At 65.9% G+C, this 41050-nt stretch carries 47 protein-coding genes and 1 pseudogene (1 of these 48 only partly in view); 5 read left to right on the top strand and 43 right to left on the bottom strand.

Translation table 11 applies throughout. The features are described from left to right. Both GRZ55_RS03665 and GRZ55_RS03670 read left to right on the top strand, forming a co-directional pair. Positions 1–92 carry the final stretch of a hypothetical protein gene (locus GRZ55_RS03665; RefSeq protein WP_169285493.1) on the top strand. The gene continues 109 nt to the left of window position 1, outside the view, so only the last 92 of its 201 coding nucleotides appear in the window; its start codon lies beyond the left edge, outside the window; it ends in the stop codon at positions 90–92. A gap of 206 nt (positions 93–298) precedes the next feature. Next, entirely contained in the window at positions 299–703 is a 405-nt protein-coding gene (locus GRZ55_RS03670; protein ID WP_169285494.1) for a DUF305 domain-containing protein, read from the top strand. A 65-nt stretch (positions 704–768) separates the two neighbouring features. Here the strand turns inward: GRZ55_RS03670 and GRZ55_RS03675 are convergent, their stop codons facing one another. Beyond that, on the bottom strand, positions 769–1074 hold the full coding sequence (locus GRZ55_RS03675; protein WP_169285495.1) for a hypothetical protein: 306 nt from the start codon (positions 1072–1074) through the stop codon (positions 769–771). Positions 1075–2083: 1009 nt separating this feature from the next. Here GRZ55_RS03675 and GRZ55_RS03680 point away from each other — a divergent pair. Next, a complete protein-coding gene (locus tag GRZ55_RS03680; protein WP_368856577.1) occupies positions 2084–2887 on the top strand; it encodes a Crp/Fnr family transcriptional regulator in 804 nt (267 codons plus the stop codon). 31 nt (positions 2888–2918) lie between these two features. Here the strand turns inward: GRZ55_RS03680 and GRZ55_RS03685 are convergent, their stop codons facing one another. Together GRZ55_RS03685 and GRZ55_RS03690 are read right to left on the bottom strand one after the other, a co-directional pair. Continuing rightward, positions 2919–3812, bottom strand: a complete 894-nt coding sequence (locus GRZ55_RS03685; protein WP_169285496.1) for a DMT family transporter — start codon at positions 3810–3812, stop codon at positions 2919–2921. Positions 3813–3851: 39 nt separating this feature from the next. After that, a complete protein-coding gene (locus GRZ55_RS03690; RefSeq protein WP_368856578.1) occupies positions 3852–4505 on the bottom strand; it encodes an RNA polymerase sigma factor in 654 nt (217 codons plus the stop codon). 314 nt (positions 4506–4819) lie between these two features. Here GRZ55_RS03690 and GRZ55_RS03695 point away from each other — a divergent pair, with 314 nt between their 5' ends. Beyond that, positions 4820–5845: a LysR family transcriptional regulator gene (locus GRZ55_RS03695; RefSeq protein ID WP_169285497.1), complete on the top strand. Its 1026-nt coding sequence runs from the start codon at positions 4820–4822 to the stop codon at positions 5843–5845. Positions 5846–5876: 31 nt separating this feature from the next. On the opposite strand, the gene GRZ55_RS03700 is transcribed toward GRZ55_RS03695, so the two are convergent. The 30 genes from GRZ55_RS03700 to GRZ55_RS03840 form a co-directional block, all read right to left on the bottom strand. Then, positions 5877–6152 carry a DUF2274 domain-containing protein gene (locus GRZ55_RS03700; RefSeq protein WP_011583169.1) on the bottom strand — a complete coding sequence of 92 codons (276 nt, stop codon included), beginning with the start codon at positions 6150–6152 and terminating at the stop codon, positions 5877–5879. 43 nt (positions 6153–6195) lie between these two features. Further along, on the bottom strand, positions 6196–7362 hold the full coding sequence (locus GRZ55_RS03705; protein ID WP_210257190.1) for a TrbI/VirB10 family protein: 1167 nt from the start codon (positions 7360–7362) through the stop codon (positions 6196–6198). Further along, on the bottom strand, positions 7359–8345 hold the full coding sequence (gene trbG / locus GRZ55_RS03710) for a P-type conjugative transfer protein TrbG (RefSeq protein ID WP_169285498.1): 987 nt from the start codon (positions 8343–8345) through the stop codon (positions 7359–7361). The genes GRZ55_RS03705 and trbG overlap by 4 nt, the downstream gene beginning before the upstream one ends. After that, positions 8342–9031 (bottom strand): conjugal transfer protein TrbF, encoded by a 690-nt coding sequence (trbF, locus tag GRZ55_RS03715; RefSeq protein WP_169285499.1) that lies wholly within the window; start codon positions 9029–9031, stop codon positions 8342–8344. The genes trbG and trbF overlap by 4 nt, the downstream gene beginning before the upstream one ends. Beyond that, complete coding sequence (trbL, locus tag GRZ55_RS03720; RefSeq protein WP_169285500.1) at positions 9028–10380, bottom strand: P-type conjugative transfer protein TrbL; 1353 nt, start codon at positions 10378–10380, stop codon at positions 9028–9030. Before trbL ends, trbF begins: the two co-directional genes overlap by 4 nt. Positions 10381–10382: 2 nt before the next feature. Next, on the bottom strand, positions 10383–10652 hold the full coding sequence (gene trbK-alt, locus GRZ55_RS03725) for a putative entry exclusion protein TrbK-alt (RefSeq protein ID WP_011583164.1): 270 nt from the start codon (positions 10650–10652) through the stop codon (positions 10383–10385). A gap of 22 nt (positions 10653–10674) precedes the next feature. Next, the gene (trbJ, locus tag GRZ55_RS03730; RefSeq protein ID WP_169285501.1) at positions 10675–11436 is read right to left on the bottom strand and encodes a P-type conjugative transfer protein TrbJ; all 762 of its coding nucleotides are present in this window, start codon (positions 11434–11436) and stop codon (positions 10675–10677) included. Further along, positions 11433–13925: a conjugal transfer protein TrbE gene (trbE, locus tag GRZ55_RS03735; RefSeq protein ID WP_169285502.1), complete on the bottom strand. Its 2493-nt coding sequence runs from the start codon at positions 13923–13925 to the stop codon at positions 11433–11435. Before trbE ends, trbJ begins: the two co-directional genes overlap by 4 nt. 10 nt (positions 13926–13935) lie before the next feature. Beyond that, positions 13936–14217 (bottom strand): VirB3 family type IV secretion system protein, encoded by a 282-nt coding sequence (locus tag GRZ55_RS03740; RefSeq protein ID WP_011583161.1) that lies wholly within the window; start codon positions 14215–14217, stop codon positions 13936–13938. Next, the gene (locus tag GRZ55_RS03745) at positions 14214–14570 is read right to left on the bottom strand and encodes a TrbC/VirB2 family protein (protein ID WP_169285503.1); all 357 of its coding nucleotides are present in this window, start codon (positions 14568–14570) and stop codon (positions 14214–14216) included. Before GRZ55_RS03745 ends, GRZ55_RS03740 begins: the two co-directional genes overlap by 4 nt. A gap of 17 nt (positions 14571–14587) precedes the next feature. Further along, the gene (trbB, locus tag GRZ55_RS03750; protein ID WP_169285504.1) at positions 14588–15571 is read right to left on the bottom strand and encodes a P-type conjugative transfer ATPase TrbB; all 984 of its coding nucleotides are present in this window, start codon (positions 15569–15571) and stop codon (positions 14588–14590) included. A 287-nt stretch (positions 15572–15858) separates the two neighbouring features. Then, positions 15859–16287 carry a CopG family transcriptional regulator gene (locus GRZ55_RS03755; RefSeq protein WP_169285505.1) on the bottom strand — a complete coding sequence of 143 codons (429 nt, stop codon included), beginning with the start codon at positions 16285–16287 and terminating at the stop codon, positions 15859–15861. A 10-nt stretch (positions 16288–16297) separates the two neighbouring features. Then, complete coding sequence (locus GRZ55_RS03760; protein ID WP_169285506.1) at positions 16298–18292, bottom strand: conjugal transfer protein TraG; 1995 nt, start codon at positions 18290–18292, stop codon at positions 16298–16300. A gap of 16 nt (positions 18293–18308) precedes the next feature. Beyond that, entirely contained in the window at positions 18309–20072 is a 1764-nt protein-coding gene (locus tag GRZ55_RS03765; RefSeq protein ID WP_169285507.1) for a VirD2 family relaxase/mobilization nuclease, read from the bottom strand. Positions 20073–20322: 250 nt separating this feature from the next. Beyond that, positions 20323–21045, bottom strand: coding sequence for a lytic transglycosylase domain-containing protein (locus tag GRZ55_RS03770; protein ID WP_169285508.1), 723 nt, complete (start codon positions 21043–21045; stop codon positions 20323–20325). A gap of 3 nt (positions 21046–21048) precedes the next feature. Then, positions 21049–21390, bottom strand: coding sequence for a DUF736 domain-containing protein (locus tag GRZ55_RS03775; RefSeq protein WP_169285509.1), 342 nt, complete (start codon positions 21388–21390; stop codon positions 21049–21051). Positions 21391–21426: 36 nt separating this feature from the next. Beyond that, the gene (locus GRZ55_RS03780) at positions 21427–21987 is read right to left on the bottom strand and encodes a S26 family signal peptidase (RefSeq protein WP_169285510.1); all 561 of its coding nucleotides are present in this window, start codon (positions 21985–21987) and stop codon (positions 21427–21429) included. Next, positions 21984–22721: a site-specific DNA-methyltransferase gene (locus GRZ55_RS03785; RefSeq protein WP_169285597.1), complete on the bottom strand. Its 738-nt coding sequence runs from the start codon at positions 22719–22721 to the stop codon at positions 21984–21986. The genes GRZ55_RS03780 and GRZ55_RS03785 overlap by 4 nt, the downstream gene beginning before the upstream one ends. Positions 22722–22810: 89 nt before the next feature. Continuing rightward, positions 22811–23314, bottom strand: coding sequence for a DUF2840 domain-containing protein (locus GRZ55_RS03790; protein WP_169285511.1), 504 nt, complete (start codon positions 23312–23314; stop codon positions 22811–22813). Beyond that, a complete protein-coding gene (locus GRZ55_RS03795) occupies positions 23311–24441 on the bottom strand; it encodes a replication initiator protein A (RefSeq protein ID WP_210257191.1) in 1131 nt (376 codons plus the stop codon). Before GRZ55_RS03795 ends, GRZ55_RS03790 begins: the two co-directional genes overlap by 4 nt. Continuing rightward, a complete protein-coding gene (locus GRZ55_RS03800) occupies positions 24431–24712 on the bottom strand; it encodes an AlpA family transcriptional regulator (RefSeq protein ID WP_169285513.1) in 282 nt (93 codons plus the stop codon). Before GRZ55_RS03800 ends, GRZ55_RS03795 begins: the two co-directional genes overlap by 11 nt. A 260-nt stretch (positions 24713–24972) precedes the next feature. Next, positions 24973–25254 carry a helix-turn-helix domain-containing protein gene (locus tag GRZ55_RS03805; protein ID WP_169285514.1) on the bottom strand — a complete coding sequence of 94 codons (282 nt, stop codon included), beginning with the start codon at positions 25252–25254 and terminating at the stop codon, positions 24973–24975. Next, positions 25254–25589 (bottom strand): type II toxin-antitoxin system RelE/ParE family toxin, encoded by a 336-nt coding sequence (locus GRZ55_RS03810; protein WP_169285515.1) that lies wholly within the window; start codon positions 25587–25589, stop codon positions 25254–25256. Before GRZ55_RS03810 ends, GRZ55_RS03805 begins: the two co-directional genes overlap by 1 nt. 51 nt (positions 25590–25640) lie before the next feature. Next, the gene (locus GRZ55_RS03815; protein ID WP_368856580.1) at positions 25641–26192 is read right to left on the bottom strand and encodes a DUF2285 domain-containing protein; all 552 of its coding nucleotides are present in this window, start codon (positions 26190–26192) and stop codon (positions 25641–25643) included. Further along, on the bottom strand, positions 26122–26412 hold the full coding sequence (locus GRZ55_RS23350) for a DUF6499 domain-containing protein (RefSeq protein WP_246734469.1): 291 nt from the start codon (positions 26410–26412) through the stop codon (positions 26122–26124). The genes GRZ55_RS03815 and GRZ55_RS23350 overlap by 71 nt, the downstream gene beginning before the upstream one ends. Before the next feature lie 110 nt (positions 26413–26522). Next, positions 26523–26786 (bottom strand): DUF2285 domain-containing protein, encoded by a 264-nt coding sequence (locus GRZ55_RS03820; protein WP_157038138.1) that lies wholly within the window; start codon positions 26784–26786, stop codon positions 26523–26525. 120 nt (positions 26787–26906) lie between these two features. After that, on the bottom strand, positions 26907–27158 hold the full coding sequence (locus GRZ55_RS03825) for an XRE family transcriptional regulator (RefSeq protein ID WP_169285516.1): 252 nt from the start codon (positions 27156–27158) through the stop codon (positions 26907–26909). Between the two features lie 166 nt (positions 27159–27324). Next, positions 27325–27498, bottom strand: a complete 174-nt coding sequence (locus GRZ55_RS03830) for a hypothetical protein (RefSeq protein ID WP_169285517.1) — start codon at positions 27496–27498, stop codon at positions 27325–27327. 457 nt (positions 27499–27955) lie between these two features. Beyond that, entirely contained in the window at positions 27956–28354 is a 399-nt protein-coding gene (locus GRZ55_RS03835; protein WP_011583140.1) for a single-stranded DNA-binding protein, read from the bottom strand. Positions 28355–29026: 672 nt separating this feature from the next. Continuing rightward, complete coding sequence (locus tag GRZ55_RS03840) at positions 29027–29443, bottom strand: hypothetical protein (protein ID WP_169285518.1); 417 nt, start codon at positions 29441–29443, stop codon at positions 29027–29029. A 75-nt stretch (positions 29444–29518) separates the two neighbouring features. Between GRZ55_RS03840 and GRZ55_RS03845 the strand changes: the two genes are divergently transcribed. Further along, positions 29519–29683 carry a hypothetical protein gene (locus GRZ55_RS03845; RefSeq protein WP_169285519.1) on the top strand — a complete coding sequence of 55 codons (165 nt, stop codon included), beginning with the start codon at positions 29519–29521 and terminating at the stop codon, positions 29681–29683. A 12-nt stretch (positions 29684–29695) separates the two neighbouring features. Here the strand turns inward: GRZ55_RS03845 and GRZ55_RS03850 are convergent, their stop codons facing one another. The 10 genes and pseudogenes from GRZ55_RS03850 to GRZ55_RS03895 all read right to left on the bottom strand — a co-directional run. After that, positions 29696–30637: a DUF2493 domain-containing protein gene (locus GRZ55_RS03850; protein WP_169285520.1), complete on the bottom strand. Its 942-nt coding sequence runs from the start codon at positions 30635–30637 to the stop codon at positions 29696–29698. Positions 30638–30953: 316 nt separating this feature from the next. Next, positions 30954–31994: a toprim domain-containing protein gene (locus tag GRZ55_RS03855; protein ID WP_169285521.1), complete on the bottom strand. Its 1041-nt coding sequence runs from the start codon at positions 31992–31994 to the stop codon at positions 30954–30956. Then, the gene (locus GRZ55_RS03860; protein WP_169285522.1) at positions 31994–36349 is read right to left on the bottom strand and encodes a strawberry notch family protein; all 4356 of its coding nucleotides are present in this window, start codon (positions 36347–36349) and stop codon (positions 31994–31996) included. The genes GRZ55_RS03855 and GRZ55_RS03860 overlap by 1 nt, the downstream gene beginning before the upstream one ends. Before the next feature lie 158 nt (positions 36350–36507). Then, a complete protein-coding gene (locus GRZ55_RS03865) occupies positions 36508–36921 on the bottom strand; it encodes an antirestriction protein (protein ID WP_169285523.1) in 414 nt (137 codons plus the stop codon). After that, positions 36914–37327 carry a hypothetical protein gene (locus GRZ55_RS03870; protein WP_169285524.1) on the bottom strand — a complete coding sequence of 138 codons (414 nt, stop codon included), beginning with the start codon at positions 37325–37327 and terminating at the stop codon, positions 36914–36916. Before GRZ55_RS03870 ends, GRZ55_RS03865 begins: the two co-directional genes overlap by 8 nt. A 68-nt stretch (positions 37328–37395) precedes the next feature. Beyond that, complete coding sequence (locus tag GRZ55_RS03875) at positions 37396–37593, bottom strand: hypothetical protein (protein WP_169285525.1); 198 nt, start codon at positions 37591–37593, stop codon at positions 37396–37398. Further along, complete coding sequence (locus GRZ55_RS03880; protein ID WP_169285526.1) at positions 37593–37853, bottom strand: DUF6117 family protein; 261 nt, start codon at positions 37851–37853, stop codon at positions 37593–37595. Before GRZ55_RS03880 ends, GRZ55_RS03875 begins: the two co-directional genes overlap by 1 nt. Before the next feature lie 86 nt (positions 37854–37939). Next, the gene (locus GRZ55_RS03885; protein ID WP_169285527.1) at positions 37940–40099 is read right to left on the bottom strand and encodes a chromosome partitioning protein ParB; all 2160 of its coding nucleotides are present in this window, start codon (positions 40097–40099) and stop codon (positions 37940–37942) included. Between the two features lie 125 nt (positions 40100–40224). Then, a complete protein-coding gene (locus GRZ55_RS03890; protein WP_169285528.1) occupies positions 40225–40566 on the bottom strand; it encodes a hypothetical protein in 342 nt (113 codons plus the stop codon). Then, positions 40563–40877 (bottom strand): annotated as a pseudogene (locus tag GRZ55_RS03895) (zincin-like metallopeptidase domain-containing protein); the annotation flags it as partial. The gene GRZ55_RS03890 and the pseudogene GRZ55_RS03895, both read right to left, overlap by 4 nt. Positions 40878–41050: the final 173 nt, after the last annotated feature.

Below are 41050 nucleotides of genomic sequence, written 5' to 3' on the forward strand. Positions count from 1 at the left end.
CGCGGGAGACGGCAGACGATTTCCGCAAGCAGCTTTCCGAGGCCGAACAGCCGGCGGACAAATCAGGAAAGCGCCCGACCAGCTCGGCTTGACGACGATTGCGAGGCCGTAGCGCTCCCCCTCAACCGACCCGCCTCGACCGGATCGGTGAAGCGCCGAGGAGTTTATCAGATCGCAGCGACGTTCTTGATCTCGGTTAAAGAGTCCACCGGATCGACGTGGAGACTGATCCCGCAGACTGTGCCGACACTCCGGCGCGAGACCTGTCGGGAAAAAACCACACTGAAAGGAACGTCCCATGAAAATGCAGAAACTTCTGATTACGTCGGTCGTGGCGGCTGGTCTCGGCTTTGCGGCCTCGGTTCCGGCATGGTCGCAGGCCGACCACAGCACGATGCACGGTGGTCCGGCCGCGGGCGAGACCTCCGTGTCGCCCGATGATGATCCGGCGGTTCGCGGCTACGTCGATGCGATGGAAACGATGCACGCCGCGATGTCGACGATGGACTATAGCGGCAATCCGGACGCGGATTTCGCCCGCGGCATGATCCCGCACCATCAGGCCGCCATCGACATGGCGCGCGTCGTCCTTGAGCACGGTTCCGATCCGGAGATCCGTGCGCTTGCGGAAGATGTGATCTCAGCCCAGGAAGCCGAGATCGCGCAGTTGGAAGAATGGCTTCGCGCGAACGCGCCCCAGTAGGCGTTACCGCAGAGAGAATGGGAGGCGCTGCACGGCGCCTCCTTCGTTTTTGGTAGCCAGCGGCCTCACGCGTCCGGCAGGGTCTCGAACGAGGTGACGAGGTCGTTGACCGTGCGCGCGCAGGAGCCGAGGCGGACATCGATGCCAGCGGCCCGGAGCCTGTCACGGTCTGGAACAGCCACGTAGCCGCAGATGAGACGAGTGGCTCCACTGGCAAGGATCAGGTCGCAAGCGGACTCGCTCGTTCGGGCAGCATTGGCGCGATAGCGTCGACGCCGCTCCACGGGATCGACCACGAGCAGCCCATCGCTCTTGGCGAAAAACGGGCTTAGAGCATACCTACGTTGGTCGCGGGCCACGAGCAGGGCCACGCTATGCTTTCGATCAGACGTGGGTGAGGCTATCGATGCCATTCCTGGGCCGTGAAAGAGCCAGTCGGAGTAGTCATTGAACTGTCACTATCATCGCCCCGGTCGCGCCGCACTTTAATCTCGATCAAGTGAGGTCACAAAGGCACGTCGGTTGACCTCGTGATCTCCCGGCAGGCCATGCGAGCGGGGCTGGCGAGGGTTTCGTGGCGCTGACCGTCGTTGGCAACAACGGTTGATCTCGATCAAGGCGCCGCGAGTGGCATTGTCGTGTAGTGCAGCGGCGTGGTCTTGCGCGCGGAGTGCGATGGGGTAGACTCTCCGTCGGATGAAGCGTGAAGGAGCGCAGGGTCGCCAACGGAGCGGATTGGGCAGATGCTCAGGTTTCTGGCATTGCTGGTCGTCTGCACGGTTTCCTTTCTCATGCAAGGGGAACCGGCGTCCGCGCACGAAGCCAAGTTCGTTCCGCTTCAAGCCATAACCCAGCCCGACGCTGTGGCAGATGTCGTCCTGACGGCATCGACTTCCGCTAATGACTGCTCGGGCCGACTGTCGTGCTGCACCATGACGTGCGCACCCTGCAAGCTACCGCTGCCGGGGCATCGCGGCGAGTTTCTCTGGAGGCCGGTCGAAGCGTCAGCCGTGCCTGGCCTCCGCGATGACTGCCTCCGCACGATCATCCTCAGCAGAGACCCTCCGGTCCCGCGACCCAGCTTCGTCTAGGTCGTTTCCTCGCCTGCACTGACCATGCCGATATGCTCGCGTGCCCGCTCCCTCTGAGGGAGTGGCAAGCGGCCACGGACGTGTCGGAGGCGCCGCTGCGGCGCGGCGAGGTTCTTCTTCAGGACAACTTGCTGGCTGCGATCGCAGTCGCTGCAACGGGCCATGCGCCCGGAGGTGTAATATGAGCTGGGATCGAGCGTCCTTATCGACAGAGGTAGCCCGGTCGCTCTTCCGCGACGAATGGGACGATTTTGAACGCGGACGGAGCAGACCATTTTTTCGAGGATCGGTGACACGGGAAGCGGAACGCCCTCCGGGCCTTCCGCTCGATGAGTTGAGCAGGCGCTCAAAGCGCGGGGGCCACGGAAACGACGGCCAGAGCTGGGCTCCGGCTACGGGTCTGCCGCCGTCCACAGATGCGTATCGCCTGCTTCCGCGATACCGCAAGGGTGATCGCAAGATCGCGGCCGGCCGAGATTTGTTCAGCATCGGCGAGACGAACACCGCAATCTTCAACCTGCTGTCAGGATGGGTCGCGATCTACACGCTGTTGGAGGACGGCCGGCGTCAGATCGTCCATTTCGCACTGCCTGGGGCGGTGATGGGGATGCCGACCTCCAAGGGTGCCCAGGTCAGCTACAGCGCGCAGGCATTGACCGAGGTGGTTGTCTCCGTCATTCCGAGCACCGAGCTGTCAGCGGCCTCGCGGGACGATCCGGAGATGAGCATGCGGCTGGCGAGCGCGTTGGCGCGCGACACATCAATGGCCTACGACCATATGACCAGCATCGGACGCCGGACGGCCCGAGAGCGCGTGGCGCATCTGCTGCTGGAGTTGTTTACGCGGTATCGCGCTCAATGGCCGGGCGACCGCATTGAGGAGATGGCGATCCCTCTCACCCAGGAGCAGATCGGGGACGCGACGGGCCTGACCTTCGTTCATGTGAACCGCGTGCTCGCTACGCTGCGCAAGGAGAAGATCGTGCATTTCCACTATCGGAGGCTTCGGATACTGGACCCGGATCGGCTTATCGAGGTCGCCGGCGTCGATCCGCAGACTGCCATGTCGTGGTTTCAGCGACGATCGGTCTGAATGGCGGCACCTGTGCGGCATGAGAGATGAACTATGTAGTCGGAGCGACTCGGCCCCGACTGTTCCGTTCAACGATCGCGACGCCGATACCCGTAAGAAGCAGCCCCAAGATCAACAGAGGTCCGATCTGTTCTTCGAACATCGTAACTCCGAGCAAAAGGGCCAGCACAGGGGTCAGGAAAGTGAATGCATTGGCATGGCTGAGGGAAACCCGGTCGAGCACCCAGAACCAAAGCCAGTATGACAAGGCCGTTCCGGGAAGCGCCAACAGGGTCAGCGCAATGACAAAGTCTGGAGAAAGATGAATGTCGGAAGGCTGCTCTGTCAGCAGCGCTAGGATCGCGAGAGGCACCGCACCGAGAAGGAGCTGTGCCGCCATCGCGACGAGCGGATCGATGCGGCTGCGAACCGTCTTCATCAGCACGTTGCTGACCGCGAGCCCGGCGGCGGCGAGGACTAGATAGGACAAGGCGAAGATGTCGCCGGGGCCACTTCCGATGCCCAATCGTGGCATGGCGACCGTGAAAATACCCAAGAAGCCGATGCCCAAGCCGATATACTGCGACGGTCGCAGACGTTCGGAGAGGAACCCAAACGCCAGGACCGCAGCGATCAACGGCTGGGTGTTGGTGAGAATGGTCGCGAGTCCCGGCGACACGAACTCCGCGGCGTGAAACATTCCGAAATATGCGAAGCCGGTCGCTCCCATTCCGATGGCGCCGAGCGCCACCCACAATCGGAGATCCATCGGGATCGGTCGTCGGAGGAGCGCAGCGACAAGAGCCAGCGACATGCCGGCAACGATCGCCCGCAGCGCGGCGAAGGTCATATGGGGCGCATGCTCCAGGCCAACCGTGATGAGCGGAAAGCAGAGTGCGTTGAGAAAGGCAACCAGGACGAGGATGGGCGCGAAGCGAGTGAGCATGAACCCGTCCCCGGACGATGCGGCCGCAAAGGGCTGTCTTTACTTCGCTCGACCGGCGACGGCCGCGTGCTCGACTCGAAATTTCTCCGCCTTCTCGCAATGGCAGTCGAGGAAACCGTGTATCGGACACGTCCGACACATCTCTTCAAGGCGTTTGCGCAATGCACGACGCCCGCGGTGCAGCCGCACGGTGACGTTGTTCAGCGAGGTGCCGAGGCTTGCCGCGAGCCGGTCTCGTGGCTCCCCCAGGATGTCGGCGCGCCAGATGATGTCGGCGTATTCAGCCTTGAGCGTCGGCAGCAAACGATAGAGGCAGTTGCAAATGGCCGCGTCCAGCTCGGCGTCGGGTTCGGCTTCGTGGCTTTCCAGCGTTTCGGGATCAAGCTCCTCCTCGCGCTGGCGTCTGCGGATCACATCTCGTTGATGGTCAACGATCGTCGTCGCGAGAATCCTGCCCAGCCAACCGCGCACGGTGCGAACGTCGCGGAGCTGTGCCGCCCGCTCTAATGCGCGAAGGGAGAAGCGTTGAAGCACTTCCTCCGCCTCGTCCCGGTCGCGAAGACGATTCTGAAGAAAATGCAGTATTGTTTGCTGGGCCTCAACCAATGCGCGTTGCACTGCGGCGTCGTGAGGCTTTGAAGCCTCACCTTCCCATGCCCCTTCTGGCATCTCCTGATCTTCGTCGTCCGCCACCAAACTCTCCTTCCAAGCAGCAATCCCCAAGCGCTCGGCTGCCGAAGCTTGCTCCAACAAGTCGATGTTTCTCTCTCGTAAGTCTTTAATCCAGATCAAGATTTTGTCGCGCGCCGAATCTTAACCTGCTTAGCGATGTGGCGGAAACCGCTCGACAGGCTCCAGCAGCGGCTGAATGAAGGCGATCGTCGAAGCTCGCTCCGTGCGAGTGCGAATAGCTTTGCGGACAATCCTCCCAAGCGCATGTCGAAAGCTGACCTCCCTTTGCTACGGCGGCCATTCGGCGGATCTGCGTCGAGAACGGAGGCAACCGCATGAATGACGACCGGCGCGAGCGGCAGATGCAGGTCGGGAACGAAGGTCATATTGATGAGAGCCCGCCACTCGATCTCCGGGCGCTTCGCTACGTGCTGGCAGCAGCCGAGTATCTGAGCTTTCGCCGCGCCGCGGAAGCTCTCGATGCACATCCGTCGAGCGTCAGCCGGGGAGTGAGGGACCTGGAGGACGAAATCGGCGTCGCGCTTTTTGAAAGAGGCGCGACAGGCGTTCGACTGACGGACGCTGGAGCGCGCTTTCTCGATCAGGTGGTCCCGGCGGTGAGACAGATCGGATCGGCGTTTCGAGCGGCGGGCGCTGCCGGCCGGGTGGCGTCCGGCACCGTGAGGGTTGGCATCATCGTGTCGATAGCGGGCGGGTTCATGCGGAACCTCTTGCTCGACTACTCGTCCAAGCATCCGGAGGTGGCGGTCGAAGTCTACGATGGCGGTCGCCGGGATCACGTCGCGGCCCTGCGGTCCCGGCAGCTCGACGTTGCCTTCTTTTCTGGAAGCGGCGAGATTCCCGATTGTGAGATCGCGGAGCTGTGGCACGAACGTGTCCACTTGGCGCTTCCGGTCAGCCATCCCCTCGCGAACTTCGAGCGCCTCGATTGGCCGATGCTCAGGGACGAGCAATTCATCGTAACCAGACGTGAGCCAGGTCCCGAGGTTCATGACTACATCGTGCGTCGGGTGGCCGACTACAGCACATATCCGCGGGTGGAGCACAAGCCCTGCACTCAGGAGACGCTGATGAGCCTTGTCGCACTCGGCCAGGGAATCACCCTGGTCTCATCGGTATGGACTGAGGTGCGCAGGCCGGGCCTCGTCTTTCGGCCCCTCACAGCATGCGAGGATGTCGTTCCGTTCAGCGCGGTGTGGTCGCCGGACAATGACAATCCCGCTCTTCGCCGATTCGTCTCGGTCGCCTACCTTCTTGCCGGCCGGTCGCGCCACGGCAAGGCGCTTACTGTTCGAGCGCAACGCCCGAACGGCGGCGGACGAGATCGCTTCGAGTCCTAACCGAGGCCCTCGGGAAACAGGCTCGATGCGCTCACGCGCCCGGTTCGTGTCGTCGCGCCGGGTCGGCAACGGTCTTCAAACGATTGTCGGTGCGGTCCTTCCTGGCCTTGCGGTTGCGCCAACCGCGATCAGAGCGCAGAAAGTCCTCCAGCATGTGCGGAATCAGCGCGATGGCATCGACCGGCTCATAGAGCCGACTGTGCTCTGCGGCATATTGCTCAAGTTCCTCGCTCAAAGGCTCCGGCAACATGATGGTCCTGCGGACGTAGCGGATCTTGGGCAACGGCCCCAGCTTCAGATCGGACATGGCGCGCCTCCTGCGGTGGTTGGAAAAGTTCGTTCCTGCCGCGTCAGTGTGCGGCGTAGGGCTCGAGAACGAGGTCGCGAGTAACGACGACGCGCATCGGGAACCCCGGACGGATTGTGAGGGTCGGGGCGACCTGCAATTGTCGCTGGATGATCTGCTGGCCCGCGTCGTTGACCGTGTCGCCAGCGCCCCGGCGGATCGCCTGGATAAGCCTGTCCTCGTCGCTCATGGCCATGTTTGTGCCGATCGCTAGCAGCGTTGAAAGACCAGCGGCCTTGGCCAGATCCCACCAATGATAGTCGACCTGATCTTCGAGGCCCGCATAGCCCTGGGTATCGACGCCCGGCTGCCTTTCGAGGACGATGGAGCGTCCGTTCGGGAAGATCAGGCGATTCCACACCAGCAAAATCCGGCGCTGACCGAATGTGACACCGGCGTCGTACTCCCCGATGATCCGGGTCCCCTGCGGAATCAGGAGAAGGCTTCCGGTGGGGGAGTCGTAGACGTGTTGGGTGACCTGTGCTGTGATCTGCCCAGGCAGGTCCGATCGAATGCCGGTGATGAGGGCCGCCGGGATCACCGATCCGGCCTGAAGAACGTAGGGCGAGGCTGGTGCAGCGACGCGATCCGGCGCCACCGTTCGCCGGTCGACCTCGGCGTTGAGGAAGGTCAGATGCCTGTCCTGGCTCCCGGAACCTGTCGGGACAGTCGCGCCGCCGAAGTTCGGCTGGAAGGATGGCAGGCCGGAGCTGGTGTCCGAGCGGGTCTGGAAAAAGAGCTGGCTGGTGCGTGCGGCCTCCATCTCCGCAAGCCGCCGCTGCTCCTCCGGGTCAGCCTGCGGCATCGGCATGGCCTCTGCCGGAATGGGCCGGCCTTCCTCGCGGGAGCGCACGATCGGTCCTCCCAGATCGCCCGGAAGCGGTGGTCCCAATTGTGGGATGCCGCTGTAGTCGGACGGCAGCCCCTGCAAGCCATCGGCCGTTTGGCGGCGGTCGGTGGTGAACAGCTCCTCGCCTTGCCGCTGCCGATCGGCGGTCTGGAGCGCGTAGATCAGCGCACCGCCGATGCCGAGCCCGGCAATGAGGCCGAGCCCGGTCAGCACCTTGCGCGAGACGCGGGTGACGCTTGGCGCCTCCGCCCGCAGCCGCATGGTCGTCGCCGTGTCGGCCGCGCCCATCCCCTCTCCCTTTCCGGTCTCGTTGGCGGTCATGTCGTCGGCCTCCCGTCAGTCCTGACGATCCGCACGATTTGCTGGCGATTGCCGCTGCCAAGCCGAAGTTCGGCCGCCCCGAAAAGGCGATCCACGATCAGGATGTTGTTGTGGACGCGGCTATTGACGATTTCTGGCTGACCGTCCGAGCCGATGACGAAGATCGGCGGCATCTCGCCCTGCACGATGCCGCGCGGGAACTCGATGTAGACCCTCCGGCCGTCGTCATAGACCGAGATCGGACGCCACGGAGGTGCATCGCCGGTGAGGCCATAGCGGTAGTTGCGCGACGCAACAGCCGGGATGATCGGTGCGGCGGGAGCGGTCTGGCGTTGCGAGGCCGGAGGTGTGGGATAGGCCCAGGCGACTGCCGGCATGTAGGGATTTTCGCCGGAGCGCAATTCGATCAGGTAAACGCGTCGGTCCGTGCTGACGACAAGGTTAGTGGTGATGTCAGGCCGGGTCGGCTTGACCAGAACATGCACGCGGCGGTTTGGCCCAGAGCCGCTTTCCGTATCCCCAATGATCCAGCGCGCCGTGTCGCCTGCCGCGATCGGACCGGCGCCGGTCAAGCTCTCGCCGGGCTCCAGCGCGATGGTGGTGATCTGGCCGGGTGCCGCGTAGACCTGATAGAGCGCGCCTTCGCTCCACGGATAAATCTGGATCGCATTGTAGTAGCCCTCGCGCCGAGGCTCGACACGTGCGGCGAGATTGGCGTTTTCGACGCGGGCGGTCGGCGTCGAGGCGGCTGTCCCGCCCGTCGCCGGTGTCCAGGCGGGCGGGACGTGGATTGGGCGGGGCGTCTCGTCGGTGACGGCGGCGGGCACCACGGGCAATGGGGGCACGTCGGCATCGTAGGTGATCTGCGGCGGTCGCGGCGCCGTTGCGCAGCCGGCAAGCGCCGTGGCCGATGCCAGCGCTGCGAGGAGGATACTGGCGCGGACGGCCTTGCGCCCATGCGCGAGTATGGTCGAATCGTTCATTGCCCCAGCTCCCGAGACCAGTTGATTGCATTGACGTAGACTCCCAAGGGATTGCGCCGCAGACGCTCGGCATCCCGCGGCGCCTGGATCGCGATGGTCAGGATCGCGGTCCATCGTTCGGTGCCGGCGAGTTGGCCGTTCTCGAAGCGGCGCTCCGTCCAGGCGACGCGGAACGAATCCGGTGAAGCGCGGATGACGCTGGATACCTCGACACTGATCTGCTGACGGCCGACACGGGTGAACGGATCGTTGGCGCGGGCATAGTCGTTGAGCGCGACCGCGCCGCGGTCGGTCGTGAAGTCGTAGGCGCGCAGCCAATTTTGCCGCACGACGATGGGATCGGCAGGCAGGCCGCGAACCTGCTCGATGAATCGGGCAAGGTGAAAGGCGATCTGGGGATCGGTGGGGCGATAGTCAGCGACGGCGGGTTCGACCGCACGGGCCTCTCCCCGGCTGTCGACCTCGACGACCCAGGGCACGACCGTCCCGCGCGCCGACTGCCAGACCAGAGCCGAAGCGAATCCGGCTGACAGAATCAGGCAGCCAAAGGCCATGAAGCGCCAGTTGCGGGCCTGCACGCGGGCCGAGCCGATGCGGTCGTCCCACGCTTGACCGGCGCGTTGGTAGGGGGTTTCCGGTTCAGGCGTCTTGCCGTAGCGGGTCATCGGTCGCTTGAAGATGTTCATGTGCGGTCACTCTGCGAAAGGCTGATGGAAGCACCGCCGCCGTGGCTATCGCCGGAACGGACGGCATGGGCGGCGGCGGAGACCCCGTGGCTCATCGCCTGGCTGCGGCGCATGCGCTGAGCCCAGGCGGGCGGACCTCCCGTGGTCGAGGAAGCGGTCGCCTCTGGCTCACCGCCGATCGTCCCCATCGAGGAACTGCCGCCGCTCATGGCCATCGCGGAGCGGCTGCCGGCGGCGTAGGACGAGCGCATGGACTCGGAGGCGCGGGATACTGCGCGCTTCACGGGGGCAATCGTGGCGCTGCCGCCGGCCCGCGCGACGCTGCCGAGCCCGGATGCAATTCCGGCTGCTCCACTCTGGCCGGCCGAGCCGAGGGTGTAGGCCGTCGCGGCGCCACCTGCGGCGGCGGCTCCTCCACGTGCGACGGCCGCGCCACCAGAGAGCGCGGCTGCCCCACCGCGTGCGGCGAGCATCGCGCCTCCACCGGCGGCGACCCCAGCACCGGCAACGGCCAGGCCGGTGCCTACGGCAGCACCCGCGCCGAGCTGAGGGCCGCCACTGACAATCCCGTTCGCGATTCCCGGTCCGAAGATGCCGAGGCCGAGAAGTGAGAGCGCTGCGAGCACGATCGCCATCGCGTCGTCTACGGTCGGCTGGTCGCCGCCGAAGCCGGCCGTGAACTCGCCAAAGAGTGTCGAGCCGATGCCGATGATGACGGCCAGGACCAACACTTTGATGCCGGAGCTGACGACGTTGCCCAGCACGCGCTCGGCCATGAACGCACTCTGGCCGAACAGCCCGAACGGGATGAGGACGAAGCCGGCGAGCGTCGTCAGCTTGAACTCGATCAGCGTTACGAAGAGCTGGATCGACAGGATGAAGAAAGCGAGCAGCACGAGTGCCCACGCGAAGAGCAGGCAGATGATTTGCAGGAAGTTCTCGAAGAACGACCAATAGCCCATGAGATCCGAGATGGATTCGAGCAGCGGACGGCCGGCGTCGAGCCCAGTCTGCGCGACACGACCTGGCCGCATGAGGTCCGCGGTCGAAAACCCCGTGCCGGAGGCTTGCAGCCCGAGGCCGGCGAAGCTGTCGAACACGATCTGAGCAAGGGTTTGCCAGTTGCTGATGAGGTAGGCGAAGACGCCGACGAAGATGACCTTCTTGATGAACTTCGCGAGAATGTCATCATCAGCTCCCCATGCCCAGAACAGGGCGGCCAGCGTCACGTCGATCACGATAAGCGTGGTCGCTATGAACGCGACCTCGCCGCCGAGCAGACCGAATCCGGAATCGATGTAGGTGGTGAAGACCTGCAAGAAGCGGTCGATGACGCCGGCGCCCTCCATGCTCAGCGTCCTTCTGTCTGGCCGAGGAAGCGGCGTCGGTTTTCGGCCCAGGCAGCGAGGCAATCGGGATCTCGAGTCGCGGCCTCGCCGATGCCCTGGCATCGGATGAGGCTCTCACGCAGTGGATCGGTGCGGGGCGTTTCCACACCGATCGCAGGCGCCGGACGGTTTGGCGCTGGCGCGTCCCGGCGCGCCATGTCTATGACCGCCGCCGTCATCGCGACGGAGACGAAAACTATGGCTCCGATACGGGTCAGCACTTTGCCGTCCATGATGTCCCCCTTTCCGGCCGGTCTAGTTGGCCGGTTGGTAGCCGGGGCCGGGGGTGAGGAACCGCTGCCGCTGGACGCGCCCCTGTTCGGCGGCAGCCGCGCGCTCGGCATCGACGAGAGCGGTGGCGCGGCCGTTGGCTGCGAGCATGGCGGTGAGGTCGGCGAGCTGTTGCGCCTGAAGCGCGAGAAGCTGGTTGCCCGCCTGTGTCGCCTGGAGGGCCCCAACGGCATTCTGGCTCTGCCCGACGAGGGCGGACATTTCCGTCCTCTGGGCGTCGATGTTGCCAACGACGCCCGCCTGCACCCTCATGGCGTCCTGGAGCGCGCCGACCGTGTTTCCCCAACGATTTCGCGCTTGGTCGACGAGCTGTCGGTCCGTCATCGAGAGATCGACATTGGCGTATTGATTGTCGAAGATCTGGTCGATCTCCCGGACGTCGAAAGCGATACGCTGCGCCTCACCGAGAAGCTGCTGCGTGCGCGAAACAGCCTGCTGGAGCTGCTGGAGCGACGAGTGCGGCAGGCTGGTAAGATTACGGGCCTGATTGATGAGCATCTGGGCTTCGTTCTGAAGCGACTGGATTTGGTTGTTGATCTGCTCAAGAGAGCGCGCCGCAGTGAGAAGGTTTTCGGCGTAGTTGGTCGGATCGAAGACGATCCGGCCGAAGCCGAAGAGCTGTGCATGAGCCGGCGTCGAAACGACCGGCGCGAGTGCAAGCGGGGCTGCGAGCGCGATGGCTATGGCGCTCACGCCGACGATCCGGCGGGTGGAATTGCGGGTCATTGGTCGATCTCCTCTGGAAGCTGGTTGGTGGGCGGCACATCGGCCGGCGCCATCTCGCTGCCGGCAATGTTGGGAAGGTCGGGAATGAGGTCGGCCGCCCAGCCAAGGTCGCAGTCACCGAGCCAGGCTTCGAGAAAGCGGTCGCGGCCGGTGGCGGCCAGGACACGGTCGACACGGGCGTGATGCTGCTTGGAGGATGCGGCGCAGAGCGCGAGCGCAACGTCGCCCAGGCCAAGCTCGAAGAGGCGATTGCCGCGGCGGCTCTGGCAGTAGTAGTCGCGTTTGGGCGTCGCCCGCGCGAGGATTTCGATTTGGCGGTCGTTGAGTCCGAACTTGCGATAGATCGCGAGGATTTGCGGCTCGATTGCACGTTCGTTGGGAAGGAACAATCGCGTCGGGCAGCTCTCGACGATCGCGGCGGCAATCGCCGAGTCACCAATGTCGGAAAGCGACTGCGTGGCGAATATCACGGCAGCGTTCTTTTTTCTGAGCGTCTTCAGCCACTCGCGGAGCTGGTCGGCGAAGTTCTCATCGTCGAGCGCCAGCCAACCCTCGTCGATAATGAGGAGCGTGGGGCGGCCGTCCAGGCGCCCCTCGATGCGATGGAAGAGGTAGGTCAGCACAGCAGATGCAGCGCCGGTGCCGACGAGACCCTCGGTCTCGAAAGCCTGCACCGAGCCCTCGCCGAGATGCTCGCGCTCGGCGTCGAGCAACCGACCCCACGGACCGCCGACACAGTAGGGTTGCAGCGCACGCTTCAATTCGTTCGATTGCAGCAGCACCGAGAGCCCGGTGATGGTGCGCTCGTCGACCGGCGCGGAGGCCAGCGAGGTCAGGGCCGACCACAGATGCTCCTTGACGTCCGGGGTGATCTGAACGCCCTCGCGGCCGAGGATCGACACGATCCAGTCCGCAGCCCATGCCCGCTCGGGAACATCTTGGATGCGCGCGAGGGGCTGTAGCGAGACGGTCGCGTCTGCGCCGTCGCTGAGCCCGCCGCCCAAGTCGTGCCAGTCGCCGCCCATCGCGAGCGCCGCGACGCGGATCGAGCCGCCGAAATCGAAGGCGAAGATCTGGTTGTTCACGTAGCGGCGGAACTGAAGCGCCATCAGCGCCAGCAGCACGGACTTGCCGGCGCCGGTCGGGCCGACGACGAGTGTGTGGCCCACGTCGCCGACGTGAAGGGAGAACCGGAACGGAGTCGATCCCTCGGTCCTGCCGTAGAGCAGCGGGGGCGCGCCGAGGTGATCGTTCCGTTCCGGCCCCGCCCACACGGCCGAGAGCGGCACCATGTGGGCGATATTGAGCGTCGAAACCGGCGGCTGCCGCACATTGGCGTAGGGCTGCCCAGGCAGCGAGCCGAGCCACGCTTCGATCGCGTTGATGGTTTCGGGGATCGACGTGAAATCTCGCGCCTGTATGATCTTCTCGACCAGCCGGAGCTTTTCGACCGCGATTGCGGGATCGCGATCCCAAACCGTAACCGTGGCGGTGACATAGGCTTCGCCCACGTCGTCGCTGCCCAGCTCCTGCAAAGCCATGTCCGCGTCGAGCGCCTTGTTGGCCGCGTCGCTGTCGAGCAGCGTCGACGCCTCATTGGTCATGACTTCTTTGACAATGGCCGCGACGGACTTCCGCTTGGCGAACCACTGGCGGCGGATGCGCGTCAGGAGCTTGGTGGCGTCCGTCTTGTCCAGCAGGATCGCCCGCGTCGACCAGCGATACTCGAACGCCAGCCGATTCAGCTCGTCGAGAATGCCGGGGAAGGTCGCGGTGGGGAATCCGGTGACGGTGAGCGTGCGCAGATGATGTTCGCCCAGACGTGGTTCGAGGCCGCCGGCCAGCGCTTCATCCACGAGGATCGCGTCGAGATACATTGGCGCTTCGGGCACGCGCACGCGCTGGCGCCGGGTCGAGACGGTCGAATGCAGATAGGTCAGCGTCTCGCCGTCATCGAGCCAACCGACTTCCGGCACGAAACCTTCGACAAGCTGGAGGATACGATCGGTCCGATCGACGAAGCCGGCGAGCAATTCCCAGGGATCGACGCCCGTGCGCGCCTTGCCCTCGTAGAGCCAGCTTTCAGCGCGGCTTGCCTCCTCGGCGGGCGGCATCCAAAGAAAGGTCAGGAAGTAGCGGCTTTCGAAATGGACGCCTTCGGCTTCGAATTGCTCGCGCCGTTCGACGTCGATCAGGGCGGAGGCTGCGTCGGGAAACTGGCTGTCGGGATAGTGCGTTGCCTGGACGCGCTGGGCCTCGACGAAGACGGCCCACCCGCTGCCGAGTCGGCGCAGCGCATTGTTGAGCCGGGCCGTCGTGCCGACCAGCTCGGCCGGCGTAGCCGAGTCGAGGTCGGGTCCGCGGAAGCGCGCTGTGCGCTGGAAGCTGCCGTCCTTGTTGAGCACGACGCCCGGCGCTACGAGGGCAGCCCAGGGCAGATAGTCCGCGAGGCGCGTGCTCCGATTGCGGTATTCGGCAAGGTTCAGCATCGCCTTCGCCTCACGCGCGCATGAAGGACGGATAGCGGAGGTGCCGGCGGGTCACGTCCATGAACTGGGCGTCACGCCGCGCCGCCCATACGGCGGCGAAATGCCCGATCGCCCAGATCACCAGACCGGCGAGCCACAGGCGCAGCCCGAGCGCGATCGCTGCGGCGATGGTGCCGTTGGCGATGGCGACGGCGCGCGGCGCGCCGCCCAGCAGAATCGGCTCGGTCAGCGAGCGGTGGACCGGAGCGAAGAAGCCGGCGATCGGCCCGGTATGATCTCCGAGACCGTTCATCCGACCAGCGCCCCGCCGCCGAACGAGAAGAAGGACAAGAAGAAGCTCGACGCGGCGAAGGCAATCGACAGACCGAATACGATCTGGATCAATCTCCGAAAGCCGCCGCTGGTGTCGCCGAATGCGAGCGTCAGGCCGGTGATGATGATGATGATCACCGCAATGATCTTGGCGACCGGCCCCTCGATGGATTCGAGGATGGATTCCAGAGGTGCTTCCCAAGGCATCGAGGAGCCAGCGGCATAGGCCGGGAGCGCATAGAGCATCGTGGCGGCAGAGATTCCCGCGGTGCTGAGCCGGCCGAGGATGCATCGACAAAGCGGCTGATTACGCAGGCGGCGTGCCGAGCGCATGGGCTGTCGTTCAGGGATCATATTTCGTCTCCGTCGTGGCTGGGTGTTGCGGGCTTGAGGCGGTAGTCGCCGTCCGGGCCAAGGCCCTCGACTGCGGAAAGCTCGGAGAGACGGCGCGCGGCGCCCCTGCCGGAGAGCACGGCGATCAGGTCGACCGTCTCGGCGATCAGAGCGCGGGGGACGGTGACGACGGCTTCCTGGATGAGCTGCTCGAGACGACGCAGCGCACCGATGGCGCTGCCGGCGTGAATAGTGCCGGCCCCGCCGGGATGCCCGGTCCCCCACGCTTTCAGAAGGTCCAGCGCTTCGCTCCCGCGCACTTCCCCGATCGGGATGCGGTCCGGGCGAAAGCGGAGCGACGAGCGCACCAGATCCGAGAGTGTCGCCACGCCGTCCTTGGTTCGCATGGCGACGAGGTTGGGAGCGCTGCACTGAAGCTCGCGCGTGTCCTCGATGATGACGACGCGATCCTCGGTCTTGGCCATCTCGGCCAGCAGCGCATTGGTGAGCGTGGTTTTTCCGGTCGAGGTGCCGCCGGCGACGAGGATGTTCTTGCGCGCGGCGACCGCCATGCGCAGCACCTCGGCTTGACCGCTTTCCATGATCCCGGCGGCCACATAGTCGTCGAGCGTGAAGATCGCGACCGCCGGCTTTCTGATGGCGAAAGCCGGCGACGAGACCACGGGAGGCAAAAGGCCCTCGAACCGCTCGCCGGTCTCGGGCAACTCAGCCGACACGCGCGGCGAGCGCGGATGCACCTCGACACCGACGTGATGCGCGACCAGCCGGATGATGCGCTCGCCGTCAGCGGGCGAGAGCCGTTCTCCGGTATCGGCGAGGCCCTCGGCCAGGCGGTCGACCCACAGGCGTCCGTCCGGATTGAGCATCACTTCGACGACGCGGGTATCTTCGAGGAACGCGGCAATAGCCGGACCCATCGCCGTGCGCAGCATCCGCGCCCCGCGTGTCGTCGCTTCCGATTGCCGGCTGAAGTCCGCCATTCCCGTCCCCGTTTTCTCGTGCGCTCGATGGATCGCAGCGCGTCGGGGACGATTAAGAGAACCGGAAAAAGTGCTTAGGCAACAGGGATTTGATCGTAGTAGTGGCCTGGCGTGCAAAGACAGGCGAACGGCGGAATCGAGGGTCCGGATCGATCGGTGAAAACTGGCTGCGAAGCCGAATCAGATGGCGATGCGGTCGGAGGTGACCGGGCGAGCGACATGGTGCATTGGATGCAGCGCGCCGGCCCGGTCAGGCTCGGAAGCTGGCTTTGCGGTCATGCATGGCGTTACTCGCCAGTCGCGTCTGGGCTGTGAGCTTCTATGTCGTCGGGAATCTCGTTCAGGAAGCTCTCGCCGGCGTGCACGCGTCGGGCGAGCGTGTCGATGAAGCCCTCGTAGCGCTGGTGTGCCTTTGCCTGCGCGCTGGCGTGCGCATCGGGATCGAGAGGCGGTGTCACCGCAAGCCAGAAACGGACGAACAGAGCAACGGTTTCCACGGTCACGCCGACATTGCGCTCCAGCCGCAGGAGCTGGCGCGACATGCGGTCGAGGCGACGGGTGAAGGCGGCTTCGCGCCGATCGGCGCCATCGGGCGAGAAATAGGACGCGACTGCGGCCTCGACCACGGCCGTCTGCGCGATGCGCTGGCGGGCGGCCGCATCAACGATCTGGTTGTGAAGCTCGGCGTCGAAATAGCAGTTCATGCGGCGGCGCATCGGCGTTCCCTCACAAATCCATCCCGTCATCGGGGTTCATCGATACCTGCCGGGCGACGCCACGCATCTGACGGCGCAGCGCCTGATTCTGCGCCTGACGCAGTCGGTCCTCGGCATTGTCCTCGACCAGGGCGAACTCACGTTCGGGGGTTGGCTCCGTAGTGTCATGGACGATCTCGACATGCTGCGGCAGCTCCGGCTCGCGGCGTAGACCGGCGTTGGCCCGGTCCTGCTCGGCCTTGTCGAGATCGGCCAGGAGCACTGCGTCTGGCTTTTGAGGTTCAAGCGCCGACCAGCCATCGGCCATTGAGACGCGGTGCTCGGTCGTTGGATCGGGCGGTTGCAGCACGCGCTCGGTGAAGCGGACGTCCTCGAAATAGCGCGCCTTCGTTGCCCGGATCGGCGGCGAGCCGGCAATCATCACGATCTCGTCGTCTGGCGGCAACTGCATCACCTCGCCGGGCGTCAGGAGCTGGCGGGCGGTTTCCGAGCGCGAGACCATGAGGTGGCCGAGCCAGGGCGCGAGGCGATGGCCGGCATAGTTCTGCATCGCCTTCAGCTCGGTCGCCGTGCCGAGGGCGTCGGAAATCCGTTTCGCGGTCCTCTCGTCGTTGGTGGCGAAGCTCACCCGGACATGGCAATTGTCGAGGATCGAATTGTTCTGCCCATACGCCTTCTCGATCTGGTTGAGGCTCTGAGCGATGAGGAAGCTCTTGATCCCGTAGCCCGCCATAAAGGCCAAAGCGCTCTCGAAAAAGTCCAGGCGGCCCAAAGCCGGAAACTCGTCGAGCATCATCAGCACTCGATGCCGTCGATCCCTGGCGTTCAGATCCTCGGTGAGCCTGCGGCCGATCTGGTTGAGCACCAGCCTGATGAGCGGTTTTGTTCGCGATATGTCGGAGGGCGGCACCACGAGGTAAAGGCTAGCCGGGCGCTCGCCCGAGACGAGGTCGGCGATGCGCCAGTCGCAGCGCCGCGTGACGTGGGCGACGACGGGATCGCGATAGAGGCCGAGGAACGACATCGCGGTGGACAGTACGCCCGAGCGTTCATTGTCCGACTTGTTGAGCAGCTCGCGTGCGGCCGACGCGACGACCGGGTGCGGACCCTTTTCGCCGAGATGCGGCGTGGTCATCATCGCCTTCAGGGTCGTCTCAATGGGTCGGCGCGGATCGGAGAGGAAGCCGGCCACGCCGGCAAGCGTCTTGTCGGATTCCGCATAGAGGACGTGGAGGATCGCGCCGACAAGCAGCGAGTGCGAGGTCTTTTCCCAGTGATTCCGTTTTTCCAGTGAACCTTCCGGATCGACCAGCACGTCGGCCACGTTCTGGACGTCCCGAACTTCCCACTCTCCCTTCCTGACTTCGAGCAGCGGATTGTAGGCGGCCGAGTTGGCGTTGGTCGGATCGAACAGGAGCGCGCGACCGTGCCGTGCGCGGAAGCCGGCAGTGAGCTGCCAGTTTTCGCCTTTGATGTCATGCACGACGCAACTGCCGGGCCAGGTGAGCAGGGTGGGCACGACCAGGCCAACGCCCTTTCCGCTCCGTGTCGGGGCAAAGCACAACACATGCTCCGGCCCGTCGTGTCTGAGATAGTCCCGCTCGAACTTTCCGAGCACGACACCATCCTGACCGAGCAGGCCCGCCGCCGCGATGTCCCTCTTTTCGGCCCACCGCGCCGAGCCGTAAGTGTCGAGTCCGGTCGCCTCACGGGCACGGATCACCGACATGGTGATGGCGACGGCAATCGACAGGATACCGCCGGAGGCTGCGATGATGCCGCCCTCCCAGAAGATGCGCGGTGCGTAAGCCTCGAACGAAAACCACCACCACATCAGCGACGGCGGCAGATAGACCGGCCAACCGAATAGCTCGAACCAGGGCTGACCGAGCTGAGGCTGGAAGCCGAGACGCCAGGCCACCCATTGCGTGCCGCCCCACACGGAGGTCAGCACGATCAGGGAGACGATGATGATCTGGCCCCAAAGGATTTTGGTCTGCGTCATGGCGAAGCTCCTTTCCTCAGATCCCCAGATCGCGTTTGCGACCGAGGCTCCAGTCGATGCCGCCGCCTGCCTTCGCCACGCCCGAGATATGCTGGCCGAGCTTCTTTTCGATCTCGCGGGACCAGGGCACGAGCTGGAAGCCGAGCCCGTCGTCGATCATCGCGAAGCGGCCGGAGGACAGCGCGAGCTGCCGGCGATAGACGCCCGCGACATGCTCGCCGGCTTGGGCGGACTGATGGGACAGCCCGGTCTCGGCGGTTAGCTGCTCACCCACCGCATCAAGCTCCCGGCGCCGCAGCGTGGCGAGCAGGTTGCGTTGCAGGACGATGCGATGGTTTTCGCGGCGCGCGAGGCCCTCGTCCGCGAGATGCACGGCGCGCGCGTTCATCGCCTCGCGGACCTCGCGGCCGAAGCCGCCCATCGCGAGCGGCATGGTTTCGCGCTCCACGAGCCGGTGATCGAGCCAGGTCGCGCCCGGCGCCGTGATCTGCTTTTGAAGGTCGAGGTCGGAGCGGTTGGCGAGCACCAGGGTCGGCCCTTCGTCGTTCGGAGAACCGAAGCGGCGCACCTCGACGACGCCGCCGATCTCGGGCGCATGCTCGAAGGCTCCAACGCCGCGGAAGCGGACGTGATGGGCGCGACCGTCCGTGCCGTCGATCACGGCATAGGCTTCGCCTGTCAGCTCGTTGTGCAGGCCCTTGTCGACCAAGCGGCCGATGATCGGCGGACCGGCCTTGCCGGCGTCGATCACGAAGTCGGCGACGCCGCGCTCGCGACCCTGCTCATAGAACGCGCGGTGCATGGTCTTGATGATGTCACCGCGCATCGACAGGTCGCGCAGGGTGCGTTCGGCCTCGAGCCCGACAATCCATTCGCCGGGGCCGGCCTGCGTCGCGAGGTCCATCGTTTCGAGATGCTGGAGCCGGCCGACCATCAGACGGCGGATGTCCGGATCGGTGGATCGTGGAGTATCCGGCCGCAGGTCGATATAGCCGACGTCATCGGCGGCGATGCGGATCTCGACATCGATCCGCGTCCAACGTTCTGCCGTCACCTCCCTTTCGAGTCCTGAACGGATTTCGCGCTCGGGTTTCGGCCCCAGCTCGATCCCGGCCAAGTCCTCGGCGCGTGATCGCAGTCCGTGGCTGATGTAGTCGCGAGAGATGACGAGGTCGGCGCCCGTCTGGTCGACGCCGCGCACGAGCAGATGAACGTGCGGGTTGTCGGTGTTCCAGTGGTCGACGGCAACCCAGTCGAGGTCGGTTCGGAGGTCGGCTTCCATCTGCTTGACCAGATCGCGGGTGTAAGCCTTAAGGTCGGTCAGTTCGGCCGCGTCTTCGGGCGAGATGATGAAGCGAAAGTGGTGCCGGTCATCCTCGCAGCGCTCGGCAAAGCCGCGATCATCAGCCACGTCGGACTGGGCGTCGAACATGATGCCGTTCTCGCCGTCACGGCTCACGCCGTCGCGCTTGAGATAGTTGAGGTGCGCGGAGAGCGGCGCCGCACGGTAGGCACGGCCGCTATGGCGGGCGATGCGCGCCTTGACCACGACGCGGCGATGGGAGCCGAACAAGCGCGTGCGGCTGAAGCTGTTCCTGCCGCGCCCGAAGGTCGAGCGGCCGCGATTGGACGCTCCTTTGCCGGACGCCTTGTAGCTCGATGTGTGGCCGACCTTCTGGGCGGCGCGCAGCACCTGGTTGAGGAAGCTCTTCTGACGCGGCGCGCGGGTCGAGCGGATGCGCCCCGGACGGACGTTGAAATTGCGCTCGCCGTCACTCATGCCGGCCTCCCTCGGAGCGCCGAAAACGGGCTTGGGGTCGCGCAAGTCACTGAAATTGCGATGAAATCGCATGGCCGTGGCACGCGGCCCGACCGACCGGCACGCCAAAAGCCATGCGATAGCAATGGCTTACGGCAAAATGGCGTGCCGCTTTTATCTCGCCCTCCGATTGTCGTGACCCCGAGGTCACCCGTCCCTTCCGTCCTTCCTTCCCAGCCATGCGCCAGCGCGCGCGAAGGTGCGAAGCGGGTCATGGCTGGACTCCGTCGCCTGCAAGGGGGACGAAGATGGTCTCGCTCGGCTCCGGATCGGCCGATTCCGCAGGCGAGTGAGGCGCTGTCGGAACGGCGTCGAAGCCCGTAACGAACAACGGTGCTTCACGCCAATCGGCCGGAACGCGAGGACGCGAAATCACGCCCTCGGGCAGCGGTTCGCGGCCGAGAATAGGGGCGAGCGCGGTGACGTATGCGCGCGTCTCGGCCGGCAGGGGGCGGCCCGTGGAGAGGTATTCGTCGTAGCGGCCGGGCCCGGCATTGTACGCGGCCAGCATCGCACCGACATTGCCGTAAAGGTCCCACATCTCGCGGAGATATGCGGCGCCGGCCATGATGTTGTCACGCACCGCGAACGGGTCGTCGCCAAACCGATAGCGCACGCGCAGCTCGGCCCAGGTGTCCGGCATGACCTGCATCAATCCCCGCGCGCCAGCCGAGGAAACGGCGCGCTGATCGCCAGCGCTTTCCGCGTCGAGCACTGCCGCGATCCACAGCGCGGGCATGCCGAAACGCTGTGCGGCCTCGGCGATATATGCCGCGTAGGGACCGCCGATTTCGGGGCGCTCGACCGGCACGGTCTGCGCCATGGTGACCGGCGGCGGAGCGATGGCGAGCACAAGGCCGGTAAGAAGGAGGGAGGCGATGTGGCGACGACCGCCGCACCGCCTGCCTGCCTGCCCGATGCAGAGAACCGGCATAGCTCAGTCCTGCTTGGGTTGCTTTTTCGGGGGGAACCAGCGGACCGACCAGGTCTGGCCTTGCTCGTCGGTCTGGAACATATGCCCCCGGATAGGCGACCCGAACATCGGGTCTTCGAGCAGAATGTTGTATCCAGTTCCGGCCTGCTCGCCGGTGCGCTTCCATGCTGCGCCGAAGGGGCCGTGCTTATTGGCAAGCCAGATGCGGTACTCCGGGTAGTCTGTGTCGCTGTCCGGGTTCGGGTTCTCGACGGGCAGCATGAGGAGTTCCCGCTCGAGCGTCAGGGTCTTGAGGCTGCCCGAAAAACCCTCCTCGTTGCGGACAAATTTTAGAATGATCGCCATGAGAATGCTCCTTTGCGATGGCGGTTGCGGAAGGGATCAGGGTTGGAGAGCCGGATCGGCCGCCCGCCATCGGAAGCGGCCGTCGCCGGTCTCGTCGGTCCAGACAGGGATGACGCGGGCGGTGATCGAGCTGGTGGGAAGCGGACCGAAATACCGGCCATCGAAGCTGTCGGAGGCGTCCCAGTTCATCAGGAACACCTCGCCTTCGCCGAGCTGCCGGCAGCCTTGCCAGGACGGCAGAGGGCGGCCCAGCGCATCTTGATCGCGGGCCTCGCCATAGGCGTGGTCATAGGCGATGATCGTCGTTCCATGCCGGCAGACAACGGTGCCCGAGACTGCGAGGACACGTTTGATGAGCGGAACGTTGCGTGCGAGATAGCCGCGCTCCGCGAGGAACTCGGCGAGCGGATCTGGCGGCACCACAGCGACGAGATCGGCGACGTCGACCTGACCGACTGGCTCGATGCCGTAGAGCCCGATCGGCACACTCGCCGAGGTGTTCCAGATGAAGCGCGGCCCGTGGCCGGTCCACGTTGGCGCGGCCACCAACGCGGTGCCCGCGAGCATGACGACAAGCGTGAGGCGGCGCGGGGTCATCGCTCGATCTCCACTCGCAGAGTGGATTTCGGGCCGCCGCCGCAGAGCGGCAGGACTGAGGCGATGCGCGTGCGCGCCCTTTCCGCCATCGCGCCGTCGATTTCGCAGCCGAGATAGTTTCGTCCGGTCAGCCGACAGGCTTCACCGGCGGAACCCGAACCGGCGAACCAGTCTCCCACCAGGCCGCCCGGCGGGCAGCTCGTGCGGATCAGGATTTCCAGAAGCGCGGAAGGTTTTTCGGTCGGATGAATGGCGCGTCCGTGCGTGTTGCGCACGTAGATGACGGAACGCATGATGCGCGGCCCGCCGTCGTGGCTGACATAGTGGCCGGCGTCGATATGGCCGGTGTGCGGCGGGCGCTGCTTGCGTCGCACGGTGCGCGCCGTTGCATCCGGCGTCGTCTGGACGTCGTTGTAGATGTCGCGCCAGGCCGTCTCTGCCGGGTAGAACTGGACGACGATCTCGTGGACGCGTTTGAAGCGATCTGAGTGGAAGCTGGTGCCGTTCTGCTTCTCCCAGACGATTTCCTGAGCGAGACGGAACCCGGCGTCGGCGAACAGATCGGCGGTCGCCATGAAGGAGCGCAGCGATCCGAACACCCAAAGCGAGCCGCTGTGCCTGAGCGCCGCGCGCGCGAGCGGCAACCAGCCCGAGACACGCCGGTCCCAGCCCAAGGAAGTGTCGCCGTAGGGCGGATCGGCGAGGATCATGTCGAACGGGCCGTGTGCCGGCATAAGGTCGCGACAATCCCCGGTCAGGAGCGACGCAGCATGATCCTGCCGCTGCGTCGACAGGAGATCGGAACGATCCGGGCGGCGCGGGATCATGGTGCGATCTCCCGCCGAAGAAGCCAGAGCTGGTGTCGTTCGAGCGTATAGGCCCGCGGTTCCTGGCCGACCGTCAGGCGGTTGTGGACATGCCGCCAGTGATCGGGTGCGGCATCGGCCGGATCGAGGCCGAGGGCCTCGACGGCGTCGATCGCGAGCAACACCTTTTCGACCTTGGGCCAGCCCTTGATCGACAGCAGCAATTCGCCGCCGCGCCGCACGAAGGGGAGCGTCTGATAGGCTTCGCCGGGACGCACCGCTCGGGCAATGTCGATGCGCGAGACGACCGTTCCGAACTCGTTGGATGCCCAGCGGACGAATGCGATGACGCTATCCGGCGCGAAGCTGGCTATGCGGCGAAAGCGGTCGATACGCTGCTCTGTGGCGGGATGGCCGAAGCGAAGCCAGTGTTCGACGCGGCCTTCGCGCCAGGTCAGCTCGACATGGGTTAGGTGCGGGGCGGCCTTATAGGCGGCGCGAACATCGGCGGGAGGGATCATCGCTCCCCTCCCGGTGTGGTCCCAAGGGGCGCGTCCGTCTCATCGTGATCGTCGCGGTGGACGCCGCAGGCGCTGCGGATGCAGGGGTTTTCCCCGTCTTTCCCGCCCAGAAGAAAGTTAGAATCTCTGTTAGACTCTCTGTTAAGGCCCGGAATCGCACTTTCGGGCCAGAGACTTAGCTGGGGTTTGTGCGCCTGATCTCCCGATAGGGTTGCGCCTGATCTCCCGATAGTGCGTGCGCCTGATCTCCCGATGGTTTCCACAGCACCGTCCACAGGGCGGTGGCGATCTCCAAAGGGGAGGATGCGCAGCATCTCACGGCGACCGTCGCGTTCGATGCGCAGGCGATATCCCGGCAGCGGCTGACGCGCAGCTATGCGGCGAATGTCGAGGGCAAAATCAGAGACGCGGGCGAGACTGCCGGACTTCTCGTGAAGGTGTGGAAGGTCGAACAGCCAGCCATGCGCCTGATGGCCCGCATGCTTGCGCGCGACGCGGTAAAGCCAGCGTTCAATGCCGCCCCTGAGCCGAAAATAGGCGGGGTCGATCGCCAGCACCAGCGAGCGGTCGACGACGCCGCGATAGAACCAGTCGGGCAGGACGAACTCCATGCCTTCGACGCGGCCCGAATGCGTCGTCAGCTCCTCCCATTCGTTCACCCACGAGAATTGGTGGCGTCGCCAGTGTTCGCCCTGGCGGATGGTCGTGCGCACCGCCGTCGATTGCAGACGGGTCAGCGCCGCCTTCAGCAGGCGATAGTCACTGGCGCCGGTCTCGCGACCGATTGCGGTGAGCAGGTGATAGGGCGTGAAGCGCAGGAACCGCGATGTCGTAAGGCCGTCGTTTTGCGCCTCGACAATCTGGCTGGCGGCCCAGATGAGCACGTCCGCGTCCCAGATCGTCGCCATGCCGTGTTCCGCCACGGCGTAAACCTCGACACGCACGCCGCCCGCCTCGTAAAGGATCGGGCGCGTGCGCCGCGATTTTGCGAGCGAAAAGAAGGGTCGCTCCATAAGGTCGCGCTGGTCGCGCGGCGCGGCGGCGCCGGACGCGACCACGAATGGGTCGAGCGTGGCGCGCTCGGATGGGGTAAGGCGACGACGCGGCACGGTCGCCTCAGCGCGCATAGCGGCCGGAATGAGCCGGCGGGTGTGGATCGTGGCGCTTGGCCGGCAGCACGGTCCCGCGCGGGTCCGAAGTTGAGGTGACAGCGCCGCGATCGGCCCACGCTTCGAGGTCGTCAACGGCGTAGACGACGCGGCCGCCGAGTTTGCGGTAGGCGGGGCCCGTGCCGTAGGTGCGATGTTTTTCGAGGGTGCGGGGCGACAGGCCGAGAAACTCGGCCGCTTCCTTGGTGCGCAGAAAGCGCGGCGGCAATGCCGCAATTTTGGTGGACATGATCGGGCCTCCGTGGGTTCGTCAGGAGCCGCTGCCGACTGGCGGCGGATGGAGGCCACGGTGGCGAAGGAAGGGCGCGAGGGGGGAGGACGCAGTTAGGGGGTGCCTAGTTCGAACACCCATGTCGCCATCGAGGAAATGGCGGTGCGGCCAGAGGCCGTCCGCGTCCATGGCATGACATCACGCGAGCCGCGTGCAGCGACTGCGAGGAAGATGGTGGGGGAATATCTGGTAGATCGGATGCGGCGAACGCGGTGGGTTCAGGCGACTTCGCGGATGCGCAACTCGACATGCAGACCGGCGGAGGCCGCCATGTTGACGAGCGTGTCCAGCGCGAACAGGTCGATCTTGCCGCGCACGAGATCGGACACGCGCGGCTGTGTGACGCCGAATACCTTGGCCGCGTCGGACTGGCTCATGCCGGCGCGGTCGATATGGTCCTTCAGGGCCATCATCAGCGCCGAGCGGAGCTTCATATTCTCGGCCGCGGCGGGCGTGTCTTCGATGGCGTCCCACACGCTCTGGAAGCGGTTCTTGCTCATCAGCCCAGCTCCTTCATCAAGTCCCGATACCGGCGCACGGCGAGTTCGAGATCGGTCTTTGCGGTGCGCTGCGTCTTCTTCTGGAAGCAATGCAGCACATAGACCGCATCGGCAAACTTCGCGATGTAGATGACGCGGAACGCGCCAGCCGCATCGCGTATTCTGATCTCCTGAACGCCCTGCCCGATGGTGTGCATCGGCTTCCAGTCGTCGGGCTGGCGCCCGTTCTGGACCTGATCCAGTTGGTGACCAGCCTCTCGTCGCGCCGAGGTGGGGAATGCTCGCAGATCGTCGAGGGCGCTGCCCCGGAACTCGACAGGCTTTGGCTCCGGCATCTCGTTCTCTATACAAAATTTTGTATGGATGGGCAAGACACTGCACCACGGTCAGGCCGGACGGCGTCGCTGGCGCAGGAGCCGCCGATAGCCTCCCGAGATCATGGCCCGTCCGTCGCGCACGAGCCGGTTGACGCGGCCCCGCCAGGGCGAGGTTTTCCACGGATGCTCGGCTATGCGGGAGGGACCGAACAGCACCTCGGCGATCTCCCGCAAGCTGGCCTGTTCCGCGCGACCGTCGACCGCCTGAAGCATGAGGCGTAGCTTTCGGCGCTGCTGCACCGTCAGGCGCCGATCAGCCGGAAGGGGCCGACCGATGAGTGCGCGCCAGAACCGCTCGATCTCCCCAAGACGATCGAGTGCGTCGGCGTCAAGCAGCACGAGGGCGGCCAATGGCGCGCCAGGTGACGTCCCGCCAAGGACGAGGAGCTGAATGTCAGCTCCGGGCCCACGATAGCGCAGATGCAGCCCATCGGATGCAGCAATCGCGCGGCCGAGATCGAGCGCAGCGGGGGCCTCGCCGACAGGAAATTCAGGAGGCACCGCCACGAGCGGCAGCACGCCGCTGTGGCTCTCGGCCGACCAGAGGACGAGCTGATCCACCCAGGTATAGGAGGGCCTCGCCGGGAAATCGCAACCCCCAGCGGCGCTGGATCACCTCCTCAAGATCGTTCATGTCCGGCGCCTCGCGCAGGAGCGCTTCGTAGTCGTGTTGATAGTGTGCGTTGCGACGCAACCATTCCCAAGCGAACCCGGCGGCCGGCACACGGTCGAGGTAATCGTAGGCGGCCTCGTCTCGCCATTGGGATGTATCGGGAACCATGACTGTCCTCCCCGAAATCCATACATCCGAAGGTTGATTGATTCCGAGGGACCGCGTGTCTGGGAAGCCAACGGCGGCGCAACAGGTGTTGAGTGCCGAACAACGCCCGTTCAGTGGTGACTTTGCCGAACCATCTCGCGATAGAAGTGTTCGCTCGTCCAGCGGGCGCGAGCGAGGTGCGCGTCGTGGATGCGCAAGGCACGCTCAGGCTCGGCGGAAGGGTCGATTCCGAAGAGAATCGCGACGGCTTCCTCCCAATTCGAGCCATCGGCTTCGGCGTGCAGAAGACGCATGTAGAGCTTGAAATGTGCCCGGTCATAGTCGGTGAGCTTGTCGCTCACGGGCGGTTCGTCGAGGAAGGTGGGGCGGTTCACGGCGAGCATCCGTCTCAACACGATTTCGTCAAGGCCGCCGCGCAGGCAATCATTATTCCAGCTTGCCCGAGATGGGGAGCAAAAATCTTCGATGTCGGTGAACGCTCGTGCGCGGAGCCGTCAGGACATGACCGTAGCGTTCGGCCGTTGAACCAGCATGACACCGCGTCCGCCTTCGGTCGCGATGAATACGATCCCGGCCTTTTCGAGCGCGCGCTGGACCTGAACGCGCGTCGACTCGTGAACTTTCAACTCGCGCCGGTCTTCGAGGCGTTTGAGGGCTGTCAGCGATACGAGGGCCTCTTCTGCTAGCGTGTCTTGAGTCCAGTCAAGCAACGCCCGCGCGGCCCGAACCTGTCGGGCAGTGATCATGCCACGGATCACCGCCACAACTCGGGGCGCAGGCGCCAGAAATACGGCTATTATAGCCGCTTTTTGCGGCGGTCATCAAGCATTCCCAAGGGCATCACGCGCTAAAAGGTGCGGCGCCGAGTTGCGCGGCCGCCGGTGATTCGAGGACCGGCGGCCGGCTGACGGGTCACACCGCATGCGGGTCGAACGTGTGGATCACTGCGCCGTCGTCGCCGTCATACTCGGATTCGGGCATGACACCGAAACTGCCATCCCCGGCCTGAAAGACAACAATGCTGGCCATGAGGGTGATTGCGAGGCTCCAGGCGTTTTCGTAGGCGTGTCTGCGGGAGAAAGGCATCGTATCTGCTCCTGTCTTGATGCGGGGAGCGTCCCCGCGACAGGCGCCCGGATTTCCGGGTTGCGGCCGCGTTCACCTCGAAGGGCGAAGCCGCACGAGGCGGCACGCGAACAGCGTAGCCGACCCTTTACGGGTTGAACGTCAGGACCGTGTTCTGGAAGACGGAAAGCGCAAGAAAGCGGAGGCGATCGTCCGCGATCAGGATGCAAAGGCCGCGATGCCGCAGTCACAGCCGCCCGCCGTGCAGGCTCCGTGTTGGTGGGGAAAGCCGAATGGAGGCAAGGGCCGTGACGGGAAAGTGGAGGACGAGAAAGGCCGGCGTTCGGGCTGCAATGTCCAAGGAATGCAAGAAGGCACAGTGGGGGCGAAGGGACACCGCCAGGAGCAGCGGCTTGCCGGCCGGTGAACATGACTAAAGCCCCGGCGGCTTGCGCCGCCGGGTGCTTGGTCGCGCTGCTCAGAAGGGGATCTCGTCGTCGGGATCGTTGGCGCCACCGGCGTCGTTTACCCGCTTCGGCCAAGCCTGAAACTCGATCTTCTCGGCGATGACCTCGGTGGTGTAGCGCGTGACGCCTTCCTTATCCGTCCACTTCTGCGTCTTGTTGCGGCCGATCACCAGCACCTTCATGCCCTTCACGCACTTCTCGGCGGACTTGGCCTGGCCGTTGAAGGCGACGACCCGATGCCATTCGGTGTCCTGCTCGGCGCGGCCGTTCTCGTCGCGGACGATGGAGCCGTCTGCGTAGCGCGGGCGGGAAGTGGCGAGAGAGAAGTTGGCGACGCGGTTGCCGTTTCCGGTGTTGCGGACTTCGGGGTCGGCACCGAGGTTGCCGTTGAGGATAACGATGTTGGTCATTTGATGTCTCCGTTTGCTCTTGCCGGAGGGACCGTCCCTCCGACGTGAACCCGGCCAAGGCCGGCGGAAGTCGTTTGCAACCGCCGACTCGTCGGCGGCTCGCCCTCACGCCCCGAGTGGTGCGGGCAGGCGCTTTAGCGCCAACACGGTCGGATAGGCGTGAGGGTTGCGGGCGGCGGCCGAACGGACTTAGGGCTTCATTGAGGAGGAGGGATATGTCCTTCCGCAGAACTCAAACGGGGCGAAATGCCGGAACATCGTTCTCGACGGCAATGAGAAGGTGTCAAAACCGACACCGACCCGGGAACCAGAATCCAAGCAGACTGATAGTTTCACTTGCTTCCTGCTTCGGAGACGGAACCGTCCCGGCTCGTGATGCCAAGCAGAGAACACCGTCTTTTGCGCTCGTCGCGGTTCGACGTCCGGCACGACCGACATCGTGCGAAGGGTTTGAAGCTGAATGCAGCGGTGGAACGGACGACGCCGAGATGTGGACGGATTAGGCGTCGAGCTGCAACCCGCCAAGGTGCTGCCGATTCCGAGTTGCGGTTGACTGAAGGGGCGAGAGGGAGGTGATTTCCAAAGACCTAGCGCCGACCCTAACCGGGCCGTCCGACCGATGCGCTCCGAGGTTCTCCGTCCTGGGCTTCGGAAAACCGGCCGGCATGGCGCTCAGCGCGACAGAGCGGCCTCACCGAGCGCGTTGAGGTTCACGATCGCCGCAACGCCGACAACGACCCCGGCGGTGATGCCAACCGAGTTTAGCAGCATGGCGGAATCGGTGGCGTTCTTTAGGATGCCATAGATCAGCGCGTAGCCGGCGATAAAGGCAGGCGTGGCGAAAACCGCGAGCGCGAAAAGCCGCACGGCCGGGTTCTTGGCAATGCCGACGACCGCGATCACCAGGGCAACGGACGCGAGCGCCGCACCGAGTGCTGCGAGCCCCGACATGAGGAAGCCCGCTTCAGTCGCATAGACCCATTGGAATGCCGTTAGCCCGACCATGAACGGCAAGGCGTAGATGGCAAAGTAATACGCGATGACGCACACCACGACTGCGGCGGTGATCGCAAGCAGGATGAGTGACATGGGGCCTCCTTGCTAAGGGGCTAGAATCGCCCGAAATACTATCGCGGGCAAGGTGTTTATTGGCGGCTCACGGCAATGAACGGCGAGATGGCGAGCCTCGTAATCGCCGGCACCGGGATGCTCTCCGAGTCGAAAGGGCGCCGCTGGCTGACCGAGGCTGATATCAGCGCGGCGGTGATCGCCGCGCTTGAGGACGGCTGCTTGCGGTTTGTCGGCGAACTGGCGCCGTTCAGTGGCTGAGAAAGGCAGCGCTCACGCGCCGCCTCGATCGCGGAAATCATAGACGTTGATGCCGAGCTTCCTCGCCTTGTCGGCAAGGTTGCCCTGGATTCCGCCGCCGGGAAACACGATGACGCCGATCGGAAGCGTTTCGAGCACGGCATCGTTGCGCTTGAAGGGCGCCTGCTTCGCCGGATACTTGGCGAAGTCGGGCGGGAACGGAACGGTCGGCACCTTGCGGTTCGCGGCCCATCTGTCGGCGATCAGGTCGGTGCCGGTCCTGGCGCCGCCATGCAGGAGGACCATCTGCGGATACTTGGCGTGAACCTTGTCGAGCACGCTCCAGATGAGATCGTGGTCGTTGAAGGTGCTGGCGCCGGAGACCGCGATCCTCGGCCCGGCCGGGACCAGCACCTCGGCGTCCGCCCTGCGGCGTGCGGCGAGGAAGTCGCGGCTGTCGACCAGCGCCGAGGTCAGGTTGCGATGGTTGACCATCGAGCCGGAACGCGGCCGCCAGCCCGATCCGGTGTGGCGCTCGTAGTGCTCGGCGGCCTGGTCGCGCATCAGCTCGAAGGCGTCGCGCCGCTCGATCATGGTCTGCCCCTCGGCCGTGAGGCGCTCCAGCTCGACGGCCTTGATCTCGGTGCCGTCCTGCTCCCGCTGAAGGCGGCGCTGCGCCTGCTCGTTGTCGTCCAGCGCCCGCTCGATCCGCTGGACGGTGCGGTGGAAGAGATTGACGGTCGACCAGAGCAGATCGTCGAGATCGGGTTCGAGGCGGGTGTCGCCAAGCGTGGCGATCAAGGCGTCGAAGATGTCTGCGACGGCTCCGGCCACCATGTTGCCCTCGGGCAGCGGCCTCGGATCGGGCTCGTCCTCGAAGGGACGCCAGCCATAGAGCTGAAGTTCGGTGAGCAGGCGGTCGGTGGGGGATGAGGCGTGCTGCGGCTCGAAACCGTCGTCCTGTTCGCTTCTCATCTGCGTGGTCTCCTTCGTCGGTCCGACCGCGACCCTCGCGGCCTTCATGGCGTCGGAAGCCCACGGGCGGTCCGGACTGGCAGTCCTCGCTCGCGAGGGCCTTGATGGCCAAGGCCGGCGATTTTGGTTCGCGATGCAAAGGCGGGCTTGCCCGCCGGCGGAAAATCGTCGGCCGCCGCCATTGCCTGTCCGGGCCGTTTGTGGGCTCGATCGCCCTCTGGGAAGGCCGGGTTGCGGTCCCCGCCGACGATCGGTGGAGGCCGCGCAGAAGCGAACCGGGGACGGCGGTGCCGCCGCCCCATCCATCACCGATCTGCTACGCCGCTGCCGCCATGAAGCGGCCGGCATCCTCATGGACGAGCTGGGGCCGGATCAGCGCCCGCAGGGCTTCGGAACCGTGAAGGCGCAGATCCTCGTTGAAGTCCTCGAGACGCGGCGACAGCACCACCGCCTCGATCCCGGCGCTCGTCGCACGCTCGACCAGCCGATCCCGCGCGCGATCGCCGGCCGGATCGCGGTCGCGCAGGACATAGAGGCGCCGCAGCGTCGCCGGGAACAGGATGGCCGCGAGATGGGCGGCCGAGGTCGCGGCGATCATCGGCATGCCGGGCAGCACCATGCGGGGCGACAGCACCGTCTCGATGCCTTCGCCGGCCGCAAGCACATCGTCCGCCATGCCGAAGCGGATGCCGTGTCCGAGCAGGTCGCCCATCGCCCGCCTCGGCGTGTCGACGTCGGCCTTGCCCGAACCGTCCGCTTTGAGCCAGGTGCGGTGTGCCCCGGTCAGCCGGCCGTCGAGGTCGGTGACGGCGGCGATCAACGCCGGCAAGGACTTTCTGGGGCTGCGCTCGTCGGGGCGGTAATAGCAGCGCGGATGGAACCACAGGCTGGTGATGCCGGACAGGTCCGTGATGCCGCGCCCGCGCAGATAGGTCTGCGCGAGCGTGCCACGGATCGGTCGCGACATGCCGACTAGACGCCGTGCCGCTTCGGGGGAGCCTGCCGCGCGGCGGCCCGGCTCGCCGGCGAGCGTGCCGGTGCCGGGCTCCGGATGGGGCTCGTTGAGGAAGCGCCGGGCTTCGTCGGCAATGTCCTTGAAGTCGATGAGCCCAAGGCTTTCGCGGACAATATCGAGCATGTCGCCATGCTCGCCGGTGGCGGCATCGGTCCAGTGGCCGGCTGGTCCCTTGGCCGAGCTGCGCAGCCGGACATACATGGATCGGCCGGGCAGATTGCGTGCGTCCCCGACCAGCCAGTAATTGCCCTCGCGCCTTCCATTGGACAGATAGTGGCGGCAGGCCGCCTCGGCATGGAGACCGAGACGGCGGGCAAGTTCCGAAGCGTCGAGACGGGGCATCACGCAGCCTCCCGTTCGCTGATGCGCTCGACCGACCATCGGTCGAGCAGCCTCGCCAGCACCGCGACCCCGCTCGCGTCCGTGGGAACGAACATGCGCAGTTTCCACGAGATGATCTCGTGGAACAAGCCATAGGCGGACAAGCGTTCGCGCATCGTGTCGGTGAAGCCGGACAGCTCGATGCGGTAGGCGCCCATGACGCGGACGCGGCGAAGCTGGAGCCCATCGTCGAGGTCGATGATGGTCCTTCCCTCCATGAGCGCCGCGAATGCGTCCTCGGCCGACAGCGAGACCGATCCGGTGATCACGGCGTTCGCCGCCCATGCGGGCGAGACCCTGCGGCCGATGATCCGCTCGCCGTCATCGGTCTGAAGCCGGTAGACGCGCGAGGACTCGTTGGGCAGGCGTCGCCAGATCGGCAGCAGCAGGCCGGTGACGATGTGGATCGTGGAGTCCGAGAACTCCGGCACCTCGGCCACCTCGGCATTCCAGACCGACGCGAAGGCGTCGTGGTCCGCCTCGACCCAATGGCTTCCAACCATCGCCCCGAAGGGTATGGTGTGCGCCTCCATCGGCCGGATCAGGCGGACGCGATACTGGACATCGCCATCGTCGGTCATGACGGCCGGGGCATGGACCTGCACCGCGGCGCGACCGGAGCGCTCGTTGACCAGCAGCTTCGCGCGCGGGTCAAGGAGATGGTCGAGCGCGGCATCGAGCGTGACCGGCCGGTTGCGATTGCGCTCGGAGATGGCGAGCAGCCGGGTCTCGGCGCCGGTGCCGGGATGGGTGTAGATGGTCTCCCGGCCGGTAACGACGAAGCTCTCCGCGCTCAGCGTCTCCAGGCCGGCATCGTAGCTGCCCGACGCTATGGCGCCTTCGATCCGGGCATTCAGCAATTCCTCGAAGGCGGTGAAGATGATGCCCTGCATGTCGATGGTGAGCGCGAGGAGGCGATTGAGGAAGGTCGAGATGCCCGGCAGCTCGTCCCTGATCCCGGTCGAGTCCATCAGCTTCAGTCCGGTCGATGCCTCGAAGCGCTCCAGCGAGCAGCCTTCGACCTTGCCGCGCACGATCAGCATGTAGAGCTGGCGCAGCGCATCGCGGGCATAGTGCGATTCCAGATTGTCCTCCGGACGGAACAGGCCCTGGCCGCCCGTCTGCCGCTGGCCGCGCGTGATCGCGCCCAGCGTGTCGAGCCGGCGCGCGATGGTCGAGAGAAACCGCTTCTCGGCCTTGACGTTGGTGGCGATCGGCCGGAACAGCGGCGGCTGCGCCTGATTGGTCCGGTGCGTGCGGCCGAGACCCTGGATGGCGGCGTCGGCCTTCCAGCCGGGTTCGAGCAGGTAGTGGACGCGCAGGCGCGTGTTCTTCGCCGACAGCTCGGCGTGATACGACCTGCCGGTCCCGCCCGCGTCGCTGAACACCAGCACGCGCTTCTGGTCGTCCATGAAGGCGGCGCTCTCGGCGAGGTTGGCCGAGCCGGCGCGTGTCTCGACGACGAGCCGGTCGGTGCCGCCGGCGCCAGTCCTGCGGACGATGCGCCGCGAGCGGCCGGTGACTTCGGCTACCATGTCGGTGCCGAAACGCTGGACGATCTGGTCGAGCGCGCCGGGGACCGGGGGAAGGCTGGCGAGCTTCTCGATCAGGGCATCGCGGCGCGCGACGGCCTCGCGGCTTTCGACCGGCTGGCCGTCGCGCGTGACCGGCCGCGACGACAGCCTCCCCTCCGAGTCGGTGAACGGCTCGTAGAGCTGCACCGGGAAGGAGTGGCGAAGGTAGTCGAGGACATATTCCCTCGGCGTGATGTCGACGCGGACGTCGTTCCATTCCTCCGTGGGTAGCTCGGCCAGCCTGCGCTCCATCAGCGCCTCGCCGGTCGAGACGATCTGCACGACGGCGGCATGGCCCGCCTCCAGATCCCGCTCGATCGAGCGGATCAGGGTGGGCGTCTTCATGCTGGTGAGCAGATGGCCGAAGAAGCGCTGCTTGGCGCTCTCGAAGGCGGAGCGCGCGGCCGACTTCGCCTGCTTGTTCAGCGTGCCGGAACCGCCTTCGCCGCCGCCGGTGATGTTGGCGGCCTGCATGGCGGCGTCGAGGTTGTTGTGGATGATGGCGAACGCGCCGGCATAGGCGTCGTAGATGCGGGTCTGCTCGGGCGTCAGATCGTGCTCGACCAGCTCGTATTCCACGCCGTCGAAGGAGAGCGAGCGCGCGGTGTAGAGGCCGAGCGCGCGCAGATCGCGGGCGAGCACCTCCATCGCGGCGACACCGCCGGCCTCGATCGCCTCGACGAACTCGGCGCGCGTCGAGAACGGGAAGTCCTCGCCGCCCCACAAGCCCAACCTCTGCGCATAGGCCAAGTTGTGGACCGTGGTGGCGCCGGTGGCCGAGACGTAGACGACGCGGGCATCGGGAAGCGCATGCTGGAGGCGAAGCCCGGCGCGGCCCTGCTGCGACGGGGCGGCATCGCCACGCTCGCCCTTGCCGCCGACCGCGTTCTGAAGCGCATGGCATTCGTCGAAGATGACGACGCCATCCCAGTCGGCGCCGAGCCAGTCCACGATCTGCTGGACGCGCGACGCCTTCTCGCCGCGCTCATCGGTCCTCAAGGTGGCGTAGGTCGTGAAGAGGATGCCTTCGGGCAGCGTGATCGGCTTGCCCTGCGGGAAGCGCGACTGCGGCGTAATCAGCAGGCGCTCCATGCCGAGCGCAGACCAATCGCGCTGCGCGTCTTCCAGCAGCTTGTCCGACTTCGAGATCCACAGCGCCTTGCGGCGGCCTCTCATCCAGTTGTCGAGGATGATGCTCGCGGATTCGCGACCCTTGCCGACGCCGGTGCCGTCGCCGATCATGAAGCCGCGCCGGAAGCGGACCGCGCCGGTCGCGTCGTCCGGGGCGGCCTTCACGACGTCGAAGGTCTCATCGACCGTCCACGATCCGGCGAGATAGTCGGAGTGCGCCTCGCCGGCATAGATCAGGGTTTCGAGCTGGGCGTCCGAGAGAAGATCGTGGATATTGCCCGGCAGGCGCGGCCGATAGCTCGGCTTCGGCGGCGCGACGGACGCCATCGCCGCCGACTGCACCAGCTTCGTCGGATGAGGCTGCGCGCCGGGGATGCGGATCGACTGGAGCGCGTATTCCTCATAGATGGAATCCGTGATGCCGGCGCTCCCGGCATCCTGGCGGTCGATGGTCTCGTAGCTGAGGTCGACGCCCTCCGGCTCCGCCAGGGGCTTCCTCGGCGCGACCTTCGCGGCGCGGGCGAGATAGCCGCGCACGGTGCGGGGCGCAGGCGTGGCGGCGACCGGAACCGCGACGGCTGGATCGACCGGCAGGCGGGCCGGCACATGCTCGGCAACCCAGCCCATCAGCGACTCCGCGTCGGGCGCGATGCCGGGCGACGCCGGAAAGACGGCGGGATCGTCGGCCGGCTGCTTGTCGATGACGGTCAGCCGCGTCGGGAACGTCGTGCCATGCTTGGCATAGACGGCACCGTCGACGGCGGCCGTGAACACGACGCGGCCGCGCTCCTGCAGACGGGCATAGGCGGAAGCCCATTCGGGAGCGTCGGGTGCGAAGTTGGCGCCGGTGATCGTGACGAGGCGGCCGCCGGGAGCGAGCCGCGCCAGCGCCGAGGCGACATGGCGGAATGCCGCGTCCGCCATCCGTGTTTCGACATGCGCCATGACGGAGAATGGCGGGTTCATCAGCACCACGGTCGGCGTCACGGCCAGGTCGAGGTGGTCGTCGATCTGGGCCGCGTCGAAGCGCGTGACGGACAGGGCCGGAAAGAGAGAGGAAAGGAGCGAGGCGCGGGTCTCGGCCAGCTCGTTGAGGACGAGCGTGCCCCCGGCGATCTCGGCCAGGATGGCGAGCAGGCCGGTGCCGGCCGAGGGCTCCAGCACGCGGTCGGCCGGAGTGATCGCGGCCGCGGTGGCCGCGACCAGGCCGAGCGGGATCGGGGTCGAGAACTGCTGGAAGGACTGCGCCTCTTCTGAGCGGCGCGTGTGGGTCGGCATCAGCGCCGCGATGCGTCCCAGCAGCGGCAGGCTCGCCGCCGGGGAGCCACCCTTGCGGAGCAGCGCCTTGCCGAACCGGCGCAGGAACAGAACCGTGGCCGCCTCGCAGGCTTCGTAGGCGGTCTTCCAGTTCCAGGCGCCCGACGCGTCGGAGCCGCCGAAGGCGGTTTCCATCGCGCGGCGCAGGACCGGAGCGTCGATGCGCTGGCCGCGTTCCAGATGAGGGAGAAGGAGCTGCGCGGCCGCGAGGATGGCGGCGGCGGTGTCGGGCTCGGAGGCGAGCGGGATCGGCGCGTCCGCGTTCGCGGCTACGGTAGCGGGCATCATGTTCATCGGGGAGCCTTAAGGAGAGCGGGAACGGGACGAGCCGCGCAGCGCTCTCTCTCGACCGCACCGGCTCGAACCCGTCCCGGCCTTCCTCTCCCTCTCAGGCCGCAGGCATGGCCGACATGGAGAAAGGCGCCCCGCCGAAAGGCAGGACGCCGTAATTTTCAGTCGAGGACCTGGGAAATCTCCGATGCCTCCGGATGTCGGAGCGAATAGACCCGAAGCCGATAGTAGCGCTGCGCCAGCAGCTCCGATTCGTACCGGATGGAAAGATGCGAGAGCGCGAGAAGCGTCGCCAGGATTCCGGCAGCATCCGCCGAGACATCGCCGCGAAATCCGGTGATCTCGCCTTCGATCCGAAGACGCGGCCTCGACGTCGGGGCGAGGAAGAGCGGCTTGCCACGGTATTCGTAGAAGTCCCAGAATCCCCCGCCATAGTCGTGCGGGCTGAGCCGGTCCATGAAGCTGTAGACCGTGTTCTCCGCGATGATGAGGAGCGGCATGCCGAACAGAGCCGGCAGGAAGCCCTCGCGGCGATCGTCGGGAACCAGGGACGCGGTGCGGACGATCTCAGGCATCGCGCTCGCTCCCCTCGGGATCGCGGGCGGCGGCCATGATGGCTTCGGCCTTGGAGATCGCCGACACCGCACGTCGCCGCCAGAGCGCGAGTTCGGGCGCTGCCGGATCGGCGGCGGCGAACATCTTGAGAAGGCCGAGCAGCACCTCGAAATGCCGGGCCTTCCGGCGCATGGTGTCGCCATATTGCGAGGGAACCGGCAGGCTGCGCGCCGAGTGTGGAGCGCCGGTTCCTTCCCAGATGCCGCTGACGAAGGTTTCGCCGGGGGTGTCGTGGGAAATCTTGCGGATCGACCAATCCTCATCTTCCACCGCCAGCCGGCACGCGTCGGCGGCGGTATCGGCCTCGTAGCTGCGAAGACGGTAGACCGGCACGTCATGCGCGGTCTCGATGGTGAAGGTGGGCATGGATGCCTCCTGAACGAGAAAGCCCGGCGCGAGGCCGGGCGGGATTGGGAGAAAGTTCGGGAGCCGCGTCAGTGGCGGGTTCGCATGAAGGCGCGCTGGATCTCCGCATGGCGTCGGAGCATCGCGCAGTAGAACATCCTGCGGAGCAGCCGCCGGTACGGATCGGCGCACACTTCGGGCGGCAGATATTTTGCTGCCGCCCGGACCACGGACCGCTCGGTATCGAGCGGGCTGACGCCGAGATCGGGATAGTGCGACTGCAACATCACCGGCCCCCGTCATCGCGCGGCAGGAAGCCCGACGGATCGTCCGGGTCCGGCGGAAGGTAGGCGTCATATGGATTGCCATCGGCCAGATGGCCGAACGGCGTGAAGACATAATCGCCGCTGTCGCGGCCGACCGCGCAGATGACGTAGCGCAGGTCGCCGGTCGCGGCGTCCTGGCACTCCATCAGCGCGAGGTTGCCGTCGCCTGCGGCTCTCAGCAGCGTGTTGAAGTTGGTGCGGGCATGGTCGGGAATCGCCATCGTGATCTCCTGAAAACGAGAACGGCCCGGCGCATGGCCGGGCCGGGAGTGAAGGAAGGAACGGAGCGGCCGAAGCCGCTCCGCGACTATTCGGCGGCGACCAGGTGCTCGGGATCGCCGTCGCCGGTGCCGGCCGCCGCTTCGTCCTCGTCATCAGCGAGGAAGGCGGGCAGCGCCTCGCTGTCGCCCTCCGTGCCGGCGTCAAGCTCCGGCTCGGCGTCGAGCGGGCGCAGCGGCTCGGGCAGCCAGCCGGTGTCGGCCAGGAGCCGCTCGGCTTCCTCCGCCATGTCGCCCTTCTTCAGATGGGCGATCAGGTCGGCCGCGCGATCGCCTGCGCCTTCGCGAACGGCTTCGAGGATGCGGGTCTTCGGAACGCGGCCGAGATAGTTGTCGACCGTGGGCCGGAAGCCCGCCTCGATCATGTCGAGGCCCGTGGTGCGGGCGAGCCGATCCGCCTCCGCCATGCGAAGGTCGAGACCGTGCTGCGAGATACCGCTTGCGCTGATCGGGTTCGGCCGCTCGTAAAGCGCGTTGACGCCGAAGCTGACGCAATGGGCGAGCAGCGCCAGGCGGCTGGCCTCGTCGAGCGCAGCGAGCCAGTCCCAGAGCGCGTCGTCGTCGGACGGAAGGTCGAACTTCCAGCCGTCGTGCCGGTCCTTGATGGACTTCGCATAGGGGCTGTCCTTGAGGTCCGGTCCCTGTTCGCGGAAATAGACCTCGCGGACGGAGGCCCCGACCGCAGCTCCGGTGGTGGAGCGCCCGAACGTGTCGCGCACCAGCTTATGCAGCAGCGCCGTGAGCGCGACCTGCGGGTTGGAGCCCAGCGCGTCGCGCAGGGCGAGCGTGCGATGCGCGGTCAGCTCGGCCACCAGCCGTTCCGACAGCGGGCGGATGACGTCTTCCTCGTCCTCCTCCGGTTCGGACGGCTCGCCGCCGATGGTGATGACGGTTCGCATGACGCGCGGCCCCTCGGAGCCGTCGCCATCCGTGTCGGCACCTTCGGCCTCCGGCGCATCGCCGTCGACCGTGGCGGCCGGCTCGTCCTCGGGCCGCACATAGCCGCGATCGACGACGAGGTCGCCATCGGAGTCGACCGAGATGAAGACGCCGGCGATGGCGATCTCGGCCGGATCGTATACAGCCGGGCGGCACTCGAAGGCGTCCAGCGCCATCTCGATCTCCGTGAGCCGCTGATGGGTCTCGTCGGGCAGCTCGTCGCAGCCGTCATGCTCGGCCATCAGCGCGTCGTACTCGTCGCGCAGCGTGTCGCGCTGCTTGCGCTCCTTGCGCGTGAGTTCGGGCAAGGTGCCGGCGAGCGGGCGAAGGCCCCGTTCATGGCCGAGGGGAAGGTCGAGACTGACCGTGATCCACTTCCAGCCCTCGGCGGCCACCTCGTCGGCGACGGTCCTGAGCTTGTCGGCCACCAGCCTGTCGAGGAGCGGCACGTCGTCGAGCCAGCCGCCATCCTCCTCGTCGAACAGGTAGCGGGGAAGCACCGGGCCGCCCGCCGCGACATAGGCGTCGATTCCGACAAACAGGGCGCGCTTGTCGGAGGCCGGAACGCTGGTCTCGGTCAGCATCTTGCGGACGTGCCAAGGCTCGCGGTAGTGCGACTGCCTTACCGCATCCCAGACCTGCTCCTGGCGGGCGTGATCGGGATTGGCGGTGAAGGTTTCCAGCAGCGCCAGCGTCATGCCGTTTTCGGCATAGACCTCCAGCAGCTTCGGCGAGACCTCGGCAAGCGCAAGACGCTGCTCGACATAGCGCTCGGTGGTGAAGTACGCGGTGGCGACCTCCGCATAGGACATGCCGCCGTCTACCATGCGCTTGAAGGCGCGGAACTGATCGAGCGGATGCAGGGCGAGCCGGAAGGTGTTTTCGGCCAGCGAGTCGTCCACGGCCGACGTCCTGGGATCGGCCTTCTTGACGATGCAGGGGATCAGACCGTCCTCGGGGAAACGCCCCGCCTTGACGAGCCGGGCGATCGACCTGTAGCGGCGGCCGCCCGCCGGCGTCTCGAAATCGCCGGTCTCGTTGCCGTCCGCATCGAGGATGGCGCGGACATTGAGGCCCTGCACGAGATCCTCGCGGCGCTCGATGTCGAAGGTGAGTTCGTCCAGGCCGGCTTCGACGTCGACCTCGCGGACATTGCTGTCCGAGAGCCTGATCCGGTTGAACGGTATATCGCGCGCCTGCGAGAAGACGATCATCGGGGCGGCGGACTTCTTCCTGGCAGCTCTTGCCATCGTGGTATCTCCACGACGGGCGCGGAGAGCCTCTCTCTCCACTTCCAACCCGTCACGGAAACCCCGGCCCCTCTCTTCCTCTCGGCTGCGCCGGCACAAGCCAGCGCAGCCATCGGCCCGGACGGTCACAACGCGAACTGACGGGGCCGCTCGTCGTTGAAGCGGTACTTGCAGCGTAGCGCCTCGATCGCGCCGTTCTGCCGCTCGGCCTTGCGCCGAAGCCGTTCAAGCTCGGCCTGCGCGGCTTCGGTCATGCGGTCGAGAATGCGCCGGTATTCGGCTTCGTCCGCGCCGGTCCAGCGGCTCATCCGGCGATGATACCAGCGCGACTTCGGACGCCGCCTGATGGTCTCGGCCTCCGCGCCGTCGCAAAGCCGGCGCTCGACAAGGGCGAGGTTGTGCCGGGTCTGCGCCAGGCTCTCCTCCATGCGGGTGAGCGCCGTGCGCAATTGCGCGTAGGTCATCATGCGGCCTTCCTGTCGATCGAGGAGACGGCATCAGCGTCGGGCTGCTCGTCGGCCGGGAGGAAGGAGAGCAGCCAGTCGGCCGCCTTGCTGGCCTGCGACGCGGCGCGGACGATTGCGCGGTTGTCCTCGCGCAGCACGTCGAGCCAGGAGGCTATGTAGTCGGCGTGTCGCACGGTGGGTTCGATGCCGAGGGATGCGCAGCAGAACGCCGCATTCATCTCTGCGACCAGCTCCTCGAACGCATATTTCTTGGTGCCGAAGGAGCCCGACAAGTCGCGGCCGAGCCGCGAGGCGTGGCCGGTGGCATGCCCCTTATGCCGATATCGGCATAAGTCGCATTATGCCGTAAGCTGGATTATGCCGCATGGCCGAGTTCGGCGGCCGTTGCGTCTGCTGTCGGCCATGCGGCAGTTCGGCATAATCAGAGCGTTTCGAGGAAAGCGAGCAGCTCATCGCTTGGGCGATAACGCCCGGTATGCGTTTC

The sequence above is a fragment of the Chelativorans sp. ZYF759 genome (assembly GCF_012911015.1).
Classification (GTDB): Bacteria; Pseudomonadota; Alphaproteobacteria; order Rhizobiales; family Rhizobiaceae; genus ZYF759.

Coding starts and splice junctions, on each gene's coding strand:
- GRZ55_RS03670 (WP_169285494.1), top strand. CDS start 299: ATGAAAATGCAGAAACTTCTGATTACGTCGGTCGTGGCGGCTGGTCTC.
- GRZ55_RS03685 (WP_169285496.1), bottom strand. CDS start 3,812: ATGCTCACTCGCTTCGCGCCCATCCTCGTCCTGGTTGCCTTTCTCAAC.
- GRZ55_RS03695 (WP_169285497.1), top strand. CDS start 4,820: ATGAATGACGACCGGCGCGAGCGGCAGATGCAGGTCGGGAACGAAGGT.
- GRZ55_RS03700 (WP_011583169.1), bottom strand. CDS start 6,152: ATGTCCGATCTGAAGCTGGGGCCGTTGCCCAAGATCCGCTACGTCCGC.
- GRZ55_RS03705 (WP_210257190.1), bottom strand. CDS start 7,362: ATGACCGCCAACGAGACCGGAAAGGGAGAGGGGATGGGCGCGGCCGAC.
- trbG (WP_169285498.1), bottom strand. CDS start 8,345: ATGAACGATTCGACCATACTCGCGCATGGGCGCAAGGCCGTCCGCGCC.
- trbF (WP_169285499.1), bottom strand. CDS start 9,031: ATGAACATCTTCAAGCGACCGATGACCCGCTACGGCAAGACGCCTGAA.
- trbL (WP_169285500.1), bottom strand. CDS start 10,380: ATGGAGGGCGCCGGCGTCATCGACCGCTTCTTGCAGGTCTTCACCACC.
- trbK-alt (WP_011583164.1), bottom strand. CDS start 10,652: ATGGACGGCAAAGTGCTGACCCGTATCGGAGCCATAGTTTTCGTCTCC.
- trbJ (WP_169285501.1), bottom strand. CDS start 11,436: ATGACCCGCAATTCCACCCGCCGGATCGTCGGCGTGAGCGCCATAGCC.
- trbE (WP_169285502.1), bottom strand. CDS start 13,925: ATGCTGAACCTTGCCGAATACCGCAATCGGAGCACGCGCCTCGCGGAC.
- GRZ55_RS03740 (WP_011583161.1), bottom strand. CDS start 14,217: ATGAACGGTCTCGGAGATCATACCGGGCCGATCGCCGGCTTCTTCGCT.
- GRZ55_RS03745 (WP_169285503.1), bottom strand. CDS start 14,570: ATGCGCTCGGCACGCCGCCTGCGTAATCAGCCGCTTTGTCGATGCATC.
- trbB (WP_169285504.1), bottom strand. CDS start 15,571: ATGGCGGACTTCAGCCGGCAATCGGAAGCGACGACACGCGGGGCGCGG.
- GRZ55_RS03755 (WP_169285505.1), bottom strand. CDS start 16,287: ATGCGCCGCCGCATGAACTGCTATTTCGACGCCGAGCTTCACAACCAG.
- GRZ55_RS03760 (WP_169285506.1), bottom strand. CDS start 18,292: ATGACGCAGACCAAAATCCTTTGGGGCCAGATCATCATCGTCTCCCTG.
- GRZ55_RS03765 (WP_169285507.1), bottom strand. CDS start 20,072: ATGAGTGACGGCGAGCGCAATTTCAACGTCCGTCCGGGGCGCATCCGC.
- GRZ55_RS03770 (WP_169285508.1), bottom strand. CDS start 21,045: ATGCCGGTTCTCTGCATCGGGCAGGCAGGCAGGCGGTGCGGCGGTCGT.
- GRZ55_RS03775 (WP_169285509.1), bottom strand. CDS start 21,390: ATGGCGATCATTCTAAAATTTGTCCGCAACGAGGAGGGTTTTTCGGGC.
- GRZ55_RS03780 (WP_169285510.1), bottom strand. CDS start 21,987: ATGACCCCGCGCCGCCTCACGCTTGTCGTCATGCTCGCGGGCACCGCG.
- GRZ55_RS03785 (WP_169285597.1), bottom strand. CDS start 22,721: ATGCCGGCACACGGCCCGTTCGACATGATCCTCGCCGATCCGCCCTAC.
- GRZ55_RS03790 (WP_169285511.1), bottom strand. CDS start 23,314: ATGATCCCTCCCGCCGATGTTCGCGCCGCCTATAAGGCCGCCCCGCAC.
- GRZ55_RS03795 (WP_210257191.1), bottom strand. CDS start 24,441: ATGCGCGCTGAGGCGACCGTGCCGCGTCGTCGCCTTACCCCATCCGAG.
- GRZ55_RS03800 (WP_169285513.1), bottom strand. CDS start 24,712: ATGTCCACCAAAATTGCGGCATTGCCGCCGCGCTTTCTGCGCACCAAG.
- GRZ55_RS03805 (WP_169285514.1), bottom strand. CDS start 25,254: ATGAGCAAGAACCGCTTCCAGAGCGTGTGGGACGCCATCGAAGACACG.
- GRZ55_RS03810 (WP_169285515.1), bottom strand. CDS start 25,589: ATGCCGGAGCCAAAGCCTGTCGAGTTCCGGGGCAGCGCCCTCGACGAT.
- GRZ55_RS23350 (WP_246734469.1), bottom strand. CDS start 26,412: ATGGTTCCCGATACATCCCAATGGCGAGACGAGGCCGCCTACGATTAC.
- GRZ55_RS03825 (WP_169285516.1), bottom strand. CDS start 27,158: ATGATCACTGCCCGACAGGTTCGGGCCGCGCGGGCGTTGCTTGACTGG.
- GRZ55_RS03830 (WP_169285517.1), bottom strand. CDS start 27,498: ATGCCTTTCTCCCGCAGACACGCCTACGAAAACGCCTGGAGCCTCGCA.
- GRZ55_RS03835 (WP_011583140.1), bottom strand. CDS start 28,354: ATGACCAACATCGTTATCCTCAACGGCAACCTCGGTGCCGACCCCGAA.
- GRZ55_RS03840 (WP_169285518.1), bottom strand. CDS start 29,443: ATGTCACTCATCCTGCTTGCGATCACCGCCGCAGTCGTGGTGTGCGTC.
- GRZ55_RS03845 (WP_169285519.1), top strand. CDS start 29,519: ATGAACGGCGAGATGGCGAGCCTCGTAATCGCCGGCACCGGGATGCTC.
- GRZ55_RS03850 (WP_169285520.1), bottom strand. CDS start 30,637: ATGAGAAGCGAACAGGACGACGGTTTCGAGCCGCAGCACGCCTCATCC.
- GRZ55_RS03855 (WP_169285521.1), bottom strand. CDS start 31,994: ATGCCCCGTCTCGACGCTTCGGAACTTGCCCGCCGTCTCGGTCTCCAT.
- GRZ55_RS03860 (WP_169285522.1), bottom strand. CDS start 36,349: ATGAACATGATGCCCGCTACCGTAGCCGCGAACGCGGACGCGCCGATC.
- GRZ55_RS03865 (WP_169285523.1), bottom strand. CDS start 36,921: ATGCCTGAGATCGTCCGCACCGCGTCCCTGGTTCCCGACGATCGCCGC.
- GRZ55_RS03870 (WP_169285524.1), bottom strand. CDS start 37,327: ATGCCCACCTTCACCATCGAGACCGCGCATGACGTGCCGGTCTACCGT.
- GRZ55_RS03875 (WP_169285525.1), bottom strand. CDS start 37,593: ATGTTGCAGTCGCACTATCCCGATCTCGGCGTCAGCCCGCTCGATACC.
- GRZ55_RS03880 (WP_169285526.1), bottom strand. CDS start 37,853: ATGGCGATTCCCGACCATGCCCGCACCAACTTCAACACGCTGCTGAGA.
- GRZ55_RS03885 (WP_169285527.1), bottom strand. CDS start 40,099: ATGGCAAGAGCTGCCAGGAAGAAGTCCGCCGCCCCGATGATCGTCTTC.
- GRZ55_RS03890 (WP_169285528.1), bottom strand. CDS start 40,566: ATGATGACCTACGCGCAATTGCGCACGGCGCTCACCCGCATGGAGGAG.